We start from the raw sequence: 54,467 nt of genomic DNA, 5'->3' as shown, positions 1-54,467 counted from the left end.
ACCTTCCTCCCATCTACCCGCCGCATCTACTTCCACATCTTCTGGATAGCTATTGGGCTTCGAGTTTCATGGCCCTCTCGCCCAGATGTGGCTGCCTCATATGCGGTTCCTGTTCGTCGGGCCAGGAGTTTGCCTACAGCTTCCTTCAGATTCCGCCTCACGACGAACACCCTTGCTGTTCAGCTAACGGTTCCCGCTATCAGGGTCCGTAGGGGACTTTCACCCCCAAGTCATCCGGCCAACCACCACGGCGGACCGGATAGCGCCTAATTGGCGCTGCGCGCCATGCCTGGCGCACCACAAAAAACGGGCGCCCGGTTAAAGGGCGCCCGTCGTAGGCCTAGCAAGAACGCTTAAGCGTTATCGTGGCCAAGCTCCGCTTGCTCTTGGCGATCCTGGTTCGGATGACGCTTGCGGTAGAGCCAATCCGATACCGAGGCAATCATGGCGTAGAAGCTGGGAATAAACAGGCTGCCCAGAATCGCCACTGACGCCATACCCATCGCCACTGTGGTACCGATATGGTGACTGCTCACGTCACTTGCGCCGGTCGCCAGGGCCAACGGCAAAGTGCCAAAGATAAACGCCAGCGAGGTCATGACGATAGGCCGGAAGCGCAGCTCAGCGGCGGTAATCGCCGCTTCGCGAATCGATTTACCCAGCTCTTTACGCTGCAGCTCGGCAAACTCGACGATCAGGATGGCATTCTTCGCCGCCAAACCGACGACCACCAGCATGCCGATCTGAACGTAGACACTGGTATCCAAACCGCGCAACACAATGCCACCGATACCGCCAAGGAAAGCAAAGGGCGTTGCGGTAAGTACCGCCAGCGGCAGCGACCAGCTCTCGTACTGCGCCGCTAGAATCAAGAACACCATCAGAATACCGAACACAATCGCAAGTGTTGCGGTATTACCCAGGTTGGACTCCTGATACGCCGTACCGGTCCAGCCCATGCCCCAGTTATCGCCCAGCGTCTCTTGAACCACTTCTTCCATAGCCTCGATGGCTTGGGCCGAGCTGTAGCCCGGTGCCGGGTTACCCTGGAACTGGGCCCCCGCGTAGACCCCAAACCGTGACACCACCGCAGGCCCCGTTTGGCGCTCAAGGGTCACGAACTCAGAGAGCGGGATACGCTCGCCATTACCGCCGCGCACGTAGACGTTGTTGACGTCTTCCGGCGTTTTACGGAACTCGTCTTCGTTCTGCAAGTACACCTGGAAGTTACGGTTCTGGTAGCTGAAGAAGTTGACGAAGCCATTACCAAAGGTGTTCGCCAGCGCCGAATTGATATTCTCAAGCGCGACGCCGTAGCTGAGCGCTTTTTGCTGGTCGATCTCCGCCCGGTAAGAGGGCACGTTCACGTTAAACGTACTGAACACTCGGTTAAGCACAGGGTGCTGATTCGCGGCCTGCATGATTTTCAGCGAAGCTTCATACAGCTCACGGGTGGAGGCACCATCGAACGACTGCAGGTAACCGGTGAAACCACCCGTGGTGGATAGCCCCATGATCGGCGGCACGTTGAAGGCCATCGCCGAACCGCCATCGATACTGGCACCCAGCTGCATGATGCGGCCAACCAGCTCATTGGCAGTGAGCTCACGCTCCGCCCATGGCTTCATGTTGATGAACATGATGCCGCGTGCGGTATTCACCGCGCTGGACAGAATGTCATAGCCCGCCACCGCAGAAGAGTACTCGACCCCTGGAATCGCTTCGATCTGCTCGCTCAGCTCCGCCATGTATGCCTGGGTACGGCTCAGCGAGGCAGCATCCGGCAAGGAGATACTCGCCAGCACGATCCCCTGGTCGGTCTCGGGCACCAGTGTCGAGGGCGTATTGGCATACAGCCAATAAGAGCCCGCCCCTACTGCCACAGTCAGCGCCAGCGCCAGCACCCAGAAGCGCACCAGCTTCTTCACGAACCACATGTAGAGCGCCGTGAAGCCTGCGAAGAAACGATCGAACAGGCGCAGCGGCGTGGTAATCGCACGCTTGAAAGCGGACTGACGGGTCTTGTGCAGGTTGTGCTTGATGAAGATCGCGGACAGCGCCGGGGTGAAGGTCAGTGCCATCAGCGCCGACAATGCCACCGAGATCGCCACGGTAATCGCGAACTGCTGGTAGATCTGGCCCGTGAAGCCGCCCATGAAGGCCACCGGCACGAACACCGCCGCCATGATCAGCGACGTGGCGATAACCGGCCCGCCCACTTCCTTCATAGCGCGAATAGTCGCATCCCGAACGCTAATATCGTCCTCTTCGCTAAGTACCCGCTCAACGTTTTCCACCACCAGTATGGCGTCATCCACCACGATGCCTATCGACAGCACCAGGGCGAATAGCGTCAGCAGGTTGATCGAGAAATCGAACAGATAGAAGCCCGCAAAGGTACCAATCACCGACACCGGCACCACCGACATCGCGATGACGGTAAAGCGCCAGTTCTGCAGGAAGATAAACAGAATCACGATAACGATCAGAAACGCTTCAATAAACGTCTTGATGACCGTTTCCACCGACGCGTCGATAAACAGCGTGGTGTCGTAAGGGGTTACGTACTCAAGCCCCGGCGGGAAGCGTTCAGCCAGATCTTCCATGGTCGCCCGAACCGAGTTGGCCGTCTCCAGCGCGTTGGCGCCCGGCTGCTGGTTGATGATGATGGGCGTCATGGTCGCGCCGTTCAACCGCGCATCCACGCCGTAGAAAGAGGCGCCCAGCTCGATCCGCGCCACGTCTTCCAGGCGCAGTGAAGAGCCATCGGCATTGGTGCGCAGGAAGATGTTACGGAAATCATCCGGGCTGGAAAGACGCCCGCCAGCGGTAATGGTGTAGGTATAGGCACGCGGCTCGCTCTGGGGCGTCGCGGCAAGATTACCGGCCGGAATTTCGGTGTTCTGAGCGCGAATGGCACTGGCCACTTCGCTCGGGGTCAGGTCGTACTGGGCCAGTTTGTCGGGATCCATCCAGATCCGCATGGCAAACTCGCCGCCCCCCAGCACCTCGGCGTTGCCCACCCCAGGCACCTGGCGCAGCTCATCGAGAATGTTGAGCGTGGCATAGTTCTGCATGTAGACGTTGTTGTAGTCACCGCTGGGCGATGTCAGCGCCACCAGCATCAGAATGGAGTCGGAACGCAGCTTCACGGTGACACCCTGAGACTGAACGGCCTCTGGCAACTGGGACAGTGCCCCCTGCACGCGGTTGTTAACGTTGATGGTGTTGATATCACCATCGGTACCGATGTTGAACGCCACGCTCAGGCTCATCAGGCCGTTGTCGGCGCTGTTGGAGGTCATGTACAGCATGTCCTCCACGCCGTTGATGGCTTCCGCCAGGGGCGCGGCCACGGTTTGTGCCACGGTCTCCGCATCGGCACCGGGGAACTGCGCCTGTACCGAGACCGTAGGCGGCACCACGCTGGGATACTGCTCGATGGGCAATATCCGCATCGCCATCGCGCCTACCAGCGTCAGGATAATCGCCAGCACCGTGGCGAATATCGGACGACTGATAAAGAAGTTAGAGAAATTCATTATTGGGCACCCTCTTCCCCTTCCGCGGGCGCATCACCGGCGCCTTCGGACATCTCGGCAGCCGCTTCGGCCTGCTCCTGCTGCTCCTGCGCTTCGGCTTCTTCCACGTCATCGACCAGCTGTTCTGCATCGCCATCGAAACGCACCGGGTCGATCTCCATGCCCGGCTCGATACCCGCCGGGTCACCTACCACAACGCGCTCGCCAGGCTCCAGGCCATCCAGGATGATCTGCCAGGGACCAGCCACATCGCCCAGTTGAACCGTCCGCTCACGCGCCTTGCTTTCGTCGTCCAGCACGAAGACACGAGGGCCCATCAACCCTTGGGTAACGGCAATTTCAGGCACCGCCATGACGTCGAAGCGCTTCAGGCCTTCAAGGCGTACGCGCACGAACTGGCCCGGCAGTACTTCCCCGTCAGGGTTGTCGAACGTGGCCGATGCTTGCACCGTACTGGTGCCGGCATCCACGCGGGAACCGAGGAAATTCAGGCGGCCCGCCAGCTCACCACCGGCGCTACCCGCTAACCCGGGCACGCTGAGATGGGCGGTAATGGAGGACATGTCACCGGCGCTGTCGGCCAGCTGACGACGCAGCTCGAAGGCATCACGCTGGGGTAGCTGAAAGCGCACTTCCAGCGGATCCAGAGGCGTGATCGTGGCAAGCTCGGTACCCGACGTCACCAAGTTGCCCACGTTGATCTGGCTCAAGCTGATCATGCCCGACACGGGCGCGGTGACGTTGGAGTATCCCAGGTCCAGATTGGCACTGGTGAGTGCGGCTTCCGCCTGTGCCACGCTGGCCTGCGCAACCCGCTGCTCTGCCAGCGCCTGGTCGTACTGCTGGCGGCTGACCGAGTTCTGGCTCAGCAGCTGCTCGAAACGCTGCGCATCCCGCTGGGCGCGTGCCAGCTCTGCCCGGGCGCTCTGCAGGTCTGCTTCACGCTGGTTCACCGTGGCCTGGTACAAGTCCGGCTCGATGGTATACAGACGGTCGCCCTGCTCGACCATTTGACCAGGTTCGAAGTGGCGCTCTTCCAAAAAGCCGCTGACGCGTGCCACGAGCGTCACTTCAATATCGCTGCGCAACAGCGAGGGGTAGGATTTATCCAGCGGTATGTCCCGACGCGCTATCTCAGTGACCTCCACCGGGTGGGGCGGCGCTTCCTGCTGCTGGCTTTGCTGCTCCTGTGGCTGCTCCTGGCCACATGCCGTGAGCGCTAATGCGGCGATCAGCGTCACTAGACTCGCTCTACCTGAGTGAATCACTCTTTTCATGCGTCGAACTCCCATTCATTTTTCTAAACATTGACTGATCGCCAAGAAGGCATGCACAGCGTACGTCAAGCACCTGGAGTGGGCGGTGCACCAATATCCATTGCACGCTGATACGCGTCGGGCTCATTGCTTTCCGGTAGGATAAAGTGGATGTCCTCGCCCGTGAGCCACGCGTTCACTTCTTCGATGGCCTCGACATCGAGCAGCCCTGCCTGCTGACGCAGCGACAGCAGATTCACGACATAGTCGTAACGCGCCTCGGCATAATTGGCGATGGCGTTATAGAGACTTTGCTCGGCATTGAGCACGTCGACGATATTGCGCGTACCCACTTCGTAACCCGCGCGGGTCGCTTCCAGCGCGCTGCGGTTGGACACGATGGCCTGCTGGCGCGCTTCGACCGTTTCGACGTTGTTGCTGACCTGGGTATAGAGCGAGCGAACCTGTTGAATCGTAGTGCGGCGCTGAGACTCGAAGTCGTACTGGCTGCTCTCCAATTGGAAAGTGCCTTGTCGAATGCTGGCACTGGTGCTGCCGCCGGTATAGATCGGCACGTTTGCAGACACACCTGCAGACACACCGACCTGAGCGGAGGTGACGTAACCGCTGACCAGCTCGCTATCGCTGTCAGCGTACTGATAGTTGGCAAACGCTTGTACTGTGGGCAGGCGGCCAGCACGCGCCAGCTCGACACCCACGCGGGACACTTCAATACCCGCCTGCTGGGCGAGCACCTGGGGGTTACGCTCAATGGCTTGCTCAACCCAGTAGTTACGATCGGTGGGAGAAGGCACCGCGATGGGCATGCTGTCACCGAGCGCCTCGATGCTGGTATAGCGCTGGCCGGTAAGTTGCTCCAACACCTCAAAGGCTACCTGGAGGTTGCTCTCTGCGGCAATACGGTCCGCCCGGGACTGGTCGAAGCTCGCCCGCGCCTCTTCCACCTCGGTGATCGCAATCAAGCCCACCTCAAACTGCTCACGAGCCTGCTCCAACTGGCGTCCGATGGCACGCTCTTGGGCTAGCCGTGCTTCCAACACTTCATAGGCACGCAAGATATCGAAGTAGGCGCTGGCCACATCAATCAGCAGCTGCTGTTCGGTGGCAGCCAGCAAATAAACCTGTTGATCAATCTGGCGCTCTGCCTGAGTTACTTCCTGGCGCGTCACGGCATTGAACAGCGCTTGCGTGGCTTCCAGCGTTAATGAAACGGTGTTGTAGCTGTCATCACCACCACCTGCGCCTGTGTTACGGGCAGCCCCCTGGCTCTCAAACTGCTCGTTATGCGTGGCGCTACCGGAGGCATTCACCTGGGGCAGCAACCCACCCCGCGCTACGTCTCGCGCCGCTTCTACACCGGAAAACTCTGACCGGGCTGATGCCAATGCCGCATTGTTGTTCAGCGCATCACGGGTGATGGTCACAAGATCCGCCGCTTGAGCTGGCAGGATAAAAGAAGACGTGAGCACTGCTAACAACAGGGGGCGAAAGGGGGCATTGACTGCCCAGTGTGCTAGTCGCATGGGATTGCCTCTAGGTGTCAACGTAAGACGGCGCAGCACGGCACCATTATGAAAGAGTGGCATTATAGTTACATTCATGTATGTATGCTAGACTTGAAGTTGCCTGATTTGTGTGTACAACACTGATGTCAAGCAGATCGACTTCACCATGGAAGTGGACAAAATCGAAGACCCCAAGGGCGACCGCGTGCTGCTCACCTTGAACGGCAAGTTCCTGCCTTATAAATCCTGGTAAGCAGCCTGCATAAAACACGCTAATACACGAACGCCAGCACCCTTCGATGATCAAGGTGCTGGCGTTGTTATTTATAGAGTTATTTCTAAAGCGAGTGGCGCTGCCCTAGCGCGGCCAAATAGCGCTGATAGGCTCCTTCATAGGCGGCCACACGCTCGGCATCAGGCTCCGCTAGCGATGCCGCATCCAGATGCACTAAACGCTCGCAGAGTGATGCCAGGCTAACGCCCTCGGGCTGTAGATCGCACCAGGCCGCTTGAATGGCTGCTCCTAGCGCGGCGGCATCGGTAATCTCGGGGCAAATCACCTGGGTGTTGGTAATATCAGCGACCATTTGCCGCCACACCGGGCTTTTCGCCCCGCCGCCAATCAATCGAATCTGGCTGGTGCCCGCCGCCAGCTCGCCTAGCAGCTCCAGCCCATAGCGTAGGCCAAAGGTCGCACCCTCCATCACGCCTCGGCAGAGGTTGGCCTGGGTCATATTCAGGCTGGTCAACCCGAGAAAATCGCCGGTGGCATCGGGCAGCATGGGCACCCGTTCGCCGTTAAAGAACGGCAGCACGGTGACGCCATCGGCACCAATCGGGGCGCTGGCGACCTGTTCGCCAAAGGTAGCCAAGTCCAACCCAAACAGCTCACGCACGCGAGTCGTTGCCGAGGTCACGTTCATGGTGCAGATCAGCGGCAGCCACCCCCCGTGGCTGGCGCAAAAATTCGCCACCATGGCGCTGTCACACACCACGGAATTAGGTGAGTAAGCACACACCGTGCCGGAAGTGCCCAAACTGAGCGTGACCAGTCCCTGGGTAATATTTCCGGTGCCAATCGCCCCCATCATGTTGTCGCCACCGCCGGAGGAGACCACCACGTTATCGCCTAGCCCCAGCTCCTGAGCCACTAACGGGCGAACGCGGCCAGCGGGTTCATAGGCGTCAATGATCCGAGGCAGTACACGGTCAGGGTCGAGCTCCGGCGCAATGGCGGCAAACACCTCTTTTTGCCAGCACTGGGCGCGGGTATCAAAGTAACCGGTGCCCGAGGCGTCGCCTGCCTCGGTAACCCGTTCGCCGGTCAGCCAGAAATTCAGGTAGTCATGGGGCAGCAAGAGCGTAGCAATACGCTGGTAGGCATCCGGCTGATGCTCGCGTAACCAAGCCACTTTGGAAGCGGTATAGCCCGTTTGCAGCACCAGGCCCAGCTTCTCCAGGCAGCCCGCCTCGCCCCCCAGCGTTTCTACCAACGCGCTATTTTGAGCGCTGGTTTCGGTATCGCACCACAGCTTGGCGGGATACACCGGCACGCCATCGGCATCGAGTGCCACCATGCCGTGCTGCTGGCCAGACACACCAATACCGCGCACCTGCTTGGCATCGATCCCGGCGCGCTCAATCGCTTGAAAGAACGCGCCCTTGAGCGCCGCCAGCCACTCTGCCGGTGCCTGCTCCCGGCGGCCATGCTCCCCTTCATCCAGGCGATGCGGGCGGCTGCCCTCGCCCAGAATGACGCCCCGCTCTACATCCACCACCACGACTTTGGTACTTTGCGTACCGCAATCCACCCCGATATACATCACAACGTTCCTTTGGACGCGACCAGAGCCTCAAGAGTAGCCCGTGCGCCCCGTTCATGCAGCGACTTCAGCGCCTCCAGGTAGGCGTTAAGGAAGCGAGGCTGGTCCGCCAAGTCGCCAAACAGCTCCCGGTTTTCCACGAAGGCCGCTGGATGGGTGCGGTTATTGGTGGCAATGGCCATTAACGGCTCGCGCAAGCGGTCCACGATCTCAATGGTCTGCCCCTGCTCATCGACGCCTTCGGCGTAGCGTGCCCAGCTGGCCACCACGGCGGCACTGCGCTCAATCTCACCGCCCTGGGCAAGCTGCTGGCGAATCACCGGCACTAACCATTTAGGAATGCGATCCGAGCTTTCGGCGCACAGCCGCGCCAAGGTATCTCTGATTTGTGGGTTCGCAAAGCGCTCGATCAGCGTCAGCCGGTAGGCTTCTAGATCCACCCCCGGCACGGGGGCCAGCGTCGGCGTGCCCTCTTCGCGCATGTAGCCGAGCAAGAACTCGACAAACAGCGGGTCTTGGCACACCTCATGGGCGTAGCGGTAGCCCGCCAGATAGCCAAAGTAGGTCAGCGCTTGGTGGCTGGCATTGAGCAGGCGCAGCTTCATGAGTTCGTACGGTTCGACATCCTCGACAACCTGCACGCCGACCTTCTCGAAGGCCGGGCGGCCCAAGGGGAAGTGATCTTCCAACACCCACTGGGTAAAAGGCTCGCACACCACGGGCCAGGCATCTTCAACGCCAAAGCGCTGGGAGAGCTCTTCGATATCCGTGGGCGCGGTCACTGGCGTGATGCGGTCTACCATGGCGTTGGGGAACGCCACCTCGGCGGCCAGCCAGTCGCCCAGCTCCGCACTGCGGGCGCGGGCGTAGGCGCTGAACATACGCTTGGCGACATCGCCGTTGCCTTGAATGTTATCGCAGGACATCACCGTAAACGGCGCAATACCCCGTGCCCGGCGGCGTACCAGGGCTTCCACCACTAAGCCAAAGCTGGTGGAGGGGCGCTCAGGATGGGCGAGATCGTCGCGCACCTGGGGGGCGTCCAGGTTGAATTCTCCGGACACCGGATGAAAGTTGTAGCCGCCCTCCGTAACGGTGAGCGAGACAATTTTGATGGCGGGGTCGGCCATGGTTTCGATCACCGCCTCGGGGTCTTCCGGGGCAAACAGGTAGTTCACCATGCTGCCAATCACCCGAGGCTGATATTCACCGTCAGGGTGCTTGACCACGAGGGTGTAAAGGTAGTCTTGTGCGGCGAGGGCCTGCTGCATGCGTTTGTCGCCGGGCATGACCCCCACGCCCACAATGCCCCAATCCAGCGCTTCGCCTTGGTTCATCAGCGCATCTACGTACATCGCCTGATGGGCACGATGAAAACCACCGACGCCAATATGGACGATGCCAGGCGTCACGGCCTGACGATCATAGGTCGGCGTCTCAACCGCCGCGCTGAGGGAACCCACATTGTGGTTATTAAGCTGGGTCATCGTCACTCTCCGGGTTATTGGCTGGGCAAGCGCGTCCTAGCGCCAGCGCTGGTCAGGTGGCACGCTGCTGGTTTTTACCAGCGCGGCGTTCAGCATGTCTTTTTGGTGGGTGCGCTCAAGCGCGCCGCTGTGGTCTTGGCCCATACAGAGCCAGCGGTTCACCAACCGCTCTACGAGCACTGCGTCGTCGACGTCGATCATTAGCGTCCAGTCGAACAGCGCGTGCAGTGAACGCCACGGATCTTGGTTCAATAGCAGATAATTGCCTTCCACAATCACAATGCGATGCGCGGGGGTGATTAACCGCCCACCGGCACGGGCAAGGTCCAGCGGCCGATCAAAGACCGGCACGGCCACCGGCTTATCCGCCCGACGGATGCGCATTAAATCGTGATGCAAGCCCTCCACATCGAAGGTGTGGGGCGCACCTTTCACAGGCAGCTGCTCATCGCCCAGTACGGCGTTATCGAAGTGGTAGCCATCCATCGGCACCACCGCCGCGTGCCCTGGGCGCAGTTGATTAATCGCTTCACAGAGCAGCGCGCTGCGGTAGGATTTTCCGGCCCCCGGCGGCCCCGCCAGGGCAACCATAAAGCGCGGCTTGCCTTCGGCGGCATCCAGCAGTTGGTGGCTTAACGAAACAAGATCAGGGCTCATCGGCGTCTTAGCTCATCCAGTTGCCGCCATCGACGTTGAGCGTCTGGGCGACGACGTAATCGCTATCCTGGCTGGCAAGAAACACGGCGGCGCCGGTGTGATCTTCCGGCAGCCCCATACGGCCATAGGGCACCGCCTCGCCCACTAGGCGCTTTTTCTCGCCTAATGGGCGGTTCTCGTAGCGAGCAAACAGCGCATCGACCTCTTCCCACATCGGGGTATCCACCACGCCGGGGGCAATGCCGTTGACGTTAATGCGGTGTTTGATCAAATCGAGCCCGCAGGACTGGGTCAGGCTAATCACGGCGGCTTTGCTGGCGCAGTAAACACTCACTAGCGGTTCGCCACGCCGACCCGCCTGGGAGGCCATATTGATAATTTTGCCTCCCTGACCTTGGGCCACCATGGCGCGGGCCACGGCCTGCAGGGTGAAAAACATGCCTTTGGTGTTCACCGCAAACTGTTTGTCAAAGCTGGCCTGGGTCACTTCCAGCACCGGCGCCATATCGAACACCGCCGCGTTATTGACCAAAATATCAATGCCACCAAAGCGCTCGGTGACGCTCTCCACCATGGCATCGATAGAGCCTTGGTCGCACACGTTCAGCACTACGCCCATAACCCGCTCGGCGCTGGCATCCTGCTGCAGCGTGGTGAGCGCGTCTTCGATGGCCTTGGCATCGATATCGGCCACCACGACACTGGCCCCTTCGGCCAAATAGCGCTGGGCAATGGCGAGTCCGATGCCACGGGCACCACCGGTAATCACGGCACGTTTATTGAGCAGTTTCATTGTTATCTTGTCCTTGCAGATGTAGTTGCCACTCGTCCACTAAGGCGCGGAGCCCGCGCATATGAGGCAAAATTCGCCAAGCACCCGCCGCGAGCAGGCGGTTAGGCTGCTCGTCGTCGATATGGCTGGCGCCCACAAAACCAATCACCCGCATGCCGGCGGCATGGGCAGCGGTAACGCCTGCCACGCTATCCTCAACCACTAGGCAGCGGCTGGGCGGGCAGCCAAGCTCATGCGCCGCCAAGCGGTAAATCGCCGGGTCCGGTTTAGGGTTATCGACCTGCTCGGCCGTGAAAATCGGCACATCGCCCAACGCCTCTTCCAACTGCGTTGTTGCAAGCGATGCCAATACGCGGCAGCGGCGGCTGTTGGAGACCACGGCCTTAGGTAAATCGAGACTACTAACGGCGTCGTGGACCCCTGCAATCGCGGTGAGCTCTCGTGCCAGACGCGCTTCTATGGCGCTATCGACCCGCTCGGAGGCATCAGGCGGCAACTGATGGCGGCTTAACTGCGCCAAGTGCTTAAGGATGTCGGCGGTCGTCATGCCCAGGGCTTGGCTGAGCAGCGTGGGAATATCCAGATCCGGCAGCCACTGCCCAAGGTGAGTTTCCAGGGTCTCTTCAGCCAGGGCTTCGCTATCCACCAGGACGCCGTCACAATCAAAAATCAGCGCTTTCATACCTGCGCCCCTGGCGCAGCAGGCTCGGTAGCCGCACGGTTATCCTGGCGGGTCAGGCTGGCCAGCGGGTGCTGTGACAGGCTCTCTAGCGCCAAGCCTTGGGCATCGAACAGGTGAGCACGCTCGGCGGCAAAGCTAAACTGCACGGTATCGTTCACCCGATAGGCTACATCGCCATCGGCCATAATGGTGATCAGTAGCTCGCCCATCTGCACGTACAGCGAGGTCTGCCCGCCTAAGCGCTCCAACACTTTAATCTGCCCACTCAGCGGGCCGTTTTCATCCAGCTGTAGATGCTCAGGACGAATACCCAGCTCCAGCGCTTCATCGCTGGCGAGCTGTTCGCCCGCCACAGGGATAGTGCAGGGCCGCCCGCCGGGCAGGCGCACGGTGACGCCATCATCGCCAATGGACTGCTGCTCGACGGTGAAGAAATTCATCTTCGGCGAGCCGATAAAGCCTGCCACAAAGCGGTTACGCGGGTGGTGATAGAGCGCCATGGGCGAGCCCACCTGCTCCACCACGCCATCGTGTAGCACGACGATTTTATCGGCCATGGTCATGGCTTCTATCTGGTCGTGGGTCACGTAAATCATCGTGGCATCCAGCTCTTCATGCAGCCGCGCCAGCTCGATACGCATCTGCACCCGCAACGCCGCGTCTAGGTTGGAGAGCGGCTCATCAAACAGGAAGATGCTGGGGTTGCGCACAATCGCTCGGCCAATCGCCACCCGCTGGCGCTGCCCGCCGGACAGCGCTTTGGGCTTGCGATCCAGCAGCGGCTCAAGCTGAAGGATCTTGGCAGCTTCCAGCACCTTGGCGCGGCGCTCCTCTTTGGGCACCCCAGCCAAGCGCATGCTGAAGCCCATGTTGCCCTCAACGGTCATGTGCGGGTAAAGCGCGTAGCTTTGAAACACCATCGCCAAACCGCGGTCGGCGGGGCCCACCTCGTTCATGCGCTTGCCATCGATGAGAATATCACCGTCGCTGGCGCTCTCCAGGCCTGCGATCATGCGCATCAGCGTGGATTTACCGCAGCCCGAGGGACCAACGAACACCACGAACTCACGATCGTTAACGTCGAGATCAATGCCCTTGATGACCTTGGTGTCGCCAAACTGCTTAGTAATGTTCTTGAGTTGTAAGGTTGCCATGAGGAACTCCTTTACTTGACGGCGCCAAAGGTCAGGCCGCGCACCATTTGTTTTTGGGTCATCCAGCCGAGAATTAGAATGGGGGCGATGGCCATGGTAGAAGCCGCCGACAGCTTGGCCCAGAACAGCCCTTCGGGGCTTGAGAACGAGGCAATGTAGGCGGTCAACGGCGCGGCTTTCGACGAGGTGAGGTTGAGACTCCAGAACGCTTCGTTCCAGCTCAAAATCACCGAGAGCAGCCCGGTCGACGCAATCCCTGGCAGGGTCAGCGGCAGTAGCAGGAAGAACACTTCCTGCAGAGTGGAGGCACCGTCCATCCGGCCCGCTTCGAGAATGTCTTTGGGCATATCTTTAAAGAAGGTGTAGAGCATCCACACCACAATGGGCAGATTCATCAAGGTATAAATAATGATCAGCCCGGTGCGGGTGTCCAGCAGCCCGACATCGCGGAAAATCAGATAGATAGGCACCAGAACACCCACCGGCGGCAGCATTTTGGTGGAGAGCATCCACAGTAGCGTGCCCTTGGTGCGCTTAGTGGGCAAAAAAGCCATGGCATAGGCCGAAGGAATGGCGATGAGCAGCGCTAAAAACGTAGAGCCAAACGCCACCGCGATGCTGTTCAGCGCGAAACGGGCATAGCCCGAGCGTGCCTGCACCTCCTGATAGCTTTCCAGCGTGGGTGAAAAGAGAAAGCTGGGGTCGGCTATCGCCGCCGTCTCGGTTTTAAAACCGGTCAGCACCATCCACAGGATAGGGAAAAAGATAATCAGCGCGATCGACCAGCCCAACAGGGTCAATACCAGTTGCCGGACAGGCAACGAGCGAGTGTGTGCCGGTGCGCTATTACGATGAGTTGTCATTGAAATGCTCCCAAGACGCCCTGGTGCTGGGGTCAGTCTTCTAAGTTCTTAGCGACCATACGGACAAGGAAAATCGCGACGATATTGGCCAGAATGATAGCGATCACCCCGCCCGCCGAGGCCATGCCCACATCGAAATCCAGCAGCGCTTGGATGTAGATCAAATAAGCCAAGTTGGTGGTGGCGAGCCCCGGCCCACCAGAGGTGGTGACAAATATCTCGGCAAAAATCGTCAGCAGGAAGATCATTTCAATCATGATCACCACGCTAATCGCCCGCTTTAGGTGCGGCAGCGTGATAAAGAAGAAAATCGCCAGCGGCCCCGCACCATCCATCCGTGCGGCTTCCACTTGGTCTTCATCCAGCGATTGCATCGCCGTCAGCAGGATCAGTAGCGCAAACGGCAGCCACTGCCACGAGACGATGATGATGATGGAGGTCAGCGGTAGCGATGAGAACCAGTCCAGCGCAGGAAGCCCCAGCGACTGTGCTAACCACGCCAACACCCCGTTAGAGGGGTGCATCATCATGTTTTTCCATACCAGCGCGCTCACCGTTGGCATGACAAAGAAGGGAGAGATCGCCAATACGCGGGCTATGCCCCGCCCGGCAAAATCCTGTTGAAACAGAACCGCTAAGAGCGTACCGCCCACCACGGTAATCACCAGCACCCAACCCACCAGCAGCAGCGTGGTGCCCATGGCCGACCATAGCGCGGGGTCGGTCAGCAGGTACTCATAGTTTTCCAGCCCGGCGAAGCCGGTCATCTCGGGCATCAGTAAGTTGTAACGCTGGAAAGAGAACCAGATGGTCATGCCTAGGGGCACAATCATCCAGAGCAGGAGCAGCGTTACGGCGGGCGCTTGAAGCGAAAGCGTTCTCAGCCCGCCGACCGTACGGCCAGAAGCACGTGTTCTATTCATGGAAATACCTGCAAGAAAACAGACCTGCGAGAACCACCGAAAACGCCTGCCCGTGGCCGGGCAGGCGCAGGAGTACATTAACGTTCGATGTAGCCCGCCCGCTGCATCGTGCGCTCAGTAGCACGCTGGGCGCTATCTAGCGCCTGCTCAACCGACGTATCACCGGTCAGCGCCGCCGCAATGGTTTGGCCTACCTGAGTGCCAATCGATTGGAACTCAGGAATACCCACAAACTGCACGCCCACATAGGGGTTCGGCTCTAAGCTAGAGTCGGTGGGGTCGGCCTCTTTAATGGCGTTAAGTACGAAGCCAGCAAACGGCGCGGCTGAGGTGTACTGCTCATTAGCGTAGGTGGATTCACGAGTGCCCGGCGGTACGCTGGTCCAGCCGTTAGTCTCACCGACAAGCTCGATATACTCTTCAGAAGTGGCCCAAGTAATAAACTCTTGAGCTGCCTCTTTATGCTCAGAGGAGGCTGGGATAGCCAGTGCCCAAGACCACAGCCAGTGGGAACCTTTGGGAGTTTCGGCGATGGGCGCAGGTGCAAAGCCAAGCGTACCGACTACGTCGGATTCGCTCTCATCGTAGAGCTTGCCTGCCGCCGAGGTAGCATCGACCCACATGGCGCAGTTACCGCGTGAGAAGAGCGCTAAGTTCTCGTTAAAGCCGTTGGAGCTGGCGCCTGGCGGGCCGTAGTTGCTGAGCAGGTCTACGTAGAACGAAATCGCGTTATTCCACGCCTCAGAGTTCAGCTCCGGGTTCCACTGCTCATCAAACCAGCGGCCGCCGAAGGTGTTCACCAGCGTCGAGACAAAGGCCATGTTCTCGCCCCAGCCCGGCTTGCCGCGCAAACAGATACCCGCCAGGCCCTCTTCGCTACCGTGGAGCTGTTCGGCCCAGTCGCGCACCTGCGCCCAGGTGGGCTGCTCGGGCATCTCAATGCCTGCCTGCTCAAACAGATCGGTGCGGTAATACATCATCGAGCTTTCCGCATAGAACGGCAGGGCGTGCAGCGTGCCGTCCAGGCTTAAGCCGTCGCGTACCGATGCCAGCAGATCGTCTTCGTTGTAGTCATCGGGCAGGCTGTCCAGCGGCTCAAGCCAGCCGCGTTCCGCCCAAATGGGCACTTCATAAGTACCGATGGTCATCACGTCGAACTGCCCACCGCCGGTGGCAATATCCGTGGTCATGCGCTGACGCAGCACGTTCTCCTCAAGTACCACCCAGTCCAGCGTGATATCCGGGTGCGCTTGCTCAAAGGCATCGGTCAGGCTCTGCATAATGACCATGTCATTATTGTTCACCGTGGCGACGGTGATCTCAGTTTGAGCCTGGGCTTGGCCAGCTACCGCAATAGCAGCTGCTAGGGTCGTGACGGGCAAATGACGCACGAGACGCATACAGCACTCCTCTTGGCAAATATTGGCATTGTTGTTGCCTTGATCTTATTGATCACCAACCGAACAAAAGATCGCACGCAAGCCAAAAAAAAGCAAAGCCTGGAGCGTTAGACTTTACGCTAATTTATTCAATTGCTTGCATGTTGCAACCGCGAAGATAGCGCTCACTCCATCGCCTCGAGGATATGCCGCGCAGCGATCTCGTCGGTGATCAAGCCCTTCAGCCAGCCACCGCGCAGTGCGGCTAAAATGGCAGGCGCTTTATCACGGCCACCGGCAATCCCCACCATGAGGTGCTTCCCAAAACGCTCCAGCGGCAAGCTGGTGACCCGTCGGGTAATCGAGCAATCGATCACCTCTCCACGCCGGTTCAGCGGCCAACCTAGTAGCTCCCCTACCGCTTCGCGGCCCAGCAGCTCATCTAGCTCGCTTTCGCTAATGAAGTGGTCTTGAAAAAGCGTGGCCTGGCGGTCAATACGGCCAATGCCGATAAACGCCGCCTCTGACTCTCGCGCTACATCGGCTATCGCTTTGAACAAGCGCTGGGACAGCATGGCCTCTTTTTCCGCCAGCGACTCCGCCACTACGGGGGCAGGCAATAAAAAGCGCTCGCCGCCGGTTTTATCCGCCAGCACCATCACGGCGTCGTAGCGGTTGGCGGAGCCATCCCGTGCCACGTTGCCCACCAGCGAGACAAACCGATGCTGCGGCCGCTCCAAGCGGCTTAGCGCTTCCACTGCCGCACGTACCGAACGCCCGGTCCCCAGCGAGAGCGTCAGCGGCTCGCTGCGCTCCACCAGCCGCGCAATGCGCTCGGCCCCCGCCACGGCCAGATAGTACGCGCCGCTTTCGGGGGCCTGGGTGTCCGCAGGCACCACGTCGCAGTAAGCCAGCTGGAAGCGCTCCCGCAGCGCGCTGCCCAGCGCCATACAGGTGGAAATGGGGTGATCGATATGCACTTTCACCAACCCCTCTTGGCGCGCCAGGGCTAGTAAGCGTTGGACGCCAGGGCGTGAGACGCCAAGCTGAGTGGCAATCTCATCCTGGGTCATGCCGCCCACATAGGACATCCAGGCGGCCCTGGCTGCTTGGTCGAGCTTTACTTCAAACTTATCCATGGGTTGGTTCGCCGCTTATATTGAAAAACGCCATCATACAAAGCCTGCGCCAAGACCAGTAGTGTGCTATCCGCTAACATTGGCAGTACAGCGTTACGTCATTACCCAAGGGAGGCCTCTGATTATGTATAAGCTCGCGTTTTTTGTTCCCATTGAAAGTGCTGAAAGCGTTAAAAACGCCGTATTCGAAACCGGCGCGGGGCGGATTGGCGATTACGAACACACCTGCTTTCAAACGCGTGGTACTGGCCAGTTTCGTCCCCTCGATGGTGCAGAGCCACATATTGGTCAGATCGGCACGCTAGAAACCGTCGAGGAGTTCAAGGTCGAGCTGGTCTGCGCCGACGAGCATATTCAGGCCGCTATTGCGGCGCTCAAACTGGCGCATCCCTATGAAGAAGTCGCCTACGACGTGTGGCAGCTCGCCGACCTTTAAGACGACTAGGCGCTACCCACATAGCGCTCGCGATCTTCGGGCGTGATTTTACTGATATGCAGCGGAAACACGGCGTTTTCGCGGTCGGCAAAGTAGTGGCGCAGCGTGCGCTCGATGGTGGGGAAGGCCAGCGCGTCCCAAGGAATCTCGTGTTCCTCGAATAGCGCCACCTCCAGGCTCTCTGGCCCGGCACCAAAGCCGCCCACCAAATCCGCGCGAAAGATCATATAGACTTGGTTGATATGCGGAAGATCGATCAGCGTGTACAAGTCGCCCAGCGTGACCTCAGCGAAGGCTTCCTCCCAGGTTTCCCGCGTGGCGGCCTGCTGGGTGGTCTCGGCGTTCTCCATGTACCCCGCCGGTAGCGTCCAGTACCCTTTTCGAGGGGAGATCGCTCGCTTGCAGAGCAGCACTTTGGAGCCGCTCACCGGCAGCGTACCCGCCACGATGCGGGGATTTTGATAGTGGATCGTGCCACAGCCGTCGCACAGGTAGCGGGGGCGGTCGTCCCCCTCGGGAACGGCAAACCGGACTTTCTCACCACACTGACTACAAAAGTTCATCGCGTTTTCTCTACGGCTGGTGGGTCGAGGCATCAACGTGCTTGACGATGATCACCGTGGCTGGGTAAAAGAGAGCAAAGTAAAGAGACACCTATGTTAGAGAAACTGCGCAAACAGCTGCAACAGCATACCCCTCAACGGCTAGACCACATAGCGCTGCCGGAGGCGGCCGTGCTTATGCCCATCGTCGAGCGTCCTGCTCCTACCCTGCTGTTCACACGCCGGGCCAGCCACTTGACGACCCACCGAGGTCAGGTCGCTTTTCCAGGCGGCAAACGCGAACCGGACGATGCCGACCTATACGCCACCGCCTTGAGAGAAGCAGAAGAAGAGATTGCGCTGGCGCCTGGCCAAGTGCAACCGCTCGGGCGACTGTCGGATGTGATTTCGCTTCACGGCATTCGCGTGACGCCCTGGGTGGGTATTATTCCACCGGATCTACCGCTGGTGGCAGACCCAGCGGAGCTGGACGCTATTTTTGAAGTCCCGCTCAGCCACTTTTTAGACGACCAGCGCACCCATACCGATGTGATTACCGTCGATGGCGTCGCCCACTATGTGCCCAGCTATCACGTCGATGGTCACGTGATTTGGGGATTATCTGCCATGATGTTGGTGGAGCTGTTGGCCGAGGGTTTTGGAATGGAGATTGACCTTTATCAGCGCCCGCCCGGCGCCCTACGCCACTACCCCGAACGACGCACCCCCACAAGCAGTCGCTCGGCCAAAGCCGAACGCGCGCCCGTTACGAGAATCACGAAATGATCGCTTTATCTGAACTGGACTCTCCCGCCCTTGACCCGCAAGCCCATTTGGAGCTGGTCGACGCGCTGGTGGAACAAGGTTGGTATGTGGGGAAAGGGGTGATCGACTCGGCTCTGTGTCAAGCGCTGCACCGGGAGATTCATCAGCTGGCCGAGCTGGACGCCCTGGATGAGGCTGGCATTGGCCGAGGCCAGCAGCACCACTTACGTAAAGATATCCGGGGTGATGCTATCCATTGGCTAGACCGAGAGAGCGACGCTCAGCGCCGATACCTGGATGCTATGGCAGAGCTACAGCAGTCTCTCAACCAAGCGCTATTTCTTGGCCTGTTTGAGTACGAAGCCCACTTTGCTCACTACCCTGCCGGAGCCTTCTACCAGCGCCACTTGGACAGCTTTCGCGGGCGGGCCAACCGCGTGATTTCCACCGTCGGCTATTTGAACCCCGACTGGCCGAGCGACGGCGGCGGTGAAATGGTGATTTATCACCCGGACGACCCAACCCTGGAAGTGGCCCGCGTGGTGCCCGAAGCCGGTACGTTTGCCTGCTTTTTATCGGAAACCATTCCCCACGAAGTGCTACCCACCCGCCAGCCTCGCGCTAGCATTGCGGGCTGGTTCCGCCGCAACGCATCCATGGGCGGCGTATTAGATCCTGCCCGCTAATTTATGAGCAATAAGAGAGAGGCAACCCTAGCAGCAAAATTGGCCACCTTAGAAGCGCGCAACGCCGCACTCGAGGAGGAAAAGCGCCACTATCAGTGGCTGGCCGAGAGCACCACCGACCTGATCTCCCGCCACGCCCGAGACGGCACGTTTTTGTATGCCTCTCAGGCCGCGCGGGAGCTGCTGGGCTATGAACCCGACGAACTCATCGGCGTCTCCGCGTATCAGCTTTTTCACCCAGCGGATTTGAACGACCTGCTCAACAAGTCACCGCGGGTTTACTACCACGACGGTTTCTATCAGCAAACCTACCGTTTCCGCGCCAAAGCGGGCCATTACGTATGGTTTGAAACCACCAGCCGCACCCGGCGGGATACAGAGACCGGCGAATTGATCGATATCCTGTGCGTCTCCCGAGACGTTGGACGTCGTATTGAGGCTGAAGCCACTCGCGAGCGTTTGGCGCAGGTGGTCGAATCCACCACCGACTACGTGCTGTTTTTAGGGCCAAACCAGCAGGTATTCAGCGCTAACGAAGCCGCTCGCCGCTGCTTTGCCTTGCCCAACGAAGCGTCTACTGCACTCAGTGAGCTATACCAAGCCGACTCGCTGCGCTTATTAAATGAGGTGGTATTTCCCGCCGTGGAGCGTTACGGCTCATGGAGCGGTGAGCTGGAGATGCGCACCGCAAGCGGCAGCGTGCCGGTGCTCAGTGTGGTACTGGCCCACCGCAGCCGGGGGGCAGAGCCTGGTCACTTTGCCTTGGTGAATCGCGATATTAGCGCCCGCAAAGCCGCAGAAGCCCAGGCGCGTCGCCACCAAGAGCAGATTGCCCACGCTAACCGGCTAGCTGCCGCAGGCGAACTTGCCTCCAATATCGCCCACGAGCTGAATCAACCCTTAGGCGCCATTGCCAACTACACCAGCGGCGCGTTGCTAAAGTGCCAGCAGCAACCCACGCCCCTCGCCAGCGAGCTTCAACTACCTCTAGAGCGCATCGACGAGCAGGTACAGCGCCTCGCCCAGCGTCTGCGGCATCTGCGCAGCTTCGTCCGAAAGCGTAGCCATCAAGTACGCCCACTGGTGTTGGCTGACGTAGTGACGGCCGCCTGCGGGCTCTGCGACTGGCAGTACCAACAGGCAGCGGTGGGTCTAACGGTAGAGCTTCCCGCTGGGCTGCCGCGGATCTACGGCGACGCGATTGCCTTGGAACAGGTCATCGTTAATTTATTGCTGAATGCGCTGACTGCCAGCCGTCGAGTGGTTGATGCCAAAACAGTGCGCGTCAGCGCACGGCGAAGCGGCCAGCGACAAATCACGCTAAGCGTGGAGGACGAAGGGCCGGGGGTCGACCCGAGGTATCAGCCCATGATTTTTGACGCTTTTTTTACCACCCGTGATGAAGGGCTTGGCATGGGGCTAGCCATTAGCCGCACACTGGTGGAAAGTATGGGAGGCGCCCTCTCCCTGCGCACCGACAGCGCTAAAGGTGCCTGTTTTGACGTATTTCTACGCACGGAGACCGACGTTTGATGCCCTCGGCTAATGCGCCTACGACTGCCTCTTCGCCCAAGACTAGCGCCATCGCGGTGGTCGATGACGACGACGCGCTTCGGGAATCGCTGGTGTGGCTATTGGAATCGGTAGGGCTCACCTCCCGCGCTTTCGCCAGCGGTGACGCCTTTTTAACCACGGAGCACGAAACCTTTGGCGCGCTACTGCTGGACGTTCGCATGCCGGGTATGAGTGGTCTTCAGGTGCAACAACAGCTCGTTGACCAGGGCAGCCGCCTGCCCCTCATCATGATGACCGGTCACGGCGACGTTCCCATGGCGGTGGCAGCATTGAAGAACGGCGCATTCGACTTTATCGAGAAGCCCTTCAATCATCAGCAGCTCATCGATGTAGTGCAGCAAGCACTCAGCCATACCGAACAGCAGCATCAACAGACCCAGGCACTGGCACGATTACAAACAGAGTTCGACGCCCTGCGCCCCAAAGAGCAGCGCATCGTGCAGCATGTTGCAGAGGGCATGACCAGCCGTGAAATCGCCGATCACATGGGCATCAGCGCCAAAACCGTCGAGGTGTATCGACTGCGGGCGATGAAGGCGATGGGAGCGGCCAATGTGGCCGCCTTAGTGCGTCAGGCGGTAGCGCTCTCGCTGGTCCCCGCGTTGCCGCCTGATGCCGAGTGAACATTGGTTAGCTAAGTGGCACGATCTGGCCGCTGGCTTCTTCCAACACGCGGCTCACCTGCTCGTAGTTGGCACGACCTTCCCCTTTATGCTCTTCGATCAGGCTCACCACGTTCAACAGCGTTTCCATGCCAAAGGCCTGCTCATCGGTCGCCGTGAACGCCTGAATGTAGGCCTCGCCGTCGGCTCCCCACCCCAGCTTGATCGGCGCATCGATGATGTTCACCTGTGTGCCCACTGGCACACGCCAGAAGACTGACTCGATATCCTCGGGGTACATGCGAATACAGCCGCGACTGGCGCGCATACCAATCCCGTCAGGTTGATTGGTGCCATGAATCAGATAACCGGGAATATCCAACAAAATGGCATATTGACCCAGCGGGTTATCCGGTCCAGGCGGTACGACCGCAGGCGGCGGGTCACCACGCTCGGCGGCCTCGCGGCGGATCGACTCAGGCGGGTACCATGCCGGATTTTCCAAGCGCATGGTGGTTTCGGTGATACCCAACGGCGTATTGTAGGCATCGCGGCCAATGCCGATGGGATAGGTTTCGACACGGGGAGCATGGCCATCTTCGGCCTCGGGGTAGTAATACATGCGCAGCTCGGCAACGTTGATCACGATACCAGTGCGAGGCTCGTCAGGAAGGATGAACTGCCCCGGAATGGTGACCTCGGTGCCTTCGCCAGGCACCCACAGACTCACGTCCGGGTTAGCCATGCGGATCTCTTCGTAGCCCACGTTATGCGCTCGGGCAATATCCAGTAGCGTGTCCTCTTCACTCGCAGTGACGGTATACACTTCGCCCACCATATTGCCCGACTCGGGCAGTAAAAAATGGCCTTTCGGCAGCTCAGTATCGTTGGCGATCGCGCTGGCTGTCATCAGCCAAGCGCCTAATGCCACAACACCGCCAGCCAAGCGCTGTTTCAATGGCTGAAACAGCCATGAAGGGTCTGTCAGGGTCATTGGAAAATCTCTCTATGTCGCTATCGCTCTACGGCGATCTTGATGACGATGAAAATGAATATGCACAGCCACAGGCAGCGGGTCAATTCGCCAGACTGTCGCAGCCGTTTAACCTTTATCTAGCATTTTCTTGATAACGATGATCTTCGCACCGAGCGCGATACCGAGATGAACAATAGCGAAGACAACGCTAACGAGATGCGCGACACAGAGCTAAGCAGTACTTTAACGAGTACATAGCAGCCATTGCTCGCAAAAAGGGCCTTGCCATTCGGCAAGGACCTTCTCGTATGTGAGTGGCGACAACGGTATACAACACGCTGCCAAGCGCTGCCCTAAGGCAGTGCCAGATATTAGCCTTTCAACTTGGCAGACATCGTGATATCGGCCTTGAGGACTTTAGATACTGGACAGTTGGCCTTGGCGGTTTCGGCGGCTTCCTGAAAAGCAGCGTCGTCGGCACCGCTCACGCTGGCTTCCACGTCCAGGTGAATGCTGGAGATATCAAAACCGGCATCGCTTTGCGACAGCGTGACTTTTGCCTGGGTATCGATGGCGTCGGCGGTGTAGCCTTTCTCACCAAGGATCATCGATAGGGCCATCGAGAAACAGCTGGCGTGTGCGGCGCCGATCAACTCTTCTGGGTTGGTGCCGGGCTCGCCTTCGAAACGCTGCTTGAAGGAGTAACCTGCATCCAGTACGCCGCTTTCCGTGGCGACTTTGCCTTGGCCATCTTTCAAACCACCTTCCCAATGTGCGCTTGCTTTACTATCCATTCTGTTCTCCTTTCCTAGGGTAGTGTGCTTCTCGCAGGATGAACGCAGGGTTACGTTCGGTGCTCATTCAGCGTAGCTGATTCTGAGCAGTGATTCTATGTGGCTGTCGAAACCTCTAAACCCCGACGATAAAACTGCTGGCGCTCACTGCGGACAATAAAAAGGATTCGCTGGCTTGGTTTACTGGCAAGCGCGGGCGCAACGGCGGCCTCGACGGTGACGTTTCTCGTCCCCGTTAGCGCCCTGCTGTGGGGCTATGTGCTGCTGGAGGAAACGCTGAGCCTACAGGTCATTGCTGGCATGGTGATTACCCTACTGGGCACTGCCATTGCCACGAAAATGCTACGCTTTAGGCCTAGCGGGGCGTTACGGAGACCACTTCCCCCACACGAATGACGCCACCTTCCCCCGCCGTCAACGTGGCGTTTTGGCCAAAGTGCGCGCCCTTCAAGTGGGGTTGGGTATTCAGTGCCAGCAGCGTTTTCAGTGGCTCGGCTTGAGTAGGAATCGTGCCGGTCTGCTGGTCGACGGTGGTGATTTTGCAGCGCTGGCAGGGTTTGCGCAGGGTGAGCTGATAGCTGCCGCTCTCGATCGTCGCCCAACCATCCTCTTGCCAAGCCTCGTCGCAATCCACCACGATATTGGGCCGAAACCGATTCATGGGCACCGGTGTATTGCCGCCCGCCACCAGCGCGTTGTTCAACGCATCCAGCGAACCGGTAGTGGTGATCAAAAAGGGATAACCATCGGCAAAGTAGGTGTGCGCCTCGCCACCGGCCAGAAAATCGTCCTCCACCGCCCGTGTAAAGGTAGTGGCGAAACGCACCAGACTCACACCCTTGGCCGGTTCACCCAATGCCGCCTCTAGCCACTCGGACACTGCCTCGCTCTCCGGCAGCGCTTTGCAGTGATCACTCCACACCGATACCAGCCGCAAGTTGCCCTTGGGCTCTTCCAGTGAAATGGAAATTGGCTCGACGGTGGGGTGAGAGAGCACCAGAGCATCGGAGGTCAACGCCACGGAGATCGTGGCCAGCGCAGGTAGCTGGCGCTGGGTGACGAAGCGTTGCTGCAGCATCCAACGGCGATCCCAAGCGAGGCCATGGGCATGGATCTCGCTTTGGGACACATCAATCCCCTGCAGGGATTTCACCGGATAAACCGTTAATTGGGTAATCTTCACAGCGGCCTCGCACGCTCGGGCGTAACAGGATAAAACGCTAACCTAACGAGGTTATCGTAAGCAGCCAAACAGTTTTTAGGATGGACGCTATAGCGTTTTACCCGCTTCGATACGATACCCCAAATCCACCACTTTCTGCTCCAGCGCTTCGCCACGGATCCGCGCCAGCAGGGCCTTTGCGGCGGCTTCGCCAATCGCCTTACGGGGCGTGACAACGCTGGCAAGGCGGGGCGTCATTGCCTGACCAACATCGTGGCCGTGAAACCCGGCAATCGCTATGTGTTCGGGCACACCGATGCCTTGGCGTAGACACTCGAAGTAAGCGCCCACGGCCACGTCGTCATTGGTACAAAAAATAGCGTCTGTTTCGGGGTAGTTACGCTGAATTTCCTGCATCAGCGCGGCCCCTACGGTATAGGAGGAGCGCTGGCTGCTCTGCAGCGTTACGGGGGGTAGCCCATGCTCTTCCATGGCTTGACGATAGCCCAGCTCACGCTGGCGGGTACGTTCATCCAAACGCACGGCCAAGTAGATAACTTGGCGGCGACCACGGCGCATCATCTCACTCACCATATCATAGGCGGCACGGACGTTATCGTAGCCCACTGCCTGCTGCAGCGGCGGGCGGTGGGTATCCATAATCTCCACAATGGGAATGCCAGCGGTTTCTAACATACGCAGGCTGCGCGGCGTGTGATCATGGTCAGAGAGAATCACCCCATCTACGTTATACGACAGTAGCGAGGCAAGGCTGCGCTCCTCGAGCTCCTGACTATAGCCGTAGTGGGAGAGCATCAAGTGATAGCCTGCCGGTTCGGTATGGGCTTCGATCCCCACGATGACGTCGGCAAATACTTGGTTGGTCAACGAGGGGACCAGTACGCCTATCGAGTGACTGGTCGCGCGGGAGAGCAGATCCGGGGCGCGATTGGGTATATAACCAAGCTGCTCGGCGATGCCGAAGATGCGCTCTCGAAGCCCTTCCGATACCGTTTCCGGGTCGCGTAAACAGCGGCTAACGGTCATCTTGGTGGCACCAACGCGATCAGCAATATCTTGTAATGTAGGGCGTTTTTTCTTCAATGGCGTCGCTGCCTTGTACAATGGATGGCGCTCGAACCCTACCATAACGAATAGTAGAGCCCGCCGCCTATCCCTTCCTTTAGCCTAATGAGCGGCGCTGTTCGGGCACCAGCGTGGCGCTAAAACGCTCGACGATCACCGCCGGTGTTAGGCTGATGGAGAGCGTCACCGCCTCATCTGCTGCCGGTGGTTCTAGGTCGGCTAGCTGGCTGGCTAACATACTGTCGCCCTTAAAGAAGTGCCCGGCACGAGTTTCTAAGCGCTCGCGCAGCAGCCCATGCGTGCCTTCTAGGTAAAGAATACGCAGCGCGCTATCCCCCTCTCTCAAGCGGTCACGGTAGCGCCGCTTCAGGCCAGAGCAGGCAATCACCACCGACTCACCCCGCGCCTTATACTCGGCAAATAGCCCAGCCAGGGTTGCTAGCCAGTCGCGACGGTCATCGTCGTTCAGCGGTGTACCGCTGGCCATCTTGGCTACGTTGGCTGGCGAGTGGTGGTCATCGCCATCAATAAAGGTGGCTTCCATACTGGCCGCTAGCTGCTGACCAATATGCGACTTCCCCGAACCTGACACCCCCATGACGAGAATGCGATATGAGCCGTTATGATTTGAATCAGTCGTCACACGCGGCTCCTATCAGTTACCGCGCACGGCGGTGAGGTCGGGCAACCAAGTCACGATGCTTGGGAAGGCGATGAGCAGCACCAGCACCACAAGCAGCGCGGCATAATAAGGCAACATGGCCTTGACCAAAGACTCCATGGAGACTTTACCCACGCCACAGCCCACGTAAAGACAGGTGCCCACCGGCGGCGTGAGTAGCCCAATCCCCAGAATGAAGGCCATCAGCACGCCAAAGTAAGCGGCATCCACGCCGACCGATGTGACGATAGGGGCCAGCATGGGTGCCATGATCACCATGGCCGGCGTGAGGTCCATTACAAAGCCCACCAGCAGCAACAGTGCCGCCACAATCAGCAGCAGAAGGAACGGCTCCTGGGTAATCGCCTGTACCTGACGTACCAACGTTTGCGGAACCATATTGATGGTCAAGAACCACGCAATAACGGTGGCAAAGGCCAACAGCATCATTACCATCCCGGTCAGCCTGGCGGTACGAATCAGCATACCCATGAGTTCGCTGAGCTTGAACTCGCGGTAAACCAGCAGTGAAATCGCCAGCGAGTAAAGCAGTGCCGCGACCGCCGCTTCTGTGGCGGTGAACACGCCGCCAATAATACCGCCAATGACAATCACCGGTAACACCAGGGCCAGCCAGGCGTCTTTAAAGGCTTTCCACAGCACGTCCCAGCGGAACTGGCGCACGCCGCCGCCCTGCTTATTGGCCAGAATATAGGTGGTGACCATCAGGGCAGCGCCAATCAGTAGCCCAGGCACAATGCCGGAAATGAACAGGCGGCTGATGGAGGTTTCGGTGACGATGCCGTACAGAATCAGCGGAATAGAAGGCGGAATAATAATCCCGATCACCGATGAGACCGTATTGATGGCCGTGGCGTTGGCCGCGGTATAGCCCTGCTGCTTCATGGAAGGAATCATCATCGAGCCGGTGGCCGCCGTATCGGCAACGGCAGAGCCGCTGATACCGCCGAAAAACATAGACCCGGTAATGGCCACTTGGCCCAGGCCGCCACGCATAAAGCCGACCAGCGCCCCCGCAAGCTCCATCAAACGACGCGCAATGCCGCCGTTACTCATTACTTCACCGACCAGAATAAAGAACGGAATGGCCAGCAGCGGAAAACTGTTCACTCCACGGATGGACTGCTCAATCATAATCGAGAGCGGAATATCTGAGAGCACCGCCATGACCAGCGCCGCCACTCCCAAACCAAACGCGATGGGCAAGCCGATCACAATCGACACTAATAAAATGGCTAGGAAAATCCACAGCATGGTGATCACTCCCCTTGCGCGTCAGCCGACTGGCCGTGTGGTTGAACAATCACGCGTACGCTCATCCATACCCGCCAAAGCGAGACGGCGGCAATAAAGATGACGCACAGCACTAGGGAAAGACTCACGAGGCTCAAGGGCACGCCCATAATCGCAGAGCGCCCGCTGGAGCGTGACAGCACTTGATAGCCGCCAAACACCATGACCAGCATAAGACCGGCAATAATTAGGTGCTGTAAGCAGTACAGCATATGCGCAAAGCGCAGTGGCAAACGCCGCACCAAGGCATCCACGGCAATGTGCTCATAGCGGGCAAACGCAGCGGCCGCGCCAATAAACACCAGCCAAATAAACAGCATGCGCGCCAGCTCATCGACCCAAGGCAGCGAGTGGTTAAATAGCGAACGGCCCACCACATTGCTGGACACCGCCACAATCAGCGCCACTAAAATGGCGCCGATCAAATACTCCATGCCAAGCGTTAACCAGCGAAACAGCGCGGGGCCTTGACGCGTTTCAGTATCAATTTCCAGCAGCTTGCGATTGGGGTCGTCTAAATAGACCGACGGATCTTCAATCGTAGGCGTTCTCAAAGAGGATTCAGCGTTGGGAGGTGTTGAGGAGGATGTCATAAGAACTCCAGGGGCACTGACAAGTCGGGCAGGCACAATGGCCTGCCCGATGGCGCGCTTAATGGTGCGTATTAGTTGCTAGCATCTTCAACGATCTGTTGAATTTCAGCGATCAGATCTTCGCCAATGCGCGGCGCCCACTCTTCATAAACGGGCTGCACGGCGTCTTGGAACGCGGCCAGTTGCTCATCGCTCAAGCGAGTGATCTGCATACCGCGGGCTTCTAACTGCTCACGGGACCAGTCGTCATACTCAGCAGAGAGTTGAATTTCGTACTCGGCGGATTGACGCGCGGCTTCCAGCACCAGCTCTTGGTACTCGGGTGCCATACGGTCCCAGGTACGCTCGGAAAGCATCATGATGAACGGTGTGTAGACGTGGCGGGTTTCGGTGCCGTAATCCTGAACTTCGTTGAAGTTAGAGGTCAGGATGGTGCTCCAGGGGTTTTCCTGGCCATCGACCACGCCCTGCTCTAGGGCAGAGAACAGCTCACCAAACGCCATCGGCGTGGGGTTAGCACCTAATGCTTCCCAAATCGCCAGGTGCACCGGGTTCTGCATGGTACGTACGCTCAAACCGCGAACATCCTGGCCTGCGACATCTTCTGGCGTTTCAACGGGGCGCGCGCTGTTAGAGAGCTGGCGGTAGCCGTTTTCAGAGAAAGTGAGTGCCTTTAAGCCAGTGCCTTCAAAGCCATCTAGCATCTCTTGGGCAACGTCGCTCTGCATCACTGCAATGGCGGCTTCACGGCTGGGCAGCAGGAACGGTAGGTCGAACGCCGACAGCGCTTGCACATAGCCTGTGGTTGCGGAGCTAGATGGGTACGTCATATCCAGCGTGCCGGTCTGCAGCATTTCCATCATCTGAACATCGTCGCCCAACTGGCTGTTGGGGAACACGTTGACCGTGATACGGCCTTCGGTACGCTGCTCTAGAATCTCGCCAAAGTATTGGCTAGAGAGAAACTGCGGAGAGGTTTCAGAAAGGCCAATGCCCATGCGAAGCGTATGGCTACCGTGGTCCGCCACGACATCCCCTTCAATGGCCGGCGGGTCGGAAAGCTCGGGGCTTTGGGCATGCGCCATGCCAAAAGTAAGGGTGGTTGCACCAACTAAGGTAAGCGTGTTGCGCCAAATCGCTGTCATGACGTTATCTCCAAACATTCATTGTTGTTGAGTGCTGAACTGCTAATTGCTAAGCGGTTATGAACGCTGCCGTGCTATCGCGCCTGTTACGCCGCAGTGTTACCGGTAACATCCAATAAGCGAAGGCTAGTGACCATTCGGCTGGGTGTCAAAGCAAAACTGCCAACTTACGACCAACGTCTAGGGATAGCCACTCACCGCCTAGCGCGCTACATTACCCGATATGCATCCTGTCCTGGAGTCCACATGCCTGCGTTAGACACTTGCAGCGAACTAGAGCTAGACCATCAGCTCTGCTTCGCCCTCTATTCAACATCGTTGATGATGACAAAAGTTTATAAACCGCTTTTGAAAAAGTTAGGGCTTACTTACCCGCAATACCTAGTCATGCTGGTACTTTGGCAAGAAGATGGCATTACTGCAGGGACGCTCAGTAAGCGCTTACTGACAGACCCTGGCTCGCTGACTCCTCTCCTAAAGCGTTTAGAAGCCGACCAGCTATTGCGCCGCCAGCGTAGCGTGCAAGATGAGCGCGTGGTGGAGCTATTTCTGACCGATAAAGGCCGTTCCCTGCGCGAGCAGGCGCGTCATATTCCCAGTTGTATGGTGAATGCCAGCGAGAAGTCTATGGAGGCCTTAACGCAGTTGAAAGAGGATTTGGTTCAACTGCGCGATAGCCTGCAAAAAGCCAAGTAGTGCGACTCTCGTCCGTGGCACTACAAACTTTCTGATCATCTAGCTTGCGCACAAAATAAAGCCGCACTAAATTAATAGCGAATGCGTAATTAACCTGATGTACCAGTCACTATCCAACCATAACGACTGAGCCCCATAAACAGGAGAGACTCAATGTCGATTGAAACGATTGCTTACCGCGCACATGCTCATGCCACGGGTGGCCGTGAAGGTTACGTCCCCATAAAGTAGGGATAACTCAGTAAGCTAGGCTAGGCGATTGCACTGTTTTTTTCTTACCTGATGAACAGCGAGGCTATGATGACCGATACGACCTATACACCACCGAGCGTATGGAAATGGGAGCCGGGCAACGGCGGTAAGTTTGCAAACATCAATCGTCCGGTAGCGGGCGCCACCCATGATAAAGCGCTGCCGGTAGGCAAACATCCGCTACAGCTCTACTCCCTCGCCACGCCCAACGGTGTGAAAGTCACGGTAATGCTAGAAGAGCTGCTGGAAAAAGGTATTGAGGCAGCCGAGTACGATGCGCACCTGATTCAAATCGGCGAAGGCGACCAGTTTGGCAGCGGCTTCGTTGAGGCTAACCCTAACTCCAAGATCCCGGTGCTGGTGGATCACAGTATGAACCCGCCCCAACGGGTGTTTGAGTCAGGGGCTATTTTGCTCTATCTCGCCGAGAAATTCGGTGAATTTCTGCCTACAGACCCGGCCAAACGCACCGAGTGCCTCTCTTGGCTGTTCTGGCAAATGGGCAGCGCTCCCATACTGGGCGGCGGCTTTGGTCACTTCTACGCCTACGCGCCAGAGAAGTACCAGTACCCGATTGACCGCTACACCATGGAAGTCAAACGTCAGCTAGACGTACTGGATCGTCACTTGGCCGACAACCGCTTTATGGCAGGCGATGAGTACACCATTGCCGATATAGCGATTCACCCCTGGTACGGCGCGCTGGTGAAAAACCGCGTGTATGAGGCCGCTGAGTTCCTCGAGGCACACACCTACACCAACGTGCTGCGCTGGACCGAAGAGATTGATGCCCGCCCTGCGGTACAGCGGGGCCGCATGGTAAACCGCACCTGGGGCGAACCCAACGAGCAGCTTCACGAGCGCCACGACGCCAGCGACTTCACCGAGAAAACCGAAGATAAGCGTTAATTCGCGTATCAGGAAAACGTACGATGTTCGATCCGAAATACGCCCAGCTGATATTTTCATGCCTGATGGCACTGTTTATGTCATGCATTATGTCGCTGGTCATAACGCTGTATAACGTGGGACTTGTGGAAGGGATTGTAGTGATTTGGCTCAAGGCGTGGCTGTTTGCCTTTGCCGTCGCGCTGCCGGTGATCAACTTGGTCGCCCCAATCGTGCGGCGTTTGGTGAAGCCACTGGTCAAGCAGCCGCACTAACGCCGCTCACGCATTGAGTCCCATTAACCAAACGGGGCCTGCTCATCGCAGGCCCCGTTTGTTATATCATGATGCGTTAAAACTGATAGCGCACGTTGGCCGTGACGCTGCGACGGTCGCCGTAGCCACAGTCACCGACGTCATAGCGGCACCAGGAGACATACTCTTCATCAGTGGCGTTTTTCAAGTCTACGGAGAAGCCCCACTCACCCAGGGTGTAACCCACCATCGCATCATACAGCGTGCTGGAAGGCACTACCGGCGCGCCGCCAGAGCCAACGTTGTCGCCGACATAACGAACGCCCGCCCCAATACGCCAGTTATTACCAACATACAGGCGGTTCCACCAGGAAGCCTGCTCTTCAGCCACATACGGCAAGCGAATACCGGTACCGTCGTTAGTGGCGTTCAAGTTGGTATACGCGACTTGGGTTTCAAACTGCTGCCAGCGCTTATTTACCTGTAGCTCCCAGCCATCGACCACGGCACCCACTTGCTCGACGCCGCCCGGAGTAACGCCATCGCTAATGCGGTTTTGCTGAGTAATATCAAAGTAGGCCGCGCTCACGGCCAGGGATTGATCTGGAGATACGTACTTAAAGCCAATCTCCTCCTGGTCGCCGGTGGTGGGCTTCAAGGGGCTTGGGTTAGCTGTGCCGTCGTTACCCAGGTTCATGACGAACGCTTCGGAGTAGCTGACATAGGGTGAGAAGCCGTTATCAAAGCGGTACATCAGCCCCAGCCGGCCGGTGGTCTCACCTTCATCACTGACCGTATCTGGGCCAGATAGCGCCAGCGTGCGGTTCTCTGCCCAGTCACGGCGCAGGCCCGCTGAGACGACCACAGGGCCTACTTCGATATGATCCGCCAGATACACGCCGACTTGTTCAATCTCATTATCCGGGCGGTCAGTGGGGTTCAGCGAATCCAGCTGAAGATTGCCATACTGAGGGTTATAGACGTTGAACTGCCCGCCACCACTGGCCACCGAACTATAATTATCCTGAGACCAGCGAGCGTCCTGACGGTCAATACCTGCCACCAGCGTATGTTGGGTATTGCCGAGCGCAAACTCGCCTTCCAGGCGCGCATCCATATTGAGAATGCGCGTTTGAGCATCCGCCATAAAGATGGTCCGATTCACATTGCCGTTAGCATCGGGCACGCTGGGGATATCCACCCAGTGCTCGCGGGTTTCGGTGCTGGAATCGGTATAGCGGGCGGTGGCAGCAAACGCCCAGCTGTCGTTGAGCTGGTGATCAACAAACAGCGTTGTTTCGATCTTTTCCCGGTCGTAGCGGTCCCAACCCGGCTCGCCAACAAATCGCTCCGAGCCAATAAAGCCCAGTGAACCCGACTCTAACGTGCCCGCCTGGGGAAGGAACTGCGCCGATACCTGGCCTTTGTTTTCCTGGCGGTTCAGTAGCAGCGTAATGTTGGTGGCGTCGCTGGGGCGCCACGTAAACGATGGCGCAAACAGGTAGCCATCATCTTCAACGTGATCGACTTGTGTATCGCTATCGCGGGTTAACGCCACTAAGCGATAAAGAAACTCGCCCTCTTCATCGGCCGCCCCGGTCACATCCAACGCCAGCTGCTTGCGGTCATAGGAGCCGTACTGCGCCCAAACCTCACCGCTGCGCTCCTCTTGGGGTAGTTTAGAGACGCCGTTGATGATGCCGCCCAAATCAGCTTGGCCATACAGCATGGAAGATGGCCCGCGTAACACCTCCACACTCTCCAGCGCGTAGACGTTGGTGCGCACGGTGTTGTAGGAGCCATACACTTGGCGCAAACCATCCAAATAGCGGCCTGCATCTAGCCCGCGCACTTTAGCGCTGTCGCCACGAGTGTCGAATCCAAAGTTGCCCGCATACACGCCGGGGGTATACAGCAGCGCATCCTGAATGTTTTTGGCACGGCTCTCCTGAATAAACTCTTGGTCGATCACTGACATGGAGTAAGGCTGTTCGGCCAGCGGCACATCCAGCTTGCCTACTGAGGGCTCCCGCTCAGCATCGCTGTACCCATAAAGACCGGCCGATTCAGCGGTGACTTCAACCGTATCCAGATTGACGCTGCTCTCTTGTGCATAAACTACCGGCACAGCAGCAGCCGAGGCTAAGGCAACCGCGACGCTCAGCGTGCGCAGGCGAAAGGTAGGTACAGGTTTCATCGTGAAAGATCCCAGAGCGAATATTAATGTTAATGATAGTAATTTTTATTCGCGAAAATATAGGAGGCTATACAAAGGATGTCAACGGAGGCGAAAGGTGAGTTGAGTCGGACAGGAAGATGCGTTAATGCAAATATTTCTCAAAAAATGACTGCCTGCCGAAGGTCGGCAGGCAGTACAAGGGGCTCTTCGCTTGCGAGGGGGCTGACATTACTGCAGGCGAGAGTTATTCAACGCGTAGTTCCACACCCGGTAAAAGTAGAAAATATAGCCAAGCCCCAGGGTCAGAAATGAGATCACCATCCACAGAATAATATGGCCAACATTGCTGAAGATATTGATATCGCAAACCATTTTCCGCTCTACGCCGGTTGCGTTATCCACCACGCTGGTGCGGTTGATCACGAAGCGAGCGAAGGAGTAAGGAAAGAAAAACAGCGCAATGCCAAAGGTAATAATGGTGAGCAACACCCAGATGAGCAGGTGGCCAATAATATCTAGAATCGAGAGGTCAGCTTTAATGTTCACAGGTCGCCCTTACGCGTTAAGAAAGGGGCGAAGATTACCACTGTGCTCGCTGCCCGTGAACGGCCAGCAGGTGAAGCCTGCGCTTTAAGGGCCGCCCACCCCTGCTAAGCTGGATTCACCTTTTCCTTCCCCGCGCTTTACCACACTTAGCGAACCGTCGGTTTCCAGCACCACCGCCTGAGCAGCCTCTAAACGTAAAAGCCCGCTGCTGCGTACGGCAGAACGCACTTCATCCTGCGTTACCCTCGCCTTCCTTAGCGACGCTTGCAATAACTCCCCGTCATACAGCAGCAGTATCGGTTCCCCCGTGACGAGCCGCTTTACCCAGCTGACACGCACGCTCAGCCACGTAATGATGAACTGCAGGGAAATCAACAGCCCTAGTGCCAGCGCACCCTCTGCCAACGCCACGTCTTTCGATAGCAGTACGGTGGCAAGCGTAGAACCCAAAGCCACGGTCACAATAAGATCAAAGGCGTTCATTTTGGATAGCGTGCGATTACCCGAGATACGTAAAAACACGATCAGCACCGTGTAGGCAAGTAACCCCACCACCAGGGTACGGGCCAAACTTTCCCAACCGCTAAAAAAGACCATTTCCATTGGCGCTCACCCCTGAGTGACGAAAGACAGATGCCTTCCACCACCCAAGGTAGCAACCATAGTGCCTGGGTGCGATGCTATCCGCTGGATTTAGGCTTCATCAAAAATTAAAATTGCTTGGTAAGCGTCAACGCACCAAATTTATCCTGTTCATCCTGGCCATCGAACTCGCGGGTGCGCTGCACGGCTGCGAAGGTTACCTGCCACTCTTCCCAAGCCAATGCCAGCCCGGTAGAAACATCAGCCACCCACTCGTTACGGTCTACTGAGTGACTATTTCTAAAGGTGTTGCCATCCAGCGTCAGGTTCTGTGCCATGTAATATCCCTCCACGTTTGCGAACAGGTACCACTGCCAGCCACTGCTGCCATTTAGCTGATGGCGGCTGCCAGGATTAGGCGTTAACGTAGGAATACCCTGGGCATCGTCGCCCCAACGAACGCTGTAACCAGCGCTGGCATAGGTATACAGGTTGCCAAGCGCCATCCCGACACCGGGGCCGTGGGAAAACTGTTTACTTGCCAGAGGCGTGTCATACCACCACTGGCGGCGCATGGTCAGGTTGACGATTGCCTCATCGCCCAATTGGTTTTGCCAACCGCGCGGCCGGTCACTATCGGTAACACGGTGAACCTCCCGCTGAATGCTATCCGCCTGGGAGGAAGGGCCTACCAAGCCAACATCCAAATGCAGGTCGGTGGCCTGCTGCCAACGGCCCATCGGCTTATCTTCATAAAGCGACACACCGCCATATACTAAACCCGCGTAGGGGCGATCATCTTCAATCAGCTCGCGGCGCTCAATCACATTGGGCGTATAAATTTGGTGTACTAAGCGGTAAGAGGCGCGATCTGCCTGGCTAATAATGCTGTCAGGCAACGCAGCCGCTAGGCGCTGTGTCCAGCTTTGCGGTTCGGGGGTAAACATCCAATTCAACTCGAAGCCACTGGTAAAGTGGCCATCATCACTGCTGGCAAGTCCATCGTTTGCATGCTTAATGGAAAGCGAACTATCGTCGGCCAACGCAATAGCGGGCAGTAAGCTGAACGGTAATACAAACGGCAGCACGGCTTTGCAAAAGATGGCTTTAGAAGATTCATCTCTGCGATGAGGAGCAGACGGCGTCATGGCTCATTCCTTGAGTTGAGAGCTGGGCAGGTAGGCAGCCTATTAGCAGGGGGGGGCAACAAACATTGCTGATTGTATGTAATCATGCAAATAGATAGCAAGCTACTTGATGGCACCCACTCACCTGCCCGGTATTATTTTCCTATCACATACGCACTATCGGCACGTCAGTAAACCTAGTACAAAACCGCCTACCGCTCCCGTAACAGCCACTGTGGCGTGATCTCATGCTGGCCATTTTCATCGGTGATAAACAGTGAACCATCGCTAATCATGACCGCCCAGTTAATCGCCCGGGGCAAATCCGCTGCCACGGTGGCGAGCGCCTCTTGGGGTAGGCCTGCCACGTGAACATTTTTCAACGAGGCGACGGCGGCCAGCACTTTGCTTTCCCAAATATCCACGCGGCCATACGCCAGCAGCGAGACCCGCTCAGCGCGGCGCGAACACCAGGTTAAGCGCTCGGCGTCGGGCAAACCGACCTCTATCCAGTGCAGCACTCGGCCATCCAGGCTTTTTTCCCAAAGCGCTGGCTCGTCCACGTCTGATAGCCCACGCCCAAATGCCAGCGATTCGCTGTACCAGAGGATATAAGCAATTAGCCGAGCGCATAAACGCTCTTCCGTTTCGGAGGGGTGGCGAGCCACCGTAAAGCGCAGCGTTTCGAAAACGCTGCGGTCCAGGTCGGTCAGGTTAACATCGACTTTATAAGGGGTAGCGCTCAGCGCCATGGCGAAGGTCTCGTTCGAAAAAGAAGTGGCGCGCAGTGTAGTAATGCCAGTCAGTTAAGCCTGACTGGCATTAGGCGCATCCGCCCCCTTCTTAACTTAAACTTAATAAATACAATTTAGAAATTGGGTTTACGCTTTTCGACAAACGCGCTCATGCCCTCTTTCTGCTCCTGGCCTGCAAAGCAGAAAGCGAACAGGCTGGTTTCCAGCGCCAGGGCGCTGTCTAGGTCTTGGTCCATGCCGTCGTGAACGGCTTGTTTGGCCCCGCGTACCGACAGCGGCCCGTTGCCCTTCAGCTGTTTGGTAAGCTCTTCAACATAGCTTTCAAGCTCTGCCTGGGGCATTACGCGGTTAACGAGGCCAATGCGCAGCGCTTCCTGGGCATCGATTTTGCGCCCGGTGGTGACCAAATCAATCGCCATGGCGGGGCCGACTCGGCGCGGCAAACGCTGGGTACCGCCAAAGCCAGGAATGACACCTAACAGGACTTCCGGCTGGCCGAAGACCGCGTTGTCGCTGGCGACGGCCCAGTCGCAGGCCAGCGCCAGTTCGCAGCCGCCGCCAAGGCAAAACCCGTTCACCAGCGCGACCACCGGCACGGGCAGCGTTTCAAGTCGCTTGATGGTACGTAACGCTTGGCTGGCAAATGCGCGGGCCTCTTCGGGGGTTTTATCCCGCATTTCGGTGATATCTGCCCCGGCCACAAAGGATTTTTCCCCAGCACCGGTAATCAATACCGCCCGCAGGTTGGGGTGCGCTTCAAGCTCGACTAAATACGCTTCCAAAGCGCTGAGCACTTCGCTGTTCAGCGCGTTCAAGGCTTTGGGACGATTAATGGTCAGGCGTACCACGCCATCGTTATCAACCTTCTCGATCACTGCGTCGCTCATGGCGGCTCCTTAATTGTTATTGCGCGTAGAAGTGGTTACCACTCAACCCTAGCGAACGCTTGGTTGGGTGGCAATCACTTCTTTTGTCGCCCCCCCCTAAGCTCGCAGCCTGCTATTCGTAGATATAGAACCCACGGCCACTCTTGCGGCCCAGATAGCCTGCGGCCACCATGCGCCTGAGCAGCGGGCAGGGGCGGTACTTGGGATCACCAAAACCTTCCTGCAGCACCTCCATGATCGCCAAGCACACATCCAGGCCAATCAAATCCGCCAGCGCCAGCGGCCCCATCGGGTGGGCGGCACCTAGTTTCATAGCGTCATCGATGGCTTCCGGCGTCGCGGTGCCTTCCTGCACGATAAACGCGGCCTCATTGATCATCGGCACCAGCAAACGGTTCACGACAAACCCAGGGGCATCCCCCACTGGCACCGCAGTTTTGCCCAGCGCTTTGGCCAGCGCTTCGATGCGCTCTACGGTGGCATCCGAGGTCTGCTCGGCGCGGATCACCTCGACCAACTTGAGTACCGGCACCGGGTTGAAGAAGTGCATGCCTACCACCCGCTCAGGGCGCTCGCAGACCGCCGCCAGCCGAGTCAGTGATAGAGACGACGTGTTCGACGCCAGAATAGCGTCGCTGCTCAAATGGCTAAGATCCCGAAACAGCTTCTCTTTCAGCGCAGGCTGTTCAGGGGCTGCCTCGATAATCACGCTGCAGTCGCTCAGCGCATCTAGCGCCGTGGTGGTAGAGAGTCGAGCCAGTGCTTCTTGCTTGCCCTCTTCGCTCATCTTCTCTTTGGCAACAAGCTTCTCGAGCCCTTTATCGATTGCATTTTTGGCGCGGGTGAGCTGCTCGTCGGCGACATCGTACAGCCGAACGTTAAAGCCACTGGCAGCCACCACTTGGGCAATGCCCTGCCCCATGGTACCTGCGCCTACCACGCCAATCCGTTGTTCGCTCATTGCTGCTCCCCTGATTGGTGCTGTCTGGCTTCTTCGCGCAGCACGAATTTTTGAATTTTGCCCGTCGATGTTTTGGGCAGCTCGCTAAAAATCACCGTCTTAGGCACTTTAAAGCTCGCGAGATGCTTACGGCAGTGGGCGATAATATCCGCCTCGGTGACCTCGCCGTAGCCAATTTTTAACTTAACAAACGCACAGGGCGTTTCGCCCCACTTTTCATCCGGCTTCGCGACCACGGCGGCCTCTTCCACCGCTGGATGGCTGTAAATGGCATCTTCGACTTCAATGGTGGAGATGTTTTCACCGCCCGAGATGATGATATCTTTCGAGCGATCTTTAATCTCGATATAGCCGTCGGCGTGCCATACCGCCAAGTCACCCGTGTGGTACCAACCGCCCTCCAGCGCTTTTTCCGTGGCCTCGGCGTTTTTGAGATATCCCTTCATCACGTTGTTGCCGCGCATCAGGATTTCGCCGATGGTTTGGCCATCCTTGGCAACGGGTTCCAGCGTGACCGGATCAGCGACGCAGAGCGCTTCCAGCATGTGGTAGCGCACGCCCTGGCGTGACTTGAGTTTGGCCCGCGACTCCAGCGGCAGTTCGTCCCAGGCCGCGTGCCAGGCACATACCGTGACCGGGCCATATACTTCCGTCAGGCCATAAACGTGGGTCACTTCAATGCCCAGCTTTTCCACCCCGGCTATCACCGAGGCAGGCGGCGCGGCCCCGGCGGTGGTCACCTTCACCGGATGATCGAACACCCGCTTCTGTTCGGCGGGCAGGTTCACCAGCCCATTGAGCACGATCGGCGCACCGCTAAAGTGAGTGACGCCCTCTGCAGCGATCAAATCGGTAATGCGTTTGGGGTCTACCTTGCGTAAGCAAACGCTGACGCCTGCATTGGCGGCAATGGTCCAGGGGAAGCACCAGCCGTTACAGTGGAACATCGGTAGCGTCCACAGGTAGACAGGATGGTGCGGCATGGCCCACTCGAGAATGTTGCTCACCGCGTTCAGGTAGGCACCGCGATGGTGATATACCACCCCTTTGGGTTTGCCCGTAGTCCCCGAGGTGTAATTCAATGAAATCGCCTGCCACTCGTCGCTGGGCAGCCGGTAGGCGTAATCAGGGTCGCCCTCGGCCAGTAGCGCTTCGTACTCCAGCTCGCCAATGCCTTGGGTCTCGCCCAAAAATTCCGGGTCGGCCACATCGATAATCAGCGGCTTGCTTTCCAACTTGGCAACCGCCGCTTGAATCACCTCGGCAAACTCAGGGTCTACCAGAATCACCTTGGCTTCGCCGTGGGCCAGCATATAGCTAATGGCGTCGGCATCGAGGCGAATATTGAGCGTATTCAGCACGCAGCCCGCCAGCGGCACGCCGAAGTGAGCCTCGAACATCGCGGGAATATTGGGCAGCATGGCGGCCACCGTTTGCCCAGGTTGAATGTCGCGCTTTTCCAGCGCTGAGGCTAGCTGGCGGCAGCGTGTCCAGGTCTCGGCCCAGGTGCGGCGCGTCGTGCCATGCACCACAGCCGGATAATCGGGATAGATGGCCGCCGAGCGCTCGATAAAGGTGAGCGGCGAGAGCGGCACATGGTTGGCAGCGGTTGGCGGTAAGTCTTGTTCAAAGATGGAGGTCATGATCGGTTCCTGCACTCTCGCTGTTGTTATAGGACGTTTTATTATCGGACACTTATAACGAATACCGCCGCCCTTAAGGCAGCGGGGACGTTAGTAGGCGGCGCTATCAAACTGGCCAAAACAGTGCCAACCAGCCTCAATCACGGCACGCTGGGCGCGGCCAACCGGCAGCCATTGGTGAATGGCAAACTCGGCGCTGCACAGTTTGGCGCGGTAAAACGGCTCATCGCTGCCGCCGTCTACAGCCTGTTGGGCATGCAGCGCTGCAATGCCCATTTGCCAAGCGCACAGTACGTGCCCGGCAAGGTTCAACAGCGGCGTGGCGTACGCCTGTACGGCATCGGGGCCGTGTTCAGGGTCGCTGCCCTGCTCCAGTACCAAGGCCATGGCGGCGCGCAGGTCGTCAGCGCCCGCCGCAAGCGCACTGCCCATGCTGGCCAGCGACGCTTCACCCCGCAGCGCTTCGGCCGTTTTATGCACGTCATCGATCAGCGCAGAGAGTGCCGCACCGCCGTCTCGCTGCAGTTTTCGGCCGGCCAAGTCCAGCGCTTGAATGCCGTTGGTGCCTTCATAGATAGGCGCAATGCGCGCATCCCGCAATAGCTGGGCCGCGCCGGTCTCTTCCACGTAGCCCATGCCGCCGTGTACCTGCACGCCCATGGAGGCGATATCCACCGCTTGGTCGGTCGAGAAACTCTTCACAATCGGGATCAGAACATCGGCGCAGGCCTGAGCGGCTTGGCGTTCGGCGTCGCTCTCTGCGCGGCGAGCGATATCTAACTGCCCGGCACAGTAGAGCGCCAGGGCACGCAGCGCATCGGTACGGGCACGCATGGAGAGCAGCATCCGGCGCACGTCAAAGTGATCGCTAATGGTGCACTCGCTGCCGCCCCGCTGTTTGGGGGAGCGGCCCTGAGTGCGGTCATTCGCGTAGGCCAAGGCGTGCTGGCAGGCGCGTTCGGCCACGCCAATCCCTTGGATCCCGACCTTATGGCGCGCCTCGTTCATCATGGTGAACATGTGGTTGAGCCCGCGCCCCTCCTCCCCCACCAGATAGCCTACGGCACCGCCGTTTTCCCCAAAGCTCAGCGTGCAAGTGGGCGAGCCGTGAATGCCGAGCTTGTGCTCGATGGAGGCGCAGGTGACGTCGTTACGCTCGCCAAGCGAGCCATCGTCGTTCACCAGAAATTTGGGAACCAGGAACAGCGAAATACCCTTATTACCTTCCGGGGCATCGGGCTTGCGGGCAAGGACGAGGTGAATGATGTTCTCGGCAGCGTCGTGCTCGCCCCAGGTGATGTAGATCTTTTGGCCGCTGATGCGGTAGTGATCGCCTTCCGGAACGGCTTTGGTGCGCACTTTGGAGAGGTCCGACCCCGCCTGGGGTTCGGTGAGGTTCATGGTGCCGGTCCAGGAGCCCTCAACCAGCTTGGGCAGGTAGGTCGCTTTTAAGGCATCGCTGCCGTGATGGGCCAGCGCCTCGATGGCACCGGCGGTGAGCATCGGGCATAGCCCTAACGCCATGTTCGCGCCGTGGAGCATCTCCTGCACCGCACTGGCAACCACTTCGGGTAGGTTCTGCCCGCCCAGCTCTTCAGACACGCCAATACCGTTCCAGCCGCCCTCCACATACGCTTGATAGGCGGCGGCAAAGCCTTCAGGAGTGGTGACGCTGCCATCAGTATGGCGCTTAGCCCCCTGGCGGTCGCCCGTGCTGTTGAGCGGGCCCCAGACATCGCCCGCCAGTTTCGCAGCCTCTTCCAGCACAGCCTCGACGAGATCAGGCGTCGCCTCTTCAAACCCCGGCAACGCCAAGGAGCGGTGCGCTAACATCTCTTCGAGCACAAAGCGCAGATCTCGGACCGGCGCGGCGTAATAATTCATGGCAAAACCCCAGGCAAATGCGGTGAAATAGTAAAAACACTATCGCTGATAGTAGTTTCCCTACTTTCGCCACACCATTAGCCCAAGGTCTCACCTTACTCGATATTGCAGTTCACCTACCGACGCACCTCGGTTTCTACATCGTCGTAATAGGTAATATGGCCCTCGTCTTCCTGAGGCGGCCCTACTACGGGTTCGGCCACGTCGACCTCAGGCACAACGTCAGACAGGTCTTCCAGGTGCTCGTGCTCAAGCGCCCCTTGTACCAGCTCCTCGGTCACCACCAGCTCAGCACCTGCGGCGGTCATCGGCGCAGTGGCCGTAAACGGTGCCACCGGCACCGGTGCCGGGCGAACGCTACGACGCCAGCCGAAGAACAGCACGAAGAATAGACTCAGTGAGCCAAACGCCCAGAACAAGCCAGCATCGCCCATGGCGGTCATCACCGGCGAGATCATCAGCGGGCTGATGGTGGCACCAATCGAGTTAATCAACAAAAGGCCTTGGCTCATGCGCACCAAGGCGCCAGCAGGCGCGCGGTCGGCGGCATGGCTAACGGCCACCGGGTAAAGCGCGAACACGCCTCCTCCCAGTAAAAAGAGCAGCACGGCGAGCAGCGGTGTGGAGAGCGGTAGCCAAAGCATGGCCGCAGAAATCACTACGCAGAAGGCACTGATACCAATCAGTACCATCTGGCGGTCATGGCGATCCGACCAGCGGCCAATGGGGTACTGCAGCAGCATCGCGCCAAGGACGAGCACGGCCATCATCTGGCCTACCTCGTTTACGCTCATACCAATGCGCTGTAGATAAAGCGGCAGCAGCGTATAAGCAGCGGCCACCACCATGCCGGAACCTAGACTGCCCATCACGCCGGTGGGTGTCATGGTAATCAAGCGGAGAGGCGGTAGCGGCTCGGCGTGTTCGATGAGCGGCGACACGCGGGGAATCATCGCCATCGGCAGTACCGAGAGCGACGCCAACAGGCCAATCACCATAAAGGGCGCGGTGTCGCCCATGGCGCTGGTGACACCGAGCATAAGCTGCCCCAGCACCCCAGCGGCGTAAAGGGAGATCATGTACAGTGCCAGCAGGCGGCCACGCACTTTCTGGTCGCCCGCGGTCAACAGCCAGCTCTCGATGACCAGATAGACGCCTACCGTGGCCCAACCGCCCACCAGGCGCAGGGCAAACCACGCCCAAGGGTCGAAGAACAACCCCTGCAACAGCACGGTGACGGCCACCAGCGATGCAAAACTGCCGTAAGCACGAATATGGCCAATGCGCAGCAACAGGCGATCATTAAACATGGCCCCCAGGGCCAGGCCGATGAAATAGGCTGACGAGACAATCCCGATCACCGTCGCCGATTCACCTGCTGCGTCTAAGCGCACGGTAATCAGCGTGGCGAGAAAGCCATTGCCAATCCCAAGAATAAACAGCCCTAGTAGGGGCGCTAACGCCATGGCCAGCAGTTGCCGCGACATGCGTACCTCACCTTGCTCAATGGATGAATCGTTGCCGTTAACACGCCATCACATCAAACAGGCAAGAAAACGGGCGCGCAATTATTGCTTCCATAGGCGCAAAGTCAATGCTTTTTCGCCCTTATAGCAAGCAGATTAGTGTTTTCTAAAAATCACCACGTCGTTGCCAGTAAATTCGACTGTTAAACCCTGTTCAGCCGCCCACCAGCGGAAGGTCGCTTCACTAAAAAAGCACACGTGGGTTGGGTCGTTAATATAGTGCCAGCGGGCGAAGGCTTGCTGGCTCGTCACTCGCTTGGTCATCAGCCCAAGATAGCCTCCGGGTAGCAGTTGCGCGACCCGCTGGTTCAGCGCCTCGCCCGGTGCCGCCAAGTGCTCCACTACTTCGGTGGCGGTAATGAAGTCATACTGGCGAGTCAGATTCGCGGCATGGGGCGCGTAAAAGATGTCATACACATCCATATCAAAGCCCGCTTCCTCAAACATCACCGAGAGCGTTGGCCCAGGGCCGCAGCCAAAATCCAGCCCTCTTGCGCCAGGAGCTAGCTTTGTTGCCAACGGATTAAATAAACGCCCCAAAAAGCGCCGATATCCCGTATCCTGCGGCGAGTTTTGGTGCTGGTCGTACTCGGCTTTTTCGGCGGCAGCGGTTAAATGCTGCTCGCTAGGCACAAACACTAGCGCACACGTGGCACACTGGTAGTAATCACGGCGACGGTCTTGGTGGTACAGCGCAGACTCCTGCGCGTGGCATAGCGGACAGCGTCGCATCATCGTATTCTCTGGTTTTACGTTTGTATTAAGGAAAGAGGCATGCTCTCAGGTCTGGATCATCTTGTGGTTACCGTGACCGATATGGGTCGCGCAGTGGATTTTTACTCTCGTGTATTAGGCCTGGATGTACGCTATCGGGACGCTCAGCGCGTTGACTTGATGCTGGGTGACACGGCCCTGCGCTTGCACCAAACCGATACCGATATCGCGCCCATTTCAGCCACGCCGACACCGGGCAGCCTGGATTTATGCCTGCGCTGCCAGCTACCGCTGGACGAGTTTAAGCAGCACCTGGATGCACTGGCCATCGAGGTCGAGCTTGGCCCCGTGGCCCGCCAGGGTGCCAGCGGCCCCATCGAGTCGCTTTACCTGCGCGACCCCGACGGCAACCTGCTGGAAATCTGCCGCCCGGCAGCGCGTTAAGCGCTCAACCCTAGGCGTGGGTGGCCTGCGGGTGATAAGTCGCACTGCCCACGCTATCATAGCGCGCAGAGAAGGTGTCCGCAGGATGCTCGAATTAAACTGAATAGAAAAGGTACGCCCATGCGTGATGACGCCCCATTGGAAGGCGAAGTGGTTAACCACCACACTTCGTCGGAAGAGACCTCCCCCGCCCCAGACACCACCATGGCCATGGTGATTTACGCTCTCTACCTGGCAAGCTTTGTGTTGGGTTTTACGTCACTAATCGGCGTGATTATTGCTTATGTCTACCGCGGCAAAGGTCCAGTATGGCTAGATGAGCACTACCGCTATCAGATCCGCACCTTCTGGATTGGCCTGCTCTACGGCAGTATCGCTACGCTGCTTACCCTGATTCTTGTTGGCTTCCCCATGCTGTTGGCGTTGGTCGTGTGGTTTATCGTGCGCTGCGTAAAGGGCTTTAAAGGGCTGCAGGAGAAGCGCGCGCCCTCCAATGTCGATAGCTGGCTACTGTAACCCATGACCGAACAGGCAACTCCCCCTGCATCGCGCTTTCAAGCCCGTGCCATTGCAACGCTATGGCGCACGCTCTCCCGCTGGCCGGTGCGCTGGCTCTGGCGCATTGCGGCTCTGGTCGGCCCGCAGGTGTATCGCTTTAGCAAACGCGAGCGCAAGGTAACCGAGATCAATCTGAAGGTGGTCTACCCCGACGCGCCTGCCAATCAACGGCAATCCCTGGCCAAACAGAGCCTACAGCACTCCACCGCGACGATGCTGGAACTCGGTCACGCCTGGATGGCCCCGCCCGAGAAGGTAGAAGCCAGCATTCTAGCGGTACATGGCCGCGACAAGCTGGATAGCGCCCGGGCCGAGGGGCGCGGCGTGATCGTGCTTGCTCCTCACTTTGGAAACTGGGAAGTGCTGAACTTTTGGCTTTCCAGCCACTTTCCGTTTACCGCTATGTACGAGCCGCCCAAAATCACAGAGCTGGAGCCGATTATCCGCCATGGCCGCGAGCGCATGGGGGCAAAGCTCGTGCCCACTAACCCACGGGGCGTGGCGGCGCTGCTCAAAGCGCTGAAACGTAGCGAGGCCATTGGTATTTTGCCGGACCAAGAGCCGGACTGGGGTAGCGGCGTGTTTGCGCCGTTCTATGGCCGCGATTCCTATACCGCGACGCTATTACCCAAGCTGGTGGCGCGCACACAGGCACGGGTGGTCACCGGTGTGGCCCTGCGTATTCCTGGAAAAGGCTTCGAGATCCACTTCCTAGACGCTGACGAGCGGGTGTATAGCGCTGATGATACAGAGTCAGCTACCGGCGTGAATGCCAGCGTTGAAGCCTCCATTGCCCTGGATCCGGCGCAGTATCAGTGGGAGTACAAACGCTACCGCAAAGTGGTGGAAGAGCAGCAAGGGCTGCCTAACGCCAACGATTTCCGTCTCTATTAAGTGAGGATGGGCATGACTGAGCAGTACCTCCCCAAACAGGATACGCGTCCCACGCAAATTATTTATGCCCTCTATTTAGCAGGGCTGGTCACGGCTAATGTCACGCTATTGATCGGTGTGATTATCGCCTATGTCTATCGCAAAGAAGCAGCGCCTTGGCTACAGGCCCACTACCGCTACCTCATCCGCACGTTCTGGATCGGCAGCCTCTACTTTATCGTCACGTTTACCCTGAGCCTGATCTTTATCGGGACGCTACTCTGGCCGCTGCTGGTGGTATGGCTAGGCGTGCGCTGCATTATCGGTTGGGTGGCGGTGCGTAAAGGCCAGCCACCGGCACGGCCCGGTAGCTGGCTCTGGTAAGTGCACTCAATTACTCATCGCTGTGGCGAGCGTACACGTCATCCAACCGTTCGATATCATCCTCGCCCAGGTAACTGCCGGACTGTACCTCGATCAGCTCCAGTGGGATTTTGCCCGGGTTCTCCAAACGGTGCAGTGCGCCAATGGGGATGTAAGTGGACTGGTTCTCGCTGACCAAAAACGTGCGTTCATCCAGCGTCACCTTAGCCGTGCCGCTGACCACCACCCAGTGCTCCGCGCGGTGGTGGTGGCGCTGTAGCGAAAGCCGCGCCCCAGGGCGCACGGTAATATGCTTCACTTGGTAGCGCTCGCCGCTGTTCATGGCTTGAAAGCTGCCCCAAGGGCGGTGTACCTGCGGCGAGGTATGCGGCTCGCTGCGCCCAGCCTGGGTCAGCGCCGCGACGAGCTGCTTAACGCCCTGCGCCTTGTCGCGATGGGCCACCAGTACACTGTCCGAGGTTTCCACCACGATCAGGTCTTCAACGCCAAGTGTGGCCACCAATCGGTGGTTCGCTACCACTAACGAGCGCTGAGTATCGCTCAACACCCCATCCCCGGTGACCACATTGCCCGCTGTATCAGGCGTATGGGTCGCCATCAGCGCATCGAAGCTGCCTATATCGCCCCATTGGGCATCCAAAGGCACCACGGCAGCCTGGGAGCAGTGCTCCATGACCGCGTAATCGATCGATTCGCTGGGGCAGCGCTGGAACGCCTGCTCGTCCAAGCGCAGAAAATCCAAATCACGGTGGGCGCGGGCTACGGCTTCTTGGCAGGCGGCCAGCATGTCTGGCTGAAGCCGTTCAAGTTCCGCCAAATAGCGGGAGGCACGCAGCAAGAACATACCGCTATTCCAAAGCGTATCGCCCTGCTCAAGCAATGCTTTGGCGCGCTCTAGCGCGGGTTTTTCGATGAACGCCTCCAGATGGTGCCCTGCCCCCAGCGCATTGCCACAGGCAATGTAGCCGTAGCCGGTTTCTGGGTGCGTCGGCACCACGCCAAAGGTGACCAAATAGCCCTGCTCCGCGAGCGGTTCAGCACGCTGCACGCTATCGGTAAACGCTAGCGCATCGCCTATCACGTGGTCTGCAGGTAACACCAGCAGCAGCGGGTCTTCGCCCGATTGCCTTGCCAACAGTGCCGCGCAAGCAATCGCCGGGGCGGTATTGCGCCCTGCTGGCTCTAGTACGATCTGGCCCTTTTGCTGAACTTCGCGAAGTTGCTCGGCCATTAAGAACCGGTGCGAGTGGTGGCCTATCAGCATCGGCGGTAGCGTCGTCAAGCCCTCAAGGCGGGTGAGCGTTTGCTGAAGCAGGCTCTGCTCGCCGGTTAAGCGCAAAAACTGTTTGGGCATCTGCTCGCGGGAGAGCGGCCAAAGCCGGGTGCCGCTGCCACCGCTCAGAATAACCGGTTGAATCATGGCGTCGTCCTTGGTGATGGTGCTGAAGGGCCAAAGTCTTGCTGCAGCCAGTGGCGCAGCTGGCTCATATGCAGCGCATCCTGCGGGCGAGCCAGTATTTCGCCTTTGTCAATCGGCGCAAGACTCAGATGAAGATGCTGTATTTTACCGCCACCGGCTATTGCCTCTGGGCCAAGCGCCTGGAGCAGGGCCAGTTCCGGGTGCCGTTATCCGCCTCCCGGATCACGCGCCGGTTTGGAGCCGCAAAGCGGCGAAAAATCGGTCGCTGTGCAGCTGATTGTTAAACCTTTCTGTGTACAGTATCCTGACCATGGTCAACATCCTGTACAGGAGCAACCTTATGGATGCCATTAGCTACACAGCCGCTAGAACCAATCTAGCAAAAACCATGGAGCAGGTCTGTGAAGACCATTCCCCTGTGATCATCACCCGGAACAAGTCGCAGTCCGTGGTAATGATCTCCCTAGAGGACTACGAGGCGCTGCAAGAGACTGCATACCTTCTGCGCGCACCAAAAAACGCACGGCGTTTGCTGGAATCCGTTGCCGAGCTGGAGCAAGGCGGTGGTCAAGAAAAGGAACTTCTTGAATGAAACTCATCTTCTCCGAGAACGCCTGGGAAGACTATCTGTACTGGCAGAAAACCGACAAAAAGATACTTAACCGAATCAACAAACTGATCAAAGAGACCAAACGAGAACCGTTCGAAGGTGTTGGCAAACCAGAGCCCCTCAAACACAGCCTCGCCGGGTACTGGTCTCGCCGGATCAACGAAGAACACCGAATAGTTTACAAAGTCACGGATGACGCTTTGCTTATCGCCCAGCTCCGGTATCACTACTGATTATGCATTAATCGTAGTGGCTCCAGAGTCTGAGGACTTTCACCACTTGCTCGTCCTCCAGTACTTGGTAGACCAGGCGATGCTGAATATTAATGCGGCGCGAATAGGTCCCCGCAAGATCACCAATTAGCTTCTCAAACGGAGGCGGCTTGTGATAAGGATCTTCCGCTATTAACGCTAACAGTTCCTGGGCTTTTGGTTTGAGGCCGCTGGAGGCCAACTTTTTTGCATCTTTCTGGGCTTGCTTGGTGTAAACCAACTTCCATGTCACCAGTCCAGCTCCTCATCGCATTCCTCGACCGGGGTATCCATCCCCTCACGAATAGACTCCCGCATACCTGGCACGGAGAGCAGGTAAAGTGTTTCCTGAATGGCAGACCAGTCCTCTTCGGATACCAGAACAGCTTTATTCCGCTTACCCATAATGACGATTGGTTGGTGGGACTCGGCGGTCTCGTCAATCAACCGATAAAGGTTGCTGCGCGCCTCAGTTGCTGTGATTCCGGCCATGACGCACCTCTTGCGTGTTTAACTTTTCACCAAGTGTACGCCTATAGGTACGTACGTCAAGACGAGCGCCCTGGCTAACGCCAGCCAGCATGCGCGGCTACGGAATGTAGGCGAAGCCGGAATGTAGTAGCCGTCGCCGTGCCTGGTCTTGTTAGGGCCTTTGAATAGGGATAGCATAATCGTATCGTCATTTGCGGAGGCTCCATGGCTACCGAAACATTAGACCACCTACGCTCCCAGATTTCGACTCTCTCCGAGTCGGAACGTGCAGCGTTGGCTCGGGAGCTCATAATGAGTCTGGACGGCCCCCGTGACGACTCGGTAGAACAGGCGTGGAACGATGAAATTGTTCGCCGTGTGTCCAATGTCAAAAGCGGAAAAGCCACGCTGCTCAGCCGTGAAGAATTTCGATCAAAGATGAGAGCGAGGTTGGGCCAGTAACAGTGCGAAAGGTAAGGATACTGGAAGAGGCCTCGCAGGAAGCGATAGAGGCAGCAGCATGGTATGAATATGAGCAGCCTGGACTCGGAGCCGAGTTTTTCGCTGCTGTTGATGCAGCTATCGACGTTATTGAAGAAGACTTCCTCCCTTTATCACCTCTCCCCAAAGAAGCCGGCGATACCGGTGCAAGACGCCTGATTCTGGAGCGCTTCCCATACGATATAGTCGCCATTGAACTGCCAGAAGAGGCTATAGTCATTGCGGTTGCTCACCATTCCCGAAAACCTGGCTATTGGCTGGGACGCAGTAAGCCCTAACGCTGAGGTAACCGGCGCCGGAGCGCAACGGAGGGAACCAAAAGCGGCACGCTTTTGGGGTCCGGTTGACCGCTTGGTTAACTGATTAATCTGCCCGAATTATCGCCGTAACTGCTGACTCTGGAACCTTTATCTTGCCTCCATAGGACCAGCCTTGGTATTCCCATCTGGGATCTGGGCCAATACCCACTAGTTCACCGCTAACGAGATCGGGGGCGCATTCTTCGACAAGGATATAGAAGTCTATGGAATCTCCCGCCCGAATCGTCACGGTGTCATTTGGTCTCGGCGGCCCCTGGTTCAATTTCGCATCGTTGCCGACAAACATTCGGCCGAATTTAGGCGGAAGCGGATTTTCAAACTCCTTGTACATGGCATATTCCTTTTGACAGTTAACACCTGAGTTAAGCCGGACCGCGCACGCGGCCGAGGCGGGTGCAACGATACCACGGCACCAAGCCGAGGCCGCGAAGCGGTCTCGGCTTGAACGAATTGTTAGGCTTGCTAGCCAGGTAGCTTTGCCGCAAGTACATCAACGTTTTCTATGGACGGGGGCTCGGAGAACAACTCACCTGCCTTTTCCATCAACGCGGCTGCGACCTTGCCGGAGAGATGGGCCTGCCGACCCGCTTCATCCGGGAAAGCATCAAAGATTCCGAAAGTGCTTGGTCCAAGGCGAATGCCAAACCACGCAGTGGTGTCAGGCTCCTCATTGACGATGGGAAGGCCACTCACAAGGAAGTTCTCAACCTCTTTCTCTTTTCCGGGTTTCGCTTCAAGGCGAACGAACAAGGCTACTTTGACCATGGCATGTCTCCGGTTGTTAAAACGACATCACGATGCGCGATGTTCTCTTGCAAGTCTAACGCGAAGCTTTGCGGCAGGTTTGGAACCGCGCAGCGGTGGAAAAACTGTCCGACAACAGCGGCTGATTAAATTGCTATCGTTCACCTTCCAGCTCGTGCCATACCCTTAGAATAATGATGGCGCTCACATGTACGGAATAGCGAACAACGTATTTGCCAAAGACCATGTCGCGGATGGAATCCGGTACCGGTGCCATTTCAACCGGTGTTCCCATTCTGGGGAAGCCTGGTAGTAATTCGATTTTGCTAACCAGTTCTGTGGCTATCCTGCCTGCCGCAGAGGGGCTGTGAACGGCGATAAACTCCCTTAGGCGCTTCAAGTCTTCAACGGCTTCGTCGGTGTAAACCAGTTTCACTTACCTGACCTCGGCGCATCTTGCTCGTTTTCGGTTCCCCAGCTATTAAGCCAACTGTGGACCTCGCTGGCATCAACAACCTTGCCTTGGGCAGCAGACTCCATTGCCTCTAACGTTTGTTTCCACCGCTCTTGCTCAAGCTGCTGCTTTTCTATGTATTCCGACAATGCCTGGTTAATTACCCAGCCTTTGCTACGGTGTAGCCTGCTGGCGATTGCTTCCAGATGCTGTTCAACTTCTGCTTGAAGGCGAACTGTGGTGACGCTCATGACTATGCCCCTCATACCTAGTGACTACAACGTATTACAGCATAGTCTGCGAGGTTAGGCAAAAAATTTTACGCCCGGCTCTGCGGCAGGGCAAAGTGGAGGCCGTTTTTTGGCCGGAGCTTTGGCCTGTCCGCCAGAAGCCGCTTGTTAACAGTTCACTTCCACTCAATTTTCAGATCTTTGTGTGACTGAGCGCAATCACGTAGGTAGAGGTTGATAAGACTCTGATAAGGTAGGTCTTTTTGCTCAGCAAGATTCTTAAAGTACGCAACGGTATCTTCATCCAGCCGGATCGTAACCTGCTTCTTGAGCTTCTTGGCGTATGGACTCTTGACGGATTCGGAAAAATCGTAATGATCACGCATGTCTGTACCCTTCATAAGTATTTCGTTCTCGCCTATTTGCCTTACGGGCGGAGATAATTCGAATAACCTCACCGTCCCTAACGCAGTGGCACACCACCAGTAAGCGAGAATGAATGCTTGTACCGAGGAGAATGAACCGGTCCTCCTCTTCAGAATGGTCTGGGTCAGCTATGAGACGTGCGAACTCATCCGTAAAGGCAGTTTTGGCCTCCTGGAACGAGACGTCATGCTTCTTGCGATTAGCGGCATCCTTGCGAGGATCCCAGTCAAAGGAATAATGGCTCATAACTACATTGTAGTTACATAATAATTATTGTCAAGGCACCAGCCTAGATACTGTTAACGGTTCATGATAACCGGCGGCGACGAACGGCCCGAACACCACCGCAATTTGGTTTTGCTTTTCAATTTAGCACAGACGTATTTTCCGTCCGGTTGATTAGTTTGTTATGTGCCTGTTCTTATTGGTTCGCTATTTTTAGTAGAGTTTCTTTTCCTGTTCCAAACTTACAGATTGCTTCGCAATTTTCTTTCAGGACTGAAAATTTAATATAGTGAATTTTAGTTCCGTTGGATTTAATTGATGGCCTGCTTAACTGTAGCAACAGCTCTTTTTCTCTATTGTCAGGTATTATTAAAAATAAAGAGGAAGGGTTTTCTGGAAACGAGTGATATAGGTCAGTCAGCCTGAGTATTCCCGAATAGATTGAGGTACTTTTTTCAACTTCAAAAGCGCAAACAATATTCTTTGTATTATTTTCAAACCAAATTACATCGATTAATGCAATTGTATTTTTTGTTTCTTTTTCTACATTAATTTCAGGGAAACAAGGGAGGCACAAGGATGAAAAGTTTTTTCCTTGAAAATTTCTAGAACGATCATTAGAAGCACTAATTACTTGATACCCTAAAGCTTTTCCGATCTTCAATAAATGGTATTGCATTTCAGTATGCAAGTTTTCTTGCTCTCTTTCACTGGTTACTTCTTTGTGCCTTTTTTTGAGAAGGTTTTCAATCTTTGCTTTTTCTTTTTCCGAAAGACTTCCTTCGTCGCCAACCATTATTTTTTTTACACCAATGTCAAACAGCAAGCCTGAAATTGCACCTAAATCTTTTGACAGTGATTTTTTATGCTTATTGTTTTTTTGTAAAATGACCTCACGCATACGAAGGTATTCAGTCCAGGAACCAAGTTTAACTTTTTCTTTGAATAAATGATTAAAACCATTGACTATTGCTGTATTAAATGGAGGGATTATTTCAGGATGAAGGAAATATAAAATGTTTGCCACTGCCGGACCAAGACCCTTTATTTTCTTCTCATCTAGGTTGATTATTTCCTTTAGGATTTGCTCTTCATTTTTGGCTGCGAAGCAATTTTCAAGAAATTGACCAAAAGACATTTTATTTTCTTCATTTTCATAAATGTCTGGAATTCTTAACTTTGGTTTCCAGTAAAAAGCATGCGATGCTCCAATGAAAACTTGTTTTTGTTCTGTGATACAGTTTAAAACAAACTCTAACGATGAACCTTTGTAGTCATTCCCAAATTCCTTATTTTTAATATCATTGATTACACTTTGAACACCACGGCGTATTGAACGAAAGGCTTTTAGTCTTTCGTCATTATTAATAAACCACGTATTGAATACGGATTCATTGTCAGACCGGTACTTGTCAATTAAGTCGTTTAAGTCACTATTCATATTTTCCTCATTTTTGGCACATAACGCCCAATTAAGTAGCCCGAAACGCTACTACCAACTTTCCGCACAACACCGTAATCACTAAACTCAACGCATAATAAAAATGCCACGCGTTGAGGGTCTGCTTGAATTGTTTGTTATGTTTATTTTTCGTACAACTCTAAGGGTAAACCATCTGGGTCTTTAAAAAAGGTAAATCGTTTACCTGTAAATTCATCAACTCGAATTGGCTCAACATCAATTCCGTGTGATTGTAACTCGTTAGCTGTCGATTCCACCGAGTTAACAACAAACGCCAAATGCCTTAAACCTTGAGCTTCTGGGTTACTTAATCTGGACGGTGGCTCTGGAAAAGAAAACAGCTCAATTTGTCCACCATTTGGTAACGCTAAATCTAATTTGTATGAATCTCGGCTTTCTCGATAATTTTCGGCAAGGATCTTGAGACCTAATATTTCAGTATAAAATGACTTAGATCGTTGATAATCTGAGCAAATAATCGCTACATGATGAATACTTTCTAAATTCACAACATTCTCCGATTTGAACTTTATCCGAGTAAACATAACGCTTGCAGCATGCGCGCTTACGGAATGGAGCCGAAGGCGCAATGTAGTGGGTGTCGCCGTGCCTGCACTGGTTATGTTCTTCTTCGTGTTA

The 54,467-nt window shown here is 57.1% G+C and carries 62 protein-coding genes and 1 pseudogene; 19 read left to right on the top strand and 44 right to left on the bottom strand.

The genetic code is table 11. The features are described 5' to 3' along the window. Positions 1 to 353: 353 nt before the first annotated feature. The 3 genes from BMY49_RS08240 to BMY49_RS08230 all read right to left on the bottom strand — a co-directional run bounded on the left by BMY49_RS08240 (position 354) and on the right by BMY49_RS08230 (position 6,342). Positions 354 to 3,542, bottom strand: coding sequence for an efflux RND transporter permease subunit (locus BMY49_RS08240; RefSeq protein WP_089675373.1), 3,189 nt, complete (start codon positions 3,540 to 3,542; stop codon positions 354 to 356). Then, positions 3,542 to 4,819: an efflux RND transporter periplasmic adaptor subunit gene (locus BMY49_RS08235; protein WP_089675372.1), complete on the bottom strand. Its 1,278-nt coding sequence runs from the start codon at positions 4,817 to 4,819 to the stop codon at positions 3,542 to 3,544. The genes BMY49_RS08240 and BMY49_RS08235 overlap by 1 nt, the downstream gene beginning before the upstream one ends. Before the next feature lie 65 nt (positions 4,820 to 4,884). Continuing rightward, positions 4,885 to 6,342 carry a TolC family outer membrane protein gene (locus BMY49_RS08230; protein ID WP_089675371.1) on the bottom strand — a complete coding sequence of 486 codons (1,458 nt, stop codon included), beginning with the start codon at positions 6,340 to 6,342 and terminating at the stop codon, positions 4,885 to 4,887. Between the two features lie 136 nt (positions 6,343 to 6,478). Here BMY49_RS08230 and BMY49_RS08225 point away from each other — a divergent pair. Next, a pseudogene (locus BMY49_RS08225) lies at positions 6,479 to 6,577 on the top strand (cyanase); the annotation flags it as partial. Positions 6,578 to 6,662: 85 nt separating this feature from the next. On the opposite strand, the gene xylB reads toward BMY49_RS08225, so the two are convergent. The 10 genes from xylB to BMY49_RS08175 form a co-directional block, all read right to left on the bottom strand. After that, the gene (gene xylB / locus BMY49_RS08220) at positions 6,663 to 8,147 is read right to left on the bottom strand and encodes a xylulokinase (protein WP_074210899.1); all 1,485 of its coding nucleotides are present in this window, start codon (positions 8,145 to 8,147) and stop codon (positions 6,663 to 6,665) included. Then, positions 8,147 to 9,634 (bottom strand): mannitol dehydrogenase family protein, encoded by a 1,488-nt coding sequence (locus BMY49_RS08215; RefSeq protein WP_074210900.1) that lies wholly within the window; start codon positions 9,632 to 9,634, stop codon positions 8,147 to 8,149. The genes xylB and BMY49_RS08215 overlap by 1 nt, the downstream gene beginning before the upstream one ends. Before the next feature lie 36 nt (positions 9,635 to 9,670). Then, positions 9,671 to 10,291 (bottom strand): nucleoside/nucleotide kinase family protein, encoded by a 621-nt coding sequence (locus BMY49_RS08210; RefSeq protein ID WP_062373545.1) that lies wholly within the window; start codon positions 10,289 to 10,291, stop codon positions 9,671 to 9,673. A gap of 7 nt (positions 10,292 to 10,298) precedes the next feature. Next, positions 10,299 to 11,084, bottom strand: a complete 786-nt coding sequence (locus BMY49_RS08205; protein WP_054640932.1) for an L-iditol 2-dehydrogenase — start codon at positions 11,082 to 11,084, stop codon at positions 10,299 to 10,301. Then, the gene (locus tag BMY49_RS08200; protein ID WP_062359319.1) at positions 11,068 to 11,766 is read right to left on the bottom strand and encodes an HAD family hydrolase; all 699 of its coding nucleotides are present in this window, start codon (positions 11,764 to 11,766) and stop codon (positions 11,068 to 11,070) included. Before BMY49_RS08200 ends, BMY49_RS08205 begins: the two co-directional genes overlap by 17 nt. Beyond that, the gene (locus BMY49_RS08195) at positions 11,763 to 12,920 is read right to left on the bottom strand and encodes an ABC transporter ATP-binding protein (protein WP_062373542.1); all 1,158 of its coding nucleotides are present in this window, start codon (positions 12,918 to 12,920) and stop codon (positions 11,763 to 11,765) included. Before BMY49_RS08195 ends, BMY49_RS08200 begins: the two co-directional genes overlap by 4 nt. An 11-nt stretch (positions 12,921 to 12,931) precedes the next feature. After that, positions 12,932 to 13,783 (bottom strand): carbohydrate ABC transporter permease, encoded by an 852-nt coding sequence (locus BMY49_RS08190; protein WP_062359321.1) that lies wholly within the window; start codon positions 13,781 to 13,783, stop codon positions 12,932 to 12,934. A 32-nt stretch (positions 13,784 to 13,815) separates the two neighbouring features. Further along, on the bottom strand, positions 13,816 to 14,706 hold the full coding sequence (locus tag BMY49_RS08185; RefSeq protein WP_062359322.1) for a carbohydrate ABC transporter permease: 891 nt from the start codon (positions 14,704 to 14,706) through the stop codon (positions 13,816 to 13,818). 77 nt (positions 14,707 to 14,783) lie between these two features. After that, positions 14,784 to 16,106, bottom strand: a complete 1,323-nt coding sequence (locus BMY49_RS08180) for an ABC transporter substrate-binding protein (RefSeq protein WP_062359323.1) — start codon at positions 16,104 to 16,106, stop codon at positions 14,784 to 14,786. A 164-nt stretch (positions 16,107 to 16,270) separates the two neighbouring features. Beyond that, complete coding sequence (locus BMY49_RS08175; RefSeq protein ID WP_089675370.1) at positions 16,271 to 17,224, bottom strand: sugar-binding transcriptional regulator; 954 nt, start codon at positions 17,222 to 17,224, stop codon at positions 16,271 to 16,273. A 124-nt stretch (positions 17,225 to 17,348) separates the two neighbouring features. Here BMY49_RS08175 and BMY49_RS08170 point away from each other — a divergent pair, with 124 nt between their 5' ends. Beyond that, a complete protein-coding gene (locus tag BMY49_RS08170) occupies positions 17,349 to 17,660 on the top strand; it encodes a YqfO family protein (RefSeq protein ID WP_089675369.1) in 312 nt (103 codons plus the stop codon). 5 nt (positions 17,661 to 17,665) lie between these two features. Here BMY49_RS08170 and BMY49_RS08165 read toward each other — a convergent pair whose 3' ends face one another. Next, positions 17,666 to 18,223: an NUDIX hydrolase gene (locus BMY49_RS08165; RefSeq protein ID WP_089675368.1), complete on the bottom strand. Its 558-nt coding sequence runs from the start codon at positions 18,221 to 18,223 to the stop codon at positions 17,666 to 17,668. Between the two features lie 93 nt (positions 18,224 to 18,316). On the opposite strand from BMY49_RS08165, the gene BMY49_RS08160 reads away from it, so the two are divergent. The 4 genes from BMY49_RS08160 to BMY49_RS08145 are packed head-to-tail and all read left to right on the top strand — an operon-like array spanning position 18,317 to position 21,851. Then, positions 18,317 to 18,988, top strand: coding sequence for a CoA pyrophosphatase (locus tag BMY49_RS08160; protein WP_044627899.1), 672 nt, complete (start codon positions 18,317 to 18,319; stop codon positions 18,986 to 18,988). Next, complete coding sequence (locus BMY49_RS08155) at positions 18,985 to 19,653, top strand: 2OG-Fe(II) oxygenase (protein ID WP_062373530.1); 669 nt, start codon at positions 18,985 to 18,987, stop codon at positions 19,651 to 19,653. Before BMY49_RS08160 ends, BMY49_RS08155 begins: the two co-directional genes overlap by 4 nt. 3 nt (positions 19,654 to 19,656) lie before the next feature. Beyond that, entirely contained in the window at positions 19,657 to 21,186 is a 1,530-nt protein-coding gene (locus BMY49_RS08150; protein WP_058576939.1) for a PAS domain-containing sensor histidine kinase, read from the top strand. Then, positions 21,186 to 21,851 carry a response regulator transcription factor gene (locus BMY49_RS08145; protein WP_058576940.1) on the top strand — a complete coding sequence of 222 codons (666 nt, stop codon included), beginning with the start codon at positions 21,186 to 21,188 and terminating at the stop codon, positions 21,849 to 21,851. The genes BMY49_RS08150 and BMY49_RS08145 overlap by 1 nt, the downstream gene beginning before the upstream one ends. Positions 21,852 to 21,858: 7 nt before the next feature. Here BMY49_RS08145 and BMY49_RS08140 read toward each other — a convergent pair whose 3' ends face one another. Then, the gene (locus tag BMY49_RS08140; protein ID WP_089675367.1) at positions 21,859 to 22,824 is read right to left on the bottom strand and encodes a L,D-transpeptidase family protein; all 966 of its coding nucleotides are present in this window, start codon (positions 22,822 to 22,824) and stop codon (positions 21,859 to 21,861) included. Positions 22,825 to 23,177: 353 nt separating this feature from the next. Further along, entirely contained in the window at positions 23,178 to 23,600 is a 423-nt protein-coding gene (locus BMY49_RS08135) for an OsmC family protein (RefSeq protein ID WP_044627904.1), read from the bottom strand. A gap of 147 nt (positions 23,601 to 23,747) precedes the next feature. On the opposite strand from BMY49_RS08135, the gene BMY49_RS08130 reads away from it, so the two are divergent. Beyond that, entirely contained in the window at positions 23,748 to 23,996 is a 249-nt protein-coding gene (locus tag BMY49_RS08130; RefSeq protein ID WP_082051390.1) for an EamA family transporter, read from the top strand. Here the strand turns inward: BMY49_RS08130 and BMY49_RS08125 are convergent. The 6 genes from BMY49_RS08125 to BMY49_RS08100 form a co-directional block, all read right to left on the bottom strand. After that, the gene (locus BMY49_RS08125) at positions 23,956 to 24,783 is read right to left on the bottom strand and encodes an MOSC domain-containing protein (RefSeq protein WP_089675366.1); all 828 of its coding nucleotides are present in this window, start codon (positions 24,781 to 24,783) and stop codon (positions 23,956 to 23,958) included. The two genes, BMY49_RS08130 and BMY49_RS08125, sit on opposite strands and share 41 nt — an antisense overlap. 87 nt (positions 24,784 to 24,870) lie before the next feature. Next, positions 24,871 to 25,866, bottom strand: coding sequence for a gluconate operon transcriptional repressor GntR (gene gntR / locus BMY49_RS08120; protein WP_062359352.1), 996 nt, complete (start codon positions 25,864 to 25,866; stop codon positions 24,871 to 24,873). Between the two features lie 79 nt (positions 25,867 to 25,945). Then, the gene (locus BMY49_RS08115; protein ID WP_062359353.1) at positions 25,946 to 26,446 is read right to left on the bottom strand and encodes a gluconokinase; all 501 of its coding nucleotides are present in this window, start codon (positions 26,444 to 26,446) and stop codon (positions 25,946 to 25,948) included. A 57-nt stretch (positions 26,447 to 26,503) separates the two neighbouring features. Further along, on the bottom strand, positions 26,504 to 27,784 hold the full coding sequence (locus BMY49_RS08110; RefSeq protein WP_044627905.1) for a TRAP transporter large permease: 1,281 nt from the start codon (positions 27,782 to 27,784) through the stop codon (positions 26,504 to 26,506). Positions 27,785 to 27,789: 5 nt separating this feature from the next. After that, the gene (locus BMY49_RS08105) at positions 27,790 to 28,416 is read right to left on the bottom strand and encodes a TRAP transporter small permease (RefSeq protein ID WP_062373525.1); all 627 of its coding nucleotides are present in this window, start codon (positions 28,414 to 28,416) and stop codon (positions 27,790 to 27,792) included. Positions 28,417 to 28,487: 71 nt separating this feature from the next. After that, positions 28,488 to 29,561, bottom strand: coding sequence for a TRAP transporter substrate-binding protein (locus BMY49_RS08100; protein ID WP_044627907.1), 1,074 nt, complete (start codon positions 29,559 to 29,561; stop codon positions 28,488 to 28,490). A 246-nt stretch (positions 29,562 to 29,807) separates the two neighbouring features. Here BMY49_RS08100 and BMY49_RS08095 point away from each other — a divergent pair, with 246 nt between their 5' ends. The 3 genes from BMY49_RS08095 to BMY49_RS08085 all read left to right on the top strand — a co-directional run bounded on the left by BMY49_RS08095 (position 29,808) and on the right by BMY49_RS08085 (position 31,672). Continuing rightward, positions 29,808 to 30,257, top strand: a complete 450-nt coding sequence (locus tag BMY49_RS08095; protein ID WP_062359330.1) for a MarR family winged helix-turn-helix transcriptional regulator — start codon at positions 29,808 to 29,810, stop codon at positions 30,255 to 30,257. A gap of 300 nt (positions 30,258 to 30,557) precedes the next feature. Next, positions 30,558 to 31,418: a glutathione-dependent disulfide-bond oxidoreductase gene (yghU, locus tag BMY49_RS08090; RefSeq protein ID WP_062359354.1), complete on the top strand. Its 861-nt coding sequence runs from the start codon at positions 30,558 to 30,560 to the stop codon at positions 31,416 to 31,418. Between the two features lie 23 nt (positions 31,419 to 31,441). Then, the gene (locus BMY49_RS08085; protein WP_044627909.1) at positions 31,442 to 31,672 is read left to right on the top strand and encodes a DUF2798 domain-containing protein; all 231 of its coding nucleotides are present in this window, start codon (positions 31,442 to 31,444) and stop codon (positions 31,670 to 31,672) included. Positions 31,673 to 31,748: 76 nt separating this feature from the next. Here BMY49_RS08085 and BMY49_RS08080 read toward each other — a convergent pair whose 3' ends face one another. The 11 genes from BMY49_RS08080 to BMY49_RS08030 form a co-directional block, all read right to left on the bottom strand. Continuing rightward, positions 31,749 to 33,848 (bottom strand): TonB-dependent siderophore receptor, encoded by a 2,100-nt coding sequence (locus BMY49_RS08080; RefSeq protein WP_089675365.1) that lies wholly within the window; start codon positions 33,846 to 33,848, stop codon positions 31,749 to 31,751. Positions 33,849 to 34,058: 210 nt separating this feature from the next. Next, on the bottom strand, positions 34,059 to 34,376 hold the full coding sequence (locus tag BMY49_RS08075) for a DUF6693 family protein (protein ID WP_044627911.1): 318 nt from the start codon (positions 34,374 to 34,376) through the stop codon (positions 34,059 to 34,061). 84 nt (positions 34,377 to 34,460) lie between these two features. After that, positions 34,461 to 34,979 (bottom strand): DUF421 domain-containing protein, encoded by a 519-nt coding sequence (locus BMY49_RS08070; protein ID WP_062359331.1) that lies wholly within the window; start codon positions 34,977 to 34,979, stop codon positions 34,461 to 34,463. Positions 34,980 to 35,086: 107 nt separating this feature from the next. After that, entirely contained in the window at positions 35,087 to 36,106 is a 1,020-nt protein-coding gene (locus BMY49_RS08065; RefSeq protein ID WP_089675364.1) for a lipid A deacylase LpxR family protein, read from the bottom strand. Positions 36,107 to 36,297: 191 nt separating this feature from the next. Then, complete coding sequence (locus BMY49_RS08060) at positions 36,298 to 36,837, bottom strand: YaeQ family protein (protein WP_062359333.1); 540 nt, start codon at positions 36,835 to 36,837, stop codon at positions 36,298 to 36,300. 116 nt (positions 36,838 to 36,953) lie between these two features. Next, positions 36,954 to 37,727, bottom strand: coding sequence for an enoyl-CoA hydratase-related protein (locus BMY49_RS08055; protein WP_062359334.1), 774 nt, complete (start codon positions 37,725 to 37,727; stop codon positions 36,954 to 36,956). A 112-nt stretch (positions 37,728 to 37,839) separates the two neighbouring features. Beyond that, positions 37,840 to 38,736, bottom strand: a complete 897-nt coding sequence (locus BMY49_RS08050) for a 3-hydroxybutyryl-CoA dehydrogenase (RefSeq protein WP_338061330.1) — start codon at positions 38,734 to 38,736, stop codon at positions 37,840 to 37,842. Beyond that, positions 38,685 to 40,331: an acyl-CoA synthetase gene (locus BMY49_RS08045; protein WP_089675362.1), complete on the bottom strand. Its 1,647-nt coding sequence runs from the start codon at positions 40,329 to 40,331 to the stop codon at positions 38,685 to 38,687. Before BMY49_RS08045 ends, BMY49_RS08050 begins: the two co-directional genes overlap by 52 nt. Positions 40,332 to 40,421: 90 nt before the next feature. Next, a complete protein-coding gene (locus tag BMY49_RS08040; RefSeq protein WP_089675361.1) occupies positions 40,422 to 42,215 on the bottom strand; it encodes an acyl-CoA dehydrogenase in 1,794 nt (597 codons plus the stop codon). 116 nt (positions 42,216 to 42,331) lie between these two features. Then, positions 42,332 to 43,702, bottom strand: a complete 1,371-nt coding sequence (locus BMY49_RS08035; RefSeq protein ID WP_074210910.1) for an MFS transporter — start codon at positions 43,700 to 43,702, stop codon at positions 42,332 to 42,334. A 135-nt stretch (positions 43,703 to 43,837) separates the two neighbouring features. Further along, positions 43,838 to 44,476 (bottom strand): class I SAM-dependent methyltransferase, encoded by a 639-nt coding sequence (locus BMY49_RS08030; protein ID WP_062373500.1) that lies wholly within the window; start codon positions 44,474 to 44,476, stop codon positions 43,838 to 43,840. A 39-nt stretch (positions 44,477 to 44,515) separates the two neighbouring features. Between BMY49_RS08030 and BMY49_RS08025 the strand changes: the two genes are divergently transcribed. The 4 genes from BMY49_RS08025 (at position 44,516) to BMY49_RS08010 (ending at position 46,714) form a co-directional block, all read left to right on the top strand. Then, entirely contained in the window at positions 44,516 to 44,899 is a 384-nt protein-coding gene (locus tag BMY49_RS08025) for a glyoxalase/bleomycin resistance/extradiol dioxygenase family protein (RefSeq protein WP_062373496.1), read from the top strand. Between the two features lie 120 nt (positions 44,900 to 45,019). Next, on the top strand, positions 45,020 to 45,415 hold the full coding sequence (locus BMY49_RS08020; protein ID WP_044627923.1) for a DUF4870 family protein: 396 nt from the start codon (positions 45,020 to 45,022) through the stop codon (positions 45,413 to 45,415). Between the two features lie 3 nt (positions 45,416 to 45,418). Next, a complete protein-coding gene (locus tag BMY49_RS08015; protein WP_058576949.1) occupies positions 45,419 to 46,351 on the top strand; it encodes a lysophospholipid acyltransferase family protein in 933 nt (310 codons plus the stop codon). 12 nt (positions 46,352 to 46,363) lie between these two features. Next, positions 46,364 to 46,714 carry a DUF4870 family protein gene (locus BMY49_RS08010; protein ID WP_044627925.1) on the top strand — a complete coding sequence of 117 codons (351 nt, stop codon included), beginning with the start codon at positions 46,364 to 46,366 and terminating at the stop codon, positions 46,712 to 46,714. A 10-nt stretch (positions 46,715 to 46,724) separates the two neighbouring features. Here BMY49_RS08010 and BMY49_RS08005 read toward each other — a convergent pair whose 3' ends face one another. Then, complete coding sequence (locus BMY49_RS08005) at positions 46,725 to 48,134, bottom strand: mannose-1-phosphate guanylyltransferase/mannose-6-phosphate isomerase (RefSeq protein WP_089675360.1); 1,410 nt, start codon at positions 48,132 to 48,134, stop codon at positions 46,725 to 46,727. 38 nt (positions 48,135 to 48,172) lie between these two features. Here BMY49_RS08005 and tnpB point away from each other — a divergent pair, with 38 nt between their 5' ends. Genes tnpB through BMY49_RS07990 form a run of 3 tightly spaced genes read left to right on the top strand, consistent with a single transcriptional unit; the run spans position 48,173 to position 48,977 of the window. Then, positions 48,173 to 48,418 carry an IS66 family insertion sequence element accessory protein TnpB gene (tnpB, locus tag BMY49_RS08000; RefSeq protein ID WP_089675359.1) on the top strand — a complete coding sequence of 82 codons (246 nt, stop codon included), beginning with the start codon at positions 48,173 to 48,175 and terminating at the stop codon, positions 48,416 to 48,418. A 56-nt stretch (positions 48,419 to 48,474) separates the two neighbouring features. After that, entirely contained in the window at positions 48,475 to 48,726 is a 252-nt protein-coding gene (locus tag BMY49_RS07995) for a type II toxin-antitoxin system Phd/YefM family antitoxin (RefSeq protein ID WP_044627927.1), read from the top strand. Further along, positions 48,723 to 48,977: a Txe/YoeB family addiction module toxin gene (locus BMY49_RS07990; protein WP_008938367.1), complete on the top strand. Its 255-nt coding sequence runs from the start codon at positions 48,723 to 48,725 to the stop codon at positions 48,975 to 48,977. Before BMY49_RS07995 ends, BMY49_RS07990 begins: the two co-directional genes overlap by 4 nt. A gap of 7 nt (positions 48,978 to 48,984) precedes the next feature. On the opposite strand, the gene BMY49_RS07985 is transcribed toward BMY49_RS07990, so the two are convergent. Together BMY49_RS07985 and BMY49_RS07980 are read right to left on the bottom strand one after the other, a co-directional pair. Further along, positions 48,985 to 49,248, bottom strand: a complete 264-nt coding sequence (locus BMY49_RS07985) for a Txe/YoeB family addiction module toxin (protein WP_062373491.1) — start codon at positions 49,246 to 49,248, stop codon at positions 48,985 to 48,987. Continuing rightward, a complete protein-coding gene (locus BMY49_RS07980) occupies positions 49,245 to 49,487 on the bottom strand; it encodes a type II toxin-antitoxin system Phd/YefM family antitoxin (RefSeq protein ID WP_044627930.1) in 243 nt (80 codons plus the stop codon). The genes BMY49_RS07985 and BMY49_RS07980 overlap by 4 nt, the downstream gene beginning before the upstream one ends. 204 nt (positions 49,488 to 49,691) lie before the next feature. On the opposite strand from BMY49_RS07980, the gene BMY49_RS17995 reads away from it, so the two are divergent. Next, positions 49,692 to 49,928 carry an addiction module protein gene (locus BMY49_RS17995; protein ID WP_054640924.1) on the top strand — a complete coding sequence of 79 codons (237 nt, stop codon included), beginning with the start codon at positions 49,692 to 49,694 and terminating at the stop codon, positions 49,926 to 49,928. Between the two features lie 2 nt (positions 49,929 to 49,930). Next, positions 49,931 to 50,245, top strand: a complete 315-nt coding sequence (locus BMY49_RS07970; protein ID WP_044630801.1) for a type II toxin-antitoxin system RelE/ParE family toxin — start codon at positions 49,931 to 49,933, stop codon at positions 50,243 to 50,245. Positions 50,246 to 50,330: 85 nt separating this feature from the next. On the opposite strand, the gene BMY49_RS07965 is transcribed toward BMY49_RS07970, so the two are convergent. The 8 genes from BMY49_RS07965 to gloA2 all read right to left on the bottom strand — a co-directional run. After that, positions 50,331 to 50,618 carry a hypothetical protein gene (locus tag BMY49_RS07965; protein ID WP_062359341.1) on the bottom strand — a complete coding sequence of 96 codons (288 nt, stop codon included), beginning with the start codon at positions 50,616 to 50,618 and terminating at the stop codon, positions 50,331 to 50,333. Positions 50,619 to 50,749: 131 nt separating this feature from the next. After that, positions 50,750 to 51,052 (bottom strand): putative quinol monooxygenase, encoded by a 303-nt coding sequence (locus BMY49_RS07960; RefSeq protein ID WP_054640923.1) that lies wholly within the window; start codon positions 51,050 to 51,052, stop codon positions 50,750 to 50,752. 133 nt (positions 51,053 to 51,185) lie between these two features. Further along, positions 51,186 to 51,467 carry a type II toxin-antitoxin system RelE/ParE family toxin gene (locus BMY49_RS07955; RefSeq protein ID WP_054640922.1) on the bottom strand — a complete coding sequence of 94 codons (282 nt, stop codon included), beginning with the start codon at positions 51,465 to 51,467 and terminating at the stop codon, positions 51,186 to 51,188. Further along, positions 51,464 to 51,736: a CopG family ribbon-helix-helix protein gene (locus BMY49_RS07950; RefSeq protein WP_054640921.1), complete on the bottom strand. Its 273-nt coding sequence runs from the start codon at positions 51,734 to 51,736 to the stop codon at positions 51,464 to 51,466. The genes BMY49_RS07955 and BMY49_RS07950 overlap by 4 nt, the downstream gene beginning before the upstream one ends. Positions 51,737 to 51,891: 155 nt before the next feature. After that, positions 51,892 to 52,173, bottom strand: a complete 282-nt coding sequence (locus BMY49_RS07945; protein WP_371827822.1) for a BrnA antitoxin family protein — start codon at positions 52,171 to 52,173, stop codon at positions 51,892 to 51,894. Then, positions 52,094 to 52,387 (bottom strand): BrnT family toxin, encoded by a 294-nt coding sequence (locus BMY49_RS07940; RefSeq protein ID WP_074210915.1) that lies wholly within the window; start codon positions 52,385 to 52,387, stop codon positions 52,094 to 52,096. The genes BMY49_RS07945 and BMY49_RS07940 overlap by 80 nt, the downstream gene beginning before the upstream one ends. 175 nt (positions 52,388 to 52,562) lie before the next feature. Continuing rightward, the gene (locus BMY49_RS07935) at positions 52,563 to 53,807 is read right to left on the bottom strand and encodes a hypothetical protein (RefSeq protein ID WP_062359343.1); all 1,245 of its coding nucleotides are present in this window, start codon (positions 53,805 to 53,807) and stop codon (positions 52,563 to 52,565) included. Positions 53,808 to 53,950: 143 nt separating this feature from the next. After that, on the bottom strand, positions 53,951 to 54,467 hold a 517-nt coding region (gene gloA2, locus BMY49_RS07930; protein ID WP_371827821.1), incomplete at its 5' end, for an SMU1112c/YaeR family gloxylase I-like metalloprotein.

Origin of the sequence: Vreelandella aquamarina (assembly GCF_900110265.1) — a bacterium.
In the GTDB taxonomy this organism is placed as follows: Bacteria; Pseudomonadota; Gammaproteobacteria; order Pseudomonadales; family Halomonadaceae; genus Vreelandella; species Vreelandella aquamarina.
Note: the sequence above shows the minus strand (reverse complement) of the source record. Positions and strands in the feature narration are given on the sequence as shown.

Bases quoted from the DNA above. Each gene is read 5' to 3' on its own strand.
- BMY49_RS08240 (WP_089675373.1), bottom strand. From the start codon at position 3,542: ATGAATTTCTCTAACTTCTTTATCAGTCGTCCGATATTCGCCACGGTG.
- BMY49_RS08235 (WP_089675372.1), bottom strand. From the start codon at position 4,819: ATGAAAAGAGTGATTCACTCAGGTAGAGCGAGTCTAGTGACGCTGATC.
- BMY49_RS08230 (WP_089675371.1), bottom strand. From the start codon at position 6,342: ATGCGACTAGCACACTGGGCAGTCAATGCCCCCTTTCGCCCCCTGTTG.
- xylB (WP_074210899.1), bottom strand. From the start codon at position 8,147: ATGTATATCGGGGTGGATTGCGGTACGCAAAGTACCAAAGTCGTGGTG.
- BMY49_RS08215 (WP_074210900.1), bottom strand. From the start codon at position 9,634: ATGACCCAGCTTAATAACCACAATGTGGGTTCCCTCAGCGCGGCGGTT.
- BMY49_RS08210 (WP_062373545.1), bottom strand. From the start codon at position 10,291: ATGAGCCCTGATCTTGTTTCGTTAAGCCACCAACTGCTGGATGCCGCC.
- BMY49_RS08205 (WP_054640932.1), bottom strand. From the start codon at position 11,084: ATGAAACTGCTCAATAAACGTGCCGTGATTACCGGTGGTGCCCGTGGC.
- BMY49_RS08200 (WP_062359319.1), bottom strand. From the start codon at position 11,766: ATGAAAGCGCTGATTTTTGATTGTGACGGCGTCCTGGTGGATAGCGAA.
- BMY49_RS08195 (WP_062373542.1), bottom strand. From the start codon at position 12,920: ATGGCAACCTTACAACTCAAGAACATTACTAAGCAGTTTGGCGACACC.
- BMY49_RS08190 (WP_062359321.1), bottom strand. From the start codon at position 13,783: ATGACAACTCATCGTAATAGCGCACCGGCACACACTCGCTCGTTGCCT.
- BMY49_RS08185 (WP_062359322.1), bottom strand. From the start codon at position 14,706: ATGAATAGAACACGTGCTTCTGGCCGTACGGTCGGCGGGCTGAGAACG.
- BMY49_RS08180 (WP_062359323.1), bottom strand. From the start codon at position 16,106: ATGCGTCTCGTGCGTCATTTGCCCGTCACGACCCTAGCAGCTGCTATT.
- BMY49_RS08175 (WP_089675370.1), bottom strand. From the start codon at position 17,224: ATGGATAAGTTTGAAGTAAAGCTCGACCAAGCAGCCAGGGCCGCCTGG.
- BMY49_RS08170 (WP_089675369.1), top strand. From the start codon at position 17,349: ATGTATAAGCTCGCGTTTTTTGTTCCCATTGAAAGTGCTGAAAGCGTT.
- BMY49_RS08165 (WP_089675368.1), bottom strand. From the start codon at position 18,223: ATGAACTTTTGTAGTCAGTGTGGTGAGAAAGTCCGGTTTGCCGTTCCC.
- BMY49_RS08160 (WP_044627899.1), top strand. From the start codon at position 18,317: ATGTTAGAGAAACTGCGCAAACAGCTGCAACAGCATACCCCTCAACGG.
- BMY49_RS08155 (WP_062373530.1), top strand. From the start codon at position 18,985: ATGATCGCTTTATCTGAACTGGACTCTCCCGCCCTTGACCCGCAAGCC.
- BMY49_RS08150 (WP_058576939.1), top strand. From the start codon at position 19,657: ATGAGCAATAAGAGAGAGGCAACCCTAGCAGCAAAATTGGCCACCTTA.
- BMY49_RS08145 (WP_058576940.1), top strand. From the start codon at position 21,186: ATGCCCTCGGCTAATGCGCCTACGACTGCCTCTTCGCCCAAGACTAGC.
- BMY49_RS08140 (WP_089675367.1), bottom strand. From the start codon at position 22,824: ATGACCCTGACAGACCCTTCATGGCTGTTTCAGCCATTGAAACAGCGC.
- BMY49_RS08135 (WP_044627904.1), bottom strand. From the start codon at position 23,600: ATGGATAGTAAAGCAAGCGCACATTGGGAAGGTGGTTTGAAAGATGGC.
- BMY49_RS08115 (WP_062359353.1), bottom strand. From the start codon at position 26,446: ATGGGGGTGTCAGGTTCGGGGAAGTCGCATATTGGTCAGCAGCTAGCG.
- BMY49_RS08110 (WP_044627905.1), bottom strand. From the start codon at position 27,784: ATGCTGTGGATTTTCCTAGCCATTTTATTAGTGTCGATTGTGATCGGC.
- BMY49_RS08105 (WP_062373525.1), bottom strand. From the start codon at position 28,416: ATGACATCCTCCTCAACACCTCCCAACGCTGAATCCTCTTTGAGAACG.
- BMY49_RS08100 (WP_044627907.1), bottom strand. From the start codon at position 29,561: ATGACAGCGATTTGGCGCAACACGCTTACCTTAGTTGGTGCAACCACC.
- BMY49_RS08095 (WP_062359330.1), top strand. From the start codon at position 29,808: ATGCCTGCGTTAGACACTTGCAGCGAACTAGAGCTAGACCATCAGCTC.
- yghU (WP_062359354.1), top strand. From the start codon at position 30,558: ATGACCGATACGACCTATACACCACCGAGCGTATGGAAATGGGAGCCG.
- BMY49_RS08085 (WP_044627909.1), top strand. From the start codon at position 31,442: ATGTTCGATCCGAAATACGCCCAGCTGATATTTTCATGCCTGATGGCA.
- BMY49_RS08080 (WP_089675365.1), bottom strand. From the start codon at position 33,848: ATGAAACCTGTACCTACCTTTCGCCTGCGCACGCTGAGCGTCGCGGTT.
- BMY49_RS08070 (WP_062359331.1), bottom strand. From the start codon at position 34,979: ATGGAAATGGTCTTTTTTAGCGGTTGGGAAAGTTTGGCCCGTACCCTG.
- BMY49_RS08065 (WP_089675364.1), bottom strand. From the start codon at position 36,106: ATGACGCCGTCTGCTCCTCATCGCAGAGATGAATCTTCTAAAGCCATC.
- BMY49_RS08060 (WP_062359333.1), bottom strand. From the start codon at position 36,837: ATGGCGCTGAGCGCTACCCCTTATAAAGTCGATGTTAACCTGACCGAC.
- BMY49_RS08055 (WP_062359334.1), bottom strand. From the start codon at position 37,727: ATGAGCGACGCAGTGATCGAGAAGGTTGATAACGATGGCGTGGTACGC.
- BMY49_RS08045 (WP_089675362.1), bottom strand. From the start codon at position 40,331: ATGACCTCCATCTTTGAACAAGACTTACCGCCAACCGCTGCCAACCAT.
- BMY49_RS08040 (WP_089675361.1), bottom strand. From the start codon at position 42,215: ATGAATTATTACGCCGCGCCGGTCCGAGATCTGCGCTTTGTGCTCGAA.
- BMY49_RS08035 (WP_074210910.1), bottom strand. From the start codon at position 43,702: ATGTCGCGGCAACTGCTGGCCATGGCGTTAGCGCCCCTACTAGGGCTG.
- BMY49_RS08030 (WP_062373500.1), bottom strand. From the start codon at position 44,476: ATGATGCGACGCTGTCCGCTATGCCACGCGCAGGAGTCTGCGCTGTAC.
- BMY49_RS08025 (WP_062373496.1), top strand. From the start codon at position 44,516: ATGCTCTCAGGTCTGGATCATCTTGTGGTTACCGTGACCGATATGGGT.
- BMY49_RS08020 (WP_044627923.1), top strand. From the start codon at position 45,020: ATGCGTGATGACGCCCCATTGGAAGGCGAAGTGGTTAACCACCACACT.
- BMY49_RS08015 (WP_058576949.1), top strand. From the start codon at position 45,419: ATGACCGAACAGGCAACTCCCCCTGCATCGCGCTTTCAAGCCCGTGCC.
- BMY49_RS08010 (WP_044627925.1), top strand. From the start codon at position 46,364: ATGACTGAGCAGTACCTCCCCAAACAGGATACGCGTCCCACGCAAATT.
- BMY49_RS08005 (WP_089675360.1), bottom strand. From the start codon at position 48,134: ATGATTCAACCGGTTATTCTGAGCGGTGGCAGCGGCACCCGGCTTTGG.
- BMY49_RS07995 (WP_044627927.1), top strand. From the start codon at position 48,475: ATGGATGCCATTAGCTACACAGCCGCTAGAACCAATCTAGCAAAAACC.
- BMY49_RS07990 (WP_008938367.1), top strand. From the start codon at position 48,723: ATGAAACTCATCTTCTCCGAGAACGCCTGGGAAGACTATCTGTACTGG.
- BMY49_RS07980 (WP_044627930.1), bottom strand. From the start codon at position 49,487: ATGGCCGGAATCACAGCAACTGAGGCGCGCAGCAACCTTTATCGGTTG.
- BMY49_RS17995 (WP_054640924.1), top strand. From the start codon at position 49,692: ATGGCTACCGAAACATTAGACCACCTACGCTCCCAGATTTCGACTCTC.
- BMY49_RS07965 (WP_062359341.1), bottom strand. From the start codon at position 50,618: ATGTACAAGGAGTTTGAAAATCCGCTTCCGCCTAAATTCGGCCGAATG.
- BMY49_RS07960 (WP_054640923.1), bottom strand. From the start codon at position 51,052: ATGGTCAAAGTAGCCTTGTTCGTTCGCCTTGAAGCGAAACCCGGAAAA.
- BMY49_RS07950 (WP_054640921.1), bottom strand. From the start codon at position 51,736: ATGAGCGTCACCACAGTTCGCCTTCAAGCAGAAGTTGAACAGCATCTG.
- BMY49_RS07940 (WP_074210915.1), bottom strand. From the start codon at position 52,387: ATGAGCCATTATTCCTTTGACTGGGATCCTCGCAAGGATGCCGCTAAT.
- BMY49_RS07935 (WP_062359343.1), bottom strand. From the start codon at position 53,807: ATGAATAGTGACTTAAACGACTTAATTGACAAGTACCGGTCTGACAAT.